The 57,671-nt window shown below is 40.6% G+C and carries 49 protein-coding genes and 3 tRNA genes (1 of these 52 running past the window's edge); 34 read left to right on the forward strand and 18 right to left on the reverse strand.

Annotated elements, in window-relative coordinates; translation table 11 throughout:
* Positions 1-370 precede the first annotated feature (370 nt).
* The 4 genes from FTU29_RS17670 to FTU29_RS10150 all read left to right on the forward strand — a co-directional run bounded on the left by FTU29_RS17670 (position 371) and on the right by FTU29_RS10150 (position 1,729).
* Positions 371-529, forward strand: a complete 159-nt coding sequence (locus tag FTU29_RS17670) for a BapA prefix-like domain-containing protein (RefSeq protein ID WP_180085153.1) — start codon at positions 371-373, stop codon at positions 527-529.
* Positions 504-950 carry an Ig-like domain-containing protein gene (locus tag FTU29_RS17675; RefSeq protein WP_180121675.1) on the forward strand — a complete coding sequence of 149 codons (447 nt, stop codon included), beginning with the start codon at positions 504-506 and terminating at the stop codon, positions 948-950. Before FTU29_RS17670 ends, FTU29_RS17675 begins: the two co-directional genes overlap by 26 nt.
* A 30-nt stretch (positions 951-980) precedes the next feature.
* Complete coding sequence (locus FTU29_RS10145; protein ID WP_180121676.1) at positions 981-1,340, forward strand: type I secretion C-terminal target domain-containing protein; 360 nt, start codon at positions 981-983, stop codon at positions 1,338-1,340.
* A 71-nt stretch (positions 1,341-1,411) separates the two neighbouring features.
* Complete coding sequence (locus FTU29_RS10150; RefSeq protein ID WP_078193003.1) at positions 1,412-1,729, forward strand: MGMT family protein; 318 nt, start codon at positions 1,412-1,414, stop codon at positions 1,727-1,729.
* 105 nt (positions 1,730-1,834) lie between these two features.
* On the opposite strand, the gene FTU29_RS10155 is transcribed toward FTU29_RS10150, so the two are convergent.
* A complete protein-coding gene (locus FTU29_RS10155; protein ID WP_078189919.1) occupies positions 1,835-2,275 on the reverse strand; it encodes a universal stress protein in 441 nt (146 codons plus the stop codon).
* 294 nt (positions 2,276-2,569) lie between these two features.
* Complete coding sequence (locus tag FTU29_RS10160) at positions 2,570-2,986, reverse strand: hypothetical protein (RefSeq protein WP_218954879.1); 417 nt, start codon at positions 2,984-2,986, stop codon at positions 2,570-2,572.
* 167 nt (positions 2,987-3,153) lie between these two features.
* On the opposite strand from FTU29_RS10160, the gene FTU29_RS10165 reads away from it, so the two are divergent.
* Positions 3,154-3,230: transfer RNA gene (locus FTU29_RS10165), tRNA-Met, on the forward strand.
* 265 nt (positions 3,231-3,495) lie between these two features.
* Here FTU29_RS10165 and FTU29_RS10170 read toward each other — a convergent pair.
* Both FTU29_RS10170 and FTU29_RS10175 read right to left on the reverse strand, forming a co-directional pair.
* Complete coding sequence (locus tag FTU29_RS10170) at positions 3,496-5,121, reverse strand: NAD+ synthase (protein WP_180121678.1); 1,626 nt, start codon at positions 5,119-5,121, stop codon at positions 3,496-3,498.
* A 374-nt stretch (positions 5,122-5,495) separates the two neighbouring features.
* Positions 5,496-6,008 carry a hypothetical protein gene (locus tag FTU29_RS10175; RefSeq protein WP_218954880.1) on the reverse strand — a complete coding sequence of 171 codons (513 nt, stop codon included), beginning with the start codon at positions 6,006-6,008 and terminating at the stop codon, positions 5,496-5,498.
* Between the two features lie 165 nt (positions 6,009-6,173).
* On the opposite strand from FTU29_RS10175, the gene FTU29_RS10180 reads away from it, so the two are divergent.
* The 5 genes from FTU29_RS10180 (at position 6,174) to FTU29_RS10200 (ending at position 12,813) form a co-directional block, all read left to right on the forward strand.
* A complete protein-coding gene (locus FTU29_RS10180; protein WP_180121680.1) occupies positions 6,174-7,676 on the forward strand; it encodes an AAA family ATPase in 1,503 nt (500 codons plus the stop codon).
* Positions 7,664-9,100, forward strand: coding sequence for a VWA domain-containing protein (locus tag FTU29_RS10185; protein WP_180121682.1), 1,437 nt, complete (start codon positions 7,664-7,666; stop codon positions 9,098-9,100). The genes FTU29_RS10180 and FTU29_RS10185 overlap by 13 nt, the downstream gene beginning before the upstream one ends.
* A 240-nt stretch (positions 9,101-9,340) precedes the next feature.
* A complete protein-coding gene (locus FTU29_RS10190; RefSeq protein WP_078192996.1) occupies positions 9,341-10,297 on the forward strand; it encodes a metal-dependent hydrolase in 957 nt (318 codons plus the stop codon).
* Between the two features lie 12 nt (positions 10,298-10,309).
* Complete coding sequence (locus FTU29_RS10195) at positions 10,310-11,176, forward strand: SDR family NAD(P)-dependent oxidoreductase (RefSeq protein WP_180121684.1); 867 nt, start codon at positions 10,310-10,312, stop codon at positions 11,174-11,176.
* On the forward strand, positions 11,173-12,813 hold the full coding sequence (locus FTU29_RS10200) for an NAD(P)/FAD-dependent oxidoreductase (protein ID WP_180121687.1): 1,641 nt from the start codon (positions 11,173-11,175) through the stop codon (positions 12,811-12,813). Before FTU29_RS10195 ends, FTU29_RS10200 begins: the two co-directional genes overlap by 4 nt.
* Positions 12,814-13,147: 334 nt before the next feature.
* Here the strand turns inward: FTU29_RS10200 and gltA are convergent, their stop codons facing one another.
* Positions 13,148-14,425 carry a citrate synthase gene (gene gltA, locus FTU29_RS10205; RefSeq protein WP_078189909.1) on the reverse strand — a complete coding sequence of 426 codons (1,278 nt, stop codon included), beginning with the start codon at positions 14,423-14,425 and terminating at the stop codon, positions 13,148-13,150.
* Positions 14,426-15,452: 1,027 nt separating this feature from the next.
* On the opposite strand from gltA, the gene sdhC reads away from it, so the two are divergent.
* From sdhC to pgaD, 13 genes are all read left to right on the forward strand, one after another.
* Positions 15,453-15,851 carry a succinate dehydrogenase, cytochrome b556 subunit gene (sdhC, locus tag FTU29_RS10210; RefSeq protein WP_078192993.1) on the forward strand — a complete coding sequence of 133 codons (399 nt, stop codon included), beginning with the start codon at positions 15,453-15,455 and terminating at the stop codon, positions 15,849-15,851.
* Positions 15,851-16,216, forward strand: a complete 366-nt coding sequence (gene sdhD / locus FTU29_RS10215) for a succinate dehydrogenase, hydrophobic membrane anchor protein (protein WP_078189907.1) — start codon at positions 15,851-15,853, stop codon at positions 16,214-16,216. Before sdhC ends, sdhD begins: the two co-directional genes overlap by 1 nt.
* Positions 16,217-16,228: 12 nt before the next feature.
* Complete coding sequence (gene sdhA / locus FTU29_RS10220; protein ID WP_078192991.1) at positions 16,229-18,127, forward strand: succinate dehydrogenase flavoprotein subunit; 1,899 nt, start codon at positions 16,229-16,231, stop codon at positions 18,125-18,127.
* Positions 18,128-18,141: 14 nt separating this feature from the next.
* On the forward strand, positions 18,142-18,849 hold the full coding sequence (locus FTU29_RS10225) for a succinate dehydrogenase iron-sulfur subunit (protein WP_078189905.1): 708 nt from the start codon (positions 18,142-18,144) through the stop codon (positions 18,847-18,849).
* A gap of 795 nt (positions 18,850-19,644) precedes the next feature.
* Positions 19,645-22,467 (forward strand): 2-oxoglutarate dehydrogenase E1 component, encoded by a 2,823-nt coding sequence (locus FTU29_RS10230; RefSeq protein ID WP_111884450.1) that lies wholly within the window; start codon positions 19,645-19,647, stop codon positions 22,465-22,467.
* Between the two features lie 16 nt (positions 22,468-22,483).
* On the forward strand, positions 22,484-23,701 hold the full coding sequence (odhB, locus tag FTU29_RS10235; protein WP_078192990.1) for a 2-oxoglutarate dehydrogenase complex dihydrolipoyllysine-residue succinyltransferase: 1,218 nt from the start codon (positions 22,484-22,486) through the stop codon (positions 23,699-23,701).
* A 60-nt stretch (positions 23,702-23,761) separates the two neighbouring features.
* Positions 23,762-25,192, forward strand: coding sequence for a dihydrolipoyl dehydrogenase (gene lpdA, locus FTU29_RS10240; protein WP_168379217.1), 1,431 nt, complete (start codon positions 23,762-23,764; stop codon positions 25,190-25,192).
* 180 nt (positions 25,193-25,372) lie between these two features.
* A complete protein-coding gene (gene sucC / locus FTU29_RS10245; RefSeq protein WP_078192988.1) occupies positions 25,373-26,539 on the forward strand; it encodes an ADP-forming succinate--CoA ligase subunit beta in 1,167 nt (388 codons plus the stop codon).
* Positions 26,540-26,552: 13 nt separating this feature from the next.
* Positions 26,553-27,443, forward strand: coding sequence for a succinate--CoA ligase subunit alpha (sucD, locus tag FTU29_RS10250; protein ID WP_180121689.1), 891 nt, complete (start codon positions 26,553-26,555; stop codon positions 27,441-27,443).
* A 232-nt stretch (positions 27,444-27,675) separates the two neighbouring features.
* Positions 27,676-30,132, forward strand: coding sequence for a poly-beta-1,6 N-acetyl-D-glucosamine export porin PgaA (gene pgaA / locus FTU29_RS10255; protein ID WP_180121691.1), 2,457 nt, complete (start codon positions 27,676-27,678; stop codon positions 30,130-30,132).
* Positions 30,132-31,997, forward strand: coding sequence for a poly-beta-1,6-N-acetyl-D-glucosamine N-deacetylase PgaB (pgaB, locus tag FTU29_RS10260; protein WP_257226918.1), 1,866 nt, complete (start codon positions 30,132-30,134; stop codon positions 31,995-31,997). Before pgaA ends, pgaB (FTU29_RS10260) begins: the two co-directional genes overlap by 1 nt.
* A complete protein-coding gene (gene pgaC / locus FTU29_RS10265) occupies positions 31,997-33,268 on the forward strand; it encodes a poly-beta-1,6-N-acetyl-D-glucosamine synthase (RefSeq protein ID WP_180121693.1) in 1,272 nt (423 codons plus the stop codon). The genes pgaB (FTU29_RS10260) and pgaC overlap by 1 nt, the downstream gene beginning before the upstream one ends.
* A complete protein-coding gene (gene pgaD, locus FTU29_RS10270) occupies positions 33,255-33,767 on the forward strand; it encodes a poly-beta-1,6-N-acetyl-D-glucosamine biosynthesis protein PgaD (protein WP_180085132.1) in 513 nt (170 codons plus the stop codon). The genes pgaC and pgaD overlap by 14 nt, the downstream gene beginning before the upstream one ends.
* A gap of 54 nt (positions 33,768-33,821) precedes the next feature.
* Here pgaD and pgaB (FTU29_RS10275) read toward each other — a convergent pair whose 3' ends face one another.
* The 4 genes from pgaB (FTU29_RS10275) to FTU29_RS10290 form a co-directional block, all read right to left on the reverse strand.
* Positions 33,822-35,078, reverse strand: a complete 1,257-nt coding sequence (gene pgaB, locus FTU29_RS10275) for a poly-beta-1,6-N-acetyl-D-glucosamine N-deacetylase PgaB (RefSeq protein WP_180121695.1) — start codon at positions 35,076-35,078, stop codon at positions 33,822-33,824.
* A 306-nt stretch (positions 35,079-35,384) separates the two neighbouring features.
* The gene (locus tag FTU29_RS10280) at positions 35,385-37,097 is read right to left on the reverse strand and encodes a flotillin family protein (RefSeq protein WP_078192981.1); all 1,713 of its coding nucleotides are present in this window, start codon (positions 37,095-37,097) and stop codon (positions 35,385-35,387) included.
* 176 nt (positions 37,098-37,273) lie between these two features.
* Entirely contained in the window at positions 37,274-37,912 is a 639-nt protein-coding gene (locus FTU29_RS10285) for a YqiJ family protein (protein WP_180007473.1), read from the reverse strand.
* A 465-nt stretch (positions 37,913-38,377) separates the two neighbouring features.
* Positions 38,378-38,920 carry a hypothetical protein gene (locus FTU29_RS10290; protein WP_111884395.1) on the reverse strand — a complete coding sequence of 181 codons (543 nt, stop codon included), beginning with the start codon at positions 38,918-38,920 and terminating at the stop codon, positions 38,378-38,380.
* Positions 38,921-39,241: 321 nt separating this feature from the next.
* Here FTU29_RS10290 and cysD point away from each other — a divergent pair, with 321 nt between their 5' ends.
* Positions 39,242-40,156, forward strand: coding sequence for a sulfate adenylyltransferase subunit CysD (cysD, locus tag FTU29_RS10295; RefSeq protein ID WP_078189893.1), 915 nt, complete (start codon positions 39,242-39,244; stop codon positions 40,154-40,156).
* Between the two features lie 167 nt (positions 40,157-40,323).
* On the forward strand, positions 40,324-41,937 hold the full coding sequence (gene cysN / locus FTU29_RS10300; RefSeq protein ID WP_180121697.1) for a sulfate adenylyltransferase subunit CysN: 1,614 nt from the start codon (positions 40,324-40,326) through the stop codon (positions 41,935-41,937).
* A 44-nt stretch (positions 41,938-41,981) separates the two neighbouring features.
* On the opposite strand, the gene FTU29_RS10305 is transcribed toward cysN, so the two are convergent.
* Together FTU29_RS10305 and FTU29_RS10310 are read right to left on the reverse strand one after the other, a co-directional pair.
* The gene (locus tag FTU29_RS10305) at positions 41,982-42,815 is read right to left on the reverse strand and encodes a hypothetical protein (protein ID WP_180121699.1); all 834 of its coding nucleotides are present in this window, start codon (positions 42,813-42,815) and stop codon (positions 41,982-41,984) included.
* A 21-nt stretch (positions 42,816-42,836) separates the two neighbouring features.
* Positions 42,837-43,439, reverse strand: coding sequence for a hypothetical protein (locus FTU29_RS10310; protein WP_180121701.1), 603 nt, complete (start codon positions 43,437-43,439; stop codon positions 42,837-42,839).
* A 166-nt stretch (positions 43,440-43,605) separates the two neighbouring features.
* Here FTU29_RS10310 and FTU29_RS10315 point away from each other — a divergent pair, with 166 nt between their 5' ends.
* From FTU29_RS10315 to FTU29_RS10325, 3 genes are read left to right on the forward strand one after another with little or no spacing between them, the layout of a single operon-like run.
* Positions 43,606-44,127, forward strand: coding sequence for a PadR family transcriptional regulator (locus FTU29_RS10315; RefSeq protein WP_180121704.1), 522 nt, complete (start codon positions 43,606-43,608; stop codon positions 44,125-44,127).
* Positions 44,124-44,441 carry a DUF3861 domain-containing protein gene (locus FTU29_RS10320; protein ID WP_180121706.1) on the forward strand — a complete coding sequence of 106 codons (318 nt, stop codon included), beginning with the start codon at positions 44,124-44,126 and terminating at the stop codon, positions 44,439-44,441. The genes FTU29_RS10315 and FTU29_RS10320 overlap by 4 nt, the downstream gene beginning before the upstream one ends.
* Positions 44,442-44,454: 13 nt before the next feature.
* Positions 44,455-44,715: a DUF2798 domain-containing protein gene (locus FTU29_RS10325; RefSeq protein ID WP_180026651.1), complete on the forward strand. Its 261-nt coding sequence runs from the start codon at positions 44,455-44,457 to the stop codon at positions 44,713-44,715.
* 13 nt (positions 44,716-44,728) lie between these two features.
* Here FTU29_RS10325 and FTU29_RS10330 read toward each other — a convergent pair whose 3' ends face one another.
* Positions 44,729-45,079 carry a co-chaperone YbbN gene (locus tag FTU29_RS10330; RefSeq protein ID WP_180121708.1) on the reverse strand — a complete coding sequence of 117 codons (351 nt, stop codon included), beginning with the start codon at positions 45,077-45,079 and terminating at the stop codon, positions 44,729-44,731.
* A gap of 131 nt (positions 45,080-45,210) precedes the next feature.
* On the opposite strand from FTU29_RS10330, the gene FTU29_RS10335 reads away from it, so the two are divergent.
* Positions 45,211-46,203, forward strand: coding sequence for an NAD(P)H-quinone oxidoreductase (locus FTU29_RS10335; protein WP_180121710.1), 993 nt, complete (start codon positions 45,211-45,213; stop codon positions 46,201-46,203).
* 155 nt (positions 46,204-46,358) lie between these two features.
* Here the strand turns inward: FTU29_RS10335 and FTU29_RS10340 are convergent.
* Together FTU29_RS10340 and FTU29_RS10345 are read right to left on the reverse strand one after the other, a co-directional pair.
* Positions 46,359-46,444: transfer RNA gene (locus FTU29_RS10340), tRNA-Leu, on the reverse strand.
* 10 nt (positions 46,445-46,454) lie between these two features.
* A tRNA-Cys gene (locus FTU29_RS10345) sits at positions 46,455-46,528 on the reverse strand.
* 152 nt (positions 46,529-46,680) lie between these two features.
* Here FTU29_RS10345 and folD point away from each other — a divergent pair.
* Positions 46,681-47,529, forward strand: a complete 849-nt coding sequence (folD, locus tag FTU29_RS10350; RefSeq protein WP_078192972.1) for a bifunctional methylenetetrahydrofolate dehydrogenase/methenyltetrahydrofolate cyclohydrolase FolD — start codon at positions 46,681-46,683, stop codon at positions 47,527-47,529.
* A 269-nt stretch (positions 47,530-47,798) separates the two neighbouring features.
* Positions 47,799-48,467 carry a methyltransferase gene (locus FTU29_RS10355; RefSeq protein WP_180121712.1) on the forward strand — a complete coding sequence of 223 codons (669 nt, stop codon included), beginning with the start codon at positions 47,799-47,801 and terminating at the stop codon, positions 48,465-48,467.
* Positions 48,468-48,536: 69 nt separating this feature from the next.
* On the opposite strand, the gene FTU29_RS10360 is transcribed toward FTU29_RS10355, so the two are convergent.
* The 3 genes from FTU29_RS10360 to FTU29_RS10370 form a co-directional block, all read right to left on the reverse strand.
* On the reverse strand, positions 48,537-48,965 hold the full coding sequence (locus tag FTU29_RS10360) for a hypothetical protein (protein ID WP_078193296.1): 429 nt from the start codon (positions 48,963-48,965) through the stop codon (positions 48,537-48,539).
* A gap of 197 nt (positions 48,966-49,162) precedes the next feature.
* A complete protein-coding gene (locus FTU29_RS10365) occupies positions 49,163-50,482 on the reverse strand; it encodes an MFS transporter (RefSeq protein ID WP_078190125.1) in 1,320 nt (439 codons plus the stop codon).
* Positions 50,483-50,769: 287 nt separating this feature from the next.
* A complete protein-coding gene (locus FTU29_RS10370) occupies positions 50,770-52,089 on the reverse strand; it encodes an MFS transporter (protein ID WP_078192971.1) in 1,320 nt (439 codons plus the stop codon).
* 342 nt (positions 52,090-52,431) lie between these two features.
* Here FTU29_RS10370 and glpD point away from each other — a divergent pair, with 342 nt between their 5' ends.
* Positions 52,432-53,949: a glycerol-3-phosphate dehydrogenase gene (gene glpD / locus FTU29_RS10375; RefSeq protein ID WP_180121714.1), complete on the forward strand. Its 1,518-nt coding sequence runs from the start codon at positions 52,432-52,434 to the stop codon at positions 53,947-53,949.
* Positions 53,950-54,029: 80 nt separating this feature from the next.
* Here the strand turns inward: glpD and FTU29_RS10380 are convergent, their stop codons facing one another.
* On the reverse strand, positions 54,030-55,862 hold the full coding sequence (locus tag FTU29_RS10380) for a phosphoenolpyruvate carboxykinase (GTP) (protein WP_180121716.1): 1,833 nt from the start codon (positions 55,860-55,862) through the stop codon (positions 54,030-54,032).
* A 413-nt stretch (positions 55,863-56,275) separates the two neighbouring features.
* Here FTU29_RS10380 and FTU29_RS10385 point away from each other — a divergent pair, with 413 nt between their 5' ends.
* Positions 56,276-57,214, forward strand: a complete 939-nt coding sequence (locus tag FTU29_RS10385) for a diacylglycerol kinase family protein (RefSeq protein WP_180121718.1) — start codon at positions 56,276-56,278, stop codon at positions 57,212-57,214.
* On the forward strand, positions 57,195-57,671 hold the 5' portion of the coding sequence (locus tag FTU29_RS10390; RefSeq protein ID WP_180121720.1) for a metallophosphoesterase. 309 nt of this gene lie beyond the right edge of the window; 477 of the gene's 786 nt are visible here — the first part of the coding sequence; the start codon lies at positions 57,195-57,197; its stop codon lies beyond the right edge, outside the window. The genes FTU29_RS10385 and FTU29_RS10390 overlap by 20 nt, the downstream gene beginning before the upstream one ends.

The raw sequence follows: 57,671 nt of genomic DNA on the forward strand, positions 1-57,671 counted from the left end.
ACTGTGTTTCAGAAAGCTTCTTTGAATCGATATATTTCATCCGCAGATTATGCATGAATATTTAAAATTCTTCGGTACAAATAATCAGCAAGAGACTGTTCGTTTTTTGATTTATGAAAGAGGCTTAATATTAAAATATTAAAATATTAAAATATTAAAATATTCAAACAATTATGCAAAAAAATACACAAAGCATGATATAACGCACACAATTAAAAAAATTGGTTTTAATGATTTGTAATTAAAGAAATTATTAATCACCAATAACTCATTACAAAACCAAAAAAACATAAAAACGGCCCTAATGTAAATAAATGAGGTTTTACCTATGTCGTAAATTTCTGTCATTTCTAAAGAAAGTCATAAAGTTTTGTATCAAGTTGAATCCAATCAAGTTGGGCTTATCAAAAATTCTGTCATCGTACTCAAAATCCGGAAAGAGGATGTTACTTCAATTACAAAGAATGGTGCTGACGTAATAATCACCTTAAAAAAATGGGGAAGTGATTACTGTACAAAACTATTTTAGTGAGGCGACACCAGACAATAGTTTGGTATTTGAGGGTGAAGACGGTACATGGTATTGGGCAAAATTTACAACAGCCAATGGTGATATTGCGGATGTTATTCAGTACCAACCTTTAGATGAAATTGAACCGCTACTCTATAACGATTCTTTGACAGGTGTAATTTTACCTTGGATTGCGGGAGCAGCCGGTGCTGGTTTATTGGGTGCGGCTATTGGTGGTGGATCTGATTCATCTGGTGGTTCTAAGGATACGACTAAACCTGACGCGTCTAAAGATGTGGTGATCACCGATGATGGTGAGCACGTCACAGGTGAAGGTGAGCCGGGTACAACGGTAGAAGTAAAAGATCAAGATGGCAAAGTCATTGGCGCAGGCACAGTGGATTTATCAGGGAATTTTGATGTTGAATTTAAAAATTAATTAACCAAGGGTGAAACCATTGAAGTCACTGTGATAGATAAAGTAGGCAATGATCAATTCAACACCAAAGCGGGCATTGATACGGTTATTTATAAAGTATTGGATCAAGCCGATGCAACGGGCGGTAATGGACATGATACTTGGAATGACTTTAATTCGTCTGTAGGCGATAAAGTGAATATCAAAGCCTTGTTACAAGGTCAAAATGTCAATCAGTCGAATATTGATCAGTTTGTTTCGGTTAAATCTGATGGCAAGGGCAACACTGTGATCAGCATTGATCGTGATGGAACAGGATCTAAATTTGGTGATAAAGTTGAATTACTCACTTTGAAAAATACCGATGTGACTTTGCAAGACTTAATCGATCACAACCAATTTCTGTACTAATCTGTCAAAATTAAGTATTAATCAAAGAGAACCTTCGGGTTCTCTTTTTTATGCGGCTCAAAGGAGATCAGATGAAGCAGAGTGATGAATTGGCAACGCAAATTTTGTCGGTCATTCAATTGATACCGCAGGCGAAGATTGCCACTTACGGACAAATTGCCAAATTAGCGGGTTTACCGAAGCATGCACGACTGGTTGGCTATGTACTCAAGCATCTAGATGCAACATCAACGATCCCATGGCATCGGGTGGTGAATGCTCAGGGAAAAATCAGCACGCAGCGTTGCAATGAAAAAGGTGAAAATATCCAGCAATTGAAATTGGCAGCTGAAAATGTCTTTGTGGTGAATGGACGCATCTCATTGAAACAATATCAATGGTTACCCTAAAAAATCCTTGCCTTAAACTTAGCGTTTTTTATATTGATGACGCAGTCAATAAAAAAGCCCTCTAGGATCAGAAGGCTTTTTATTTCACGCTATAAATCTAATGGCTTATTTGCGCACAACCAAAACAGGAATGTCTGAAGCACCCAGTACACTTTGAGCTACGCTGCCCAAGAAGAATTTTTTGATCCCTGTACGGCCATGTGAACCAATGATAATCAAGTCCGCATGTGTTTCTTCTGCAGCTTTAACCAGTTCTGTATGCACCACTTGACCTTCAAGTAAGCGAGTTTCAACAGTGACACCTTCAGTTGAAAATTTCGCTTTTGCTTCTTCGAGTGTATTTAAAATCGATGCACGAGCACGTTCAATTAAATCATTGGTTTGCGCTGCTGAAATATACTCTGCAGCAATATATGGATCGAGCGTCAGTACTTGAACCACAGTAATTTTACTGCCAAAAGTTTTTGCAAACTCGACAGCTTTAGCCACCGCAGCATAAGAAGTTTCTGAACCGTCCACTGGAACTAAAATATTATTTAAAGCCATCTTATTTCTCCTTATCTGATCAATTGAATTTGGATGGAAAAACCTGAAAAAAAGCGCTATTTACATTGATCATAGTTTCATCATACGCTTTTTTATTTTGGAATAAAACCAAGTAAATTCATAAGGATATTGCGAAATTCGCAATAAAAATATTGCAAAAATATGGACTTGTTTTCAACACGCTTAGCGATAGCAAAAATGCTCAATAATGTAAGCAGCTATGTCTAGATTGTAAGACAATTTGGTGCAGAAAAAATTGAGCTTTGATAATTTCATTTAACAGCGGACATGGTTTTAATCACACTGTTTCTCTTGCTCTGTAAGGGTAATATGCAACGCTTGTTGCTCAAGCAAGCTTAATTTATGCAAAGTATCTTCAGGAAAGATCTGTTTTTGTAGGCGTTGAATCTGTCGTGCTGATAAATGCTGATTGGCACAATACATCGCAGCTTCATTGGCGCGCGCAACACTAACTAACTTCTCCTGATCAGTGAAGTCGAGTCGAATGATGGGTTGCTGTGCTCGGCTAAGTTGAGCCATGCTGCGCTTTTGTTGCATGCTCAATAAAGGCTGTTTATTAATCCAAGTCGCCACATCACGTCGCACACCATTATAGTCAACAAAAATTGGGGAGACGATTTGGCAGCCCGTCAGTGTCATAACGGTTAGGCTAAGGGTCAGACAGATTTTTTTTATCGAATTGAATTGCATGATAAAACTCTAATTTTTAATCAAAAAATATAGTAATTAGGGCTAAAAATAGCATGATTTGCTTAAATAGTAACATCTTGAACTTTGCTTGTTTAAACTCTGAACAATTGCAAACAAAAATGCTTGACGATAATGTATGAAATCTAGATAATGCCACCACAGTTTACGGCTATGTAGCTCAGTTGGTTAGAGCACCGCACTCATAATGCGGGGGTCACAAGTTCAAGTCTCGTCATAGCCACCATTTTTATAGACCAAGCTCTCAGCTTGGTCTCTTTTTTTGTGCCTAGAAAAAGTCAAATAGATTGAAATAATTACAGCACTAATAAAATGATCTATTTACGATGTTTATGTAGAAAAAAAGAGAACTCAAATCTTTGATGTTATGAATTGATGTCCTAACTTTTGAAATACACATCTTAATTACTTTTAATTTTTACTGCTGTGTTTTTTGCGCCTATAAAAAGCCCAGTTATAGAACTGGGCTTTTTTTAATTTGAATCGAATAATTAGATACCCGGTTTCCAACCATTCACGATTGGGTAGCGTCGTTCACGGCTAAATGCACGTGAGCTGATACGTGGACCAATCGCGCCTTGGCGACGTTTGTATTCGTTTAGATCAACCAAACGGATGACTTTTTTCACCACTTCAGCATCAAAACCTTTGGCAATGATGTCATCTTGGCTCATGTCTTCTTCGATATACGCATACAAGATGGCATCCAATACTTCATATTCAGGTAATGAGTCTTGGTCTTTCTGATCTGGACGAAGTTCCGCAGAAGGTGGACGAGTAATTACACGTTCAGGGATCACTGGTGTTTCTGAAATGCTGTTACGGTATTTTGCTAGTTCAAATACAATCGTTTTATAAACGTCTTTAAGAACTGCAAAGCCACCGACCATGTCACCGTACAATGTACAGTAACCAACAGATAATTCAGACTTGTTCCCTGTAGAAAGGACTAAATTGCCAAACTTGTTCGATAAGGCCATTAGCAACGTACCACGAGAACGCGCTTGTAGGTTTTCTTCAGTCGCATCAGTCGGTGCAGCGCCAAAGAAAGGGAATAAGGTTTGCATAAAGCCATTCACAATTGGATTGATTTCGGCAATTCCAAAAGTCACACCCATATTTTTGGCTTGTTCAGCAGCATCTTCAACACTGATTTGTGCAGTATAAGTATATGGCATCATGACCGCTTGAACTTTATCTGCACCAATCGCATCGGCAGCAATCGCTAAAGTTAATGCTGAGTCAATACCACCAGATAGACCTAAAATCACACCTGGGAAGCCTGAACGTTGTACGTAGTCACGTGTTGCGATCACAAGGCTTTGGTAGATTTCAGCCATGGTATTTAATACAGGCGTGATTGCACCTGTTTTAAAGGCTTTTTGTTCAGCATCGTATTCTGCGATATATAGATCTTCAACAAAACTCGGTGCTTGCAATGCAACTTCACCTGAATTGTTCATCACAAAGCTTGTGCCATCAAAGACAAGGTCATCTTGACCGCCCACTTGGTTACAGTAAACCAAATTGATGTTCAATTGTTTGGTCAATGCAGCCATGGTTTCAATGCGATGCTGTGGTTTACCAACTTCATAAGGTGAAGCATTTAGAACCAAAGCAGTTTCAACATTTAACTGAGCAAGCTGTTGAACAGTTGGTAATGCCCAAACATCTTCGCAAATCAACACACCAAACTTATGACCTAAATATTCAAAGACAAGGTGTTGATGACCCTCACTGAAATAACGTTTTTCATCAAAAACGCTATAGTTTGGAAGATTTTGTTTATTGTAAATCCCGAGAACTTGACCATTTTTCATGACAGCAGCAGAGTTATAGCGCTGACCATCTTCAGTTTGATTTACAAAACCAAAGACTAAAACGATGTCCTTAACGCTCGCCAATTGTTCAAAAGCTTGCTGTGTACGTTTATTTAAACTTGGACGTAATAATAAATCTTCAGCAGGATAACCAACTGTAGAAAGTTCCGGAAAAACAATAATATCTGCATTCTGTTCTTTTGCAGCATTGGCTTGTTGAAGCATTTTTGCTGCGTTTGATTCTAGGTTACCAATATGCGGAGAGAACTGAGCAAGTGCAATTTTAAAACTATTCATTCCAACTAAATCCTATTCCTATAGGTGAATACACTTAACACACTGATTTGTATTATTGTGATTATTCAGCGAGTGTATTTAGATACGAAAAATACTGCCGAAAGGCGAAAACAAAACACCATCATCGTATGATAATTCACTTGTTTTGATGCAAAGCAAAAAAATAAGGTGAACCTATTTTATCTGAATTTAAGCGAGATACTAGAGGTATTCATAGCTTTTAAAAGCCTAGCTGAGCTTATGTGCCATAAAGTAAATATTAATGCTGTTTTTTTGTACTTAAAATAGCGTCAATGGTCGAGCAATAGCGTGAAATAGAATGATCTGGCGATATTCAATTTATCTATAAATATTCGTCAAAGAGCATGGACGCTTTACAGCTCAATGTGATGAACAAGTTCTGGATATAAAATAATATTTTTAATTCGCTTTAAATAGATGTCACGAGCAATGTCGCCTTGTTGCTCAATGTTGTAGTCAAAAAATGCTTTGTGTGGTTTGAGGGTATAGCGGTATGGATTATATTTTTTAAAACTGAAGAAATACGCCATCTGCAAAATAGCACCACGACCCAAAACATTGATCTGTTGCTGGTATTGATAAACATGGGCCATCTCATGAATAAACAGGGCGCGATATCCTAAAGACGCTTTGGCATAGTCCGCTTTAAACAGTAAATTTCGGGCATGGATATACCCCTGAGGCGCCATGACCACATGCGCCGATTGCCAAGGCAAAAAAGGGTGATTCATCACTTTCACTTGCTCATATTGAATCAAATCCCCAAACACACTGCGACACATGGATATTTCACCTGCCGTGAGGGATCGATATTTAAAACCTTCAAGTTTTAACAGTCGGATGAGTGTAGGAAAGAAGGGCAACATGATGAAAAGTTTCTAGAGTTCCAAAGGGATGTGTAGTTTTACTATAACCTGAAAATACAATATCACGCTGTTGCGCTGTATTTAAAAAGCGATATTTTTGCATCTGCTACAGCGAAACATCGGTTAGGGCGTTACAATTTAGTTTTCGGTCAAACAGATAATCAGATGCAAGCACGGATTAATACTTTAATTTCTGAAATCAGTAAAAATATGTATGAACGCGAGCAGATTATTGCTTTGAGTTTGTTGGCTGGTGTTGCGGGTATGAATACCTTTTTATATGGTTTGCCCGGCACAGCAAAAAGTTTGATTTCGCGTCGAATTGCTTCTGCTTTTGAAGTCCATGACTATTTTGAATATTTGATGAATCGTTTCAGTACGCCGGAAGAAATTTTTGGCCCAGTATCGATCAAAGCCTTAAAAGAAGATCAATACATTCGTAAAACAGAACATTATTTACCACGAGCAGATTTTGCTTTTTTAGATGAAATTTGGAAAGCCAGCCCTGCAATTTTAAATACTTTACTGACCTTGGTGAATGAGCGGAGTTTTAAAAATGGTGACATTGTCCAAAAAGTTCCATTAAATGTTTTGGTTAGTGCATCGAATGAAATTCCTGAACCCAATCAAGGCTTAGATGCCTTGTATGATCGTTTTATTTTGCGTTTAGAAGTGCCACCGATTGCTGTTGCAGAAAACTTTCATGCACTGTTACAGGCCAAGCCGAGTCAAGTCAGTGTTGAAGTCGATGCAACTTTAAAAATAAAAAAAGCGGAGCTACAAGATTGGCGGGAACAGATTTATCAGGTGGAATTACCCGAATCGATTTTAAATCTGTTTGATCAACTTAAAAATCGACTCAATCATAACTTTGAAGATCACGTGGTCTATGTCTCTGACCGTCGTTGGCAACGTGTGGCTTATTTAGTCAAAGCTTGTGCATTTTTAAATGATCGTCCATCAGTGATTTTGAGTGATTTATTAATTTTAAAACATTGCTTGTGGAATCAGCCCGAAGACATTGCCTTTGTTTCACAGCAGATAGATGAAGTATTGGCCGAAAATGGCTTAAATTACGGGTTGCAGTTTGAACAGCATGTGGCAGAGAAGGATGCACTTGAACAGCGGGTGCTCAATCATTTTTATTATACTGATGATGTGTATGAGAGTTATTTAATTCATGGCATTGACTACTTGCGTGCAGTGACCAATCTAGATCGACACTATAAAGATAAAGTGTTGTATCTTGAACTGGATAAAATGGATACGAAAAAGGACTTCTTTGCTTTAGATGATACTGGTGAAGAAGTGCGTGGCATCGTATGTAATTTTAATGGTTCAAGAGTGTGTACGTTAAAAGGTGGATATTACGGCTTAGAGGAAGTGGTGACGCCATATATAAAACATACCAAAGGTAGTCCACGTAGCGCACTTTCAGCACAAAGCCAATATGAGCTATTACACGAAGTTCAACAGATCAAAGCACATTTTCAAACAGAATTGGATCTGTTAACGGAACGCTTTAACGGCCAAAAGCATCAGTTCAATTCTGTCTTTGTCACTGAACAGGATATTCAACAATTAATTCAATCTATTGAGCAGCAATTGGCACGATATCAGTTGCAATTGCAAGATTGTGAGCGTCTGGAACAGTTATGTCGCAATTAAAACCGACACGACAACAAACCCAATCGGCACTCGATGAATTAAGTTCACAACTTTATGATGAATTAAAACAATCCAGTTTAAAACATTGGTTGGATGATCATAAAGTTGCAAAAAAGCTCGATCAAAAAATTCAGGAATGGGCCTTTCAGGCAAAGTCGAGTTTAGATCAGCAGCATCCCTATGCAATGGCGCAGCAGCAATTGGAACATTGGCTTGCGATAAAGCATTGGGAACAGGGCGATTTTGTTCAATTCCACACTGAATATGCTGCCTTCATGCAAACCTTGGGGATTCCAGAATTCACTGAAATGTGGCAACAGGGCCAACAACTGTTGTTGACAGAGCAGCAGCGTCAATTACAAGTTGAGCTATTCAAAGGCAAATGGCAGCGCAAATTGACCGAAGCTATTGCACATTGGGAGTTTGAGCAGCTCCGTTTACAACGAGATGCCTTTTTAGATGAAATCAAAGATTTTCTCGCGACATTGTCGAAAATGGTCAAGCACCATGACAGTGTCGGGTTTGAAACTGGGATTTTTCTAGACTATTCCAAAGGAAAATTAACAGAGCACGATGTACAGAACTTTGAGCAATGGGCGAATTATCTCGAGCAAGATCGGGCGCTTAAACGCCTATGTCAAATGATTGGAAGCGCACAGCCGAATATACCACGTAAGCGGATTTCTGCTCAGTTAGAACAAGAGCCACAGCAGCTTATTCACACCCCGATGGCGCAAGAGGAAATTACTGGAATTAAATTGGCACAAGAACTCAGTATGGCTTTACCTAGCGAGTTAGCGCTATTAGCCGATCCAGACTTGCAAGTTTTATTTGATTTGAAATATTTAGAATCTAACCTGATGAGTTTTAATCGACAAGGTCAGCAACAGGGACGGGTGATCGAAGACCCACGCCAAACACAGCGTCGAGTCGGACAAAAAGGCCCGATGATTGTCTGCTTAGATACCAGTGGCTCAATGAATGGGCAACCTGAACTGATTTCCAAAGCGATTTGTTTGTATTTATCTATTCGAGCGCTAAAAGAAAAGCGAGCGATGTATTTGGTGAATTTCTCGACCAATTTAACCGCGCTGAATTTACAGCGTAACAGCGCTTTGGATGATGTCATTCACTTTTTAGGGCAGTCATTTCATGGGGGAACCGATATTATCCCTGCGATGAATCATGCCGTGGACATGCTGAAACAACCGAATTTTGTACATGCCGATGTGGTGGTGATTTCCGACTTTATAATGGGTCAACTGACTGAAGAACTCATGCAAGAGATCACACATTTGAAGCAGCAGGGCAATGGATTCTATGCTGTGGCTATCGGTAATTTTAAACTAGATCATTTAGATGACAGCCTGTTTGATCATCAATGGGTCTATCAATCTGCGACTGGAGAAGTGCAAAAAATCTAATAATCGTCCCTCACAAAAAATACGCCATGACCTTTAATGACAAGCTTTTGAGCCATACAGCATGGATGTTTTAAAGATTGTCTGACAAAGAAAATATTTGAGCATTTTTGCAAATCTAGAGGTCGGTTTTGCTAATGGCCTTGTGATCTATCTCACTTAATTTGATCCTCAATCTATGTGTTTTTACTTTAATCGACATGAAGTCAATGAAGGGGAAACACCCAAATTGAGAGCAAAACCATGAGCGCTTTTCAACCGATAAAAAAAACTTTAGCACGCGTATTTGCAGGCCCTGTCTTTGACCCAACAAAACAGTCTGCCGTTGTTCCTATTCGTCATATGAAATTTGATTTTGAACCAGAAAAAATTGATCCAAAATTTTATATGAATGCAGAATTGGCCAGTGCCTATTTTGCATCTTTATCTATTTTCTTAACCCGTGGCGAAGATTTGGTGATTGATACTGCTCGATATCATCGCGACTTTATTCAAGATCCTGTATTAAGACAACGTGTCACGTCGTTGATTGGGCAAGAGGCTATTCATTCACGTATGCATGAAGAAATGAATGAAGCGTATCGCGCAAGAAATCTGCCTGTGCAATTTTTTAGAAAGTTAGAACACTACGTCTTTGCCTATGGTTTTGAACGTATGCCACAGCCAATGAAGTTATCCTTAATGGCAGCAATTGAGCATTTCACCGCAGTGCTTGCGGAATACATGATGAATCATGAAGAAATCTTTTTTAATTCAATAGATGAAAAGCAGCGCGCTATTTGGATGTGGCATATGTTGGAAGAGTCTGAACACAAAGACATTGCCTATGATGTTTATCAAGAATTATCAGGTAATTATGCTTTACGTATTGCTGGCTTTTTCCCTGCATTAATTACCATTTTGGGTTTGATTTCGATAGGCGCTTCGATTGTACCGTTTTACAGAAAACCGTCGAACTTGATTAGCCTAAGCTACTGGAAAGATGTTCCGCGCAGTTTCCAACTGATTTTTGGGTTAAAAGATGGTGTTTATGGCAGCAGCCTCGGGCATATTTTTGATTATTTACGCCCAAGTTTTCACCCCAATGACCATGACACTTCTGCATTTCTTGAATATTACAAAAAGCGTTTGTTGAACCCTGTTGATGGTGTGTTGACACCTTATTTTGTCAAAGAATTTACCCCAGCATTAAAACGATAAAAGGACACAACCATGGGTCTATTTGGAAAAAAGAATAAGCCAAGTGAAAACGCCTACGCGGTGGTTACTGGTGCAGGCAGTGGTATAGGAAGAAGCTTTGCTTTGGAGTTGGCACGTCGTGGTGGGACAGTGGTCTGTGCCGATATTCATCTAGAAGCAGCGCAAGAAACGGTTGATCAAATTCATTCTATGACCTCATCAAATGCTTATGCAGTGCAGTGTGATGTAGGTAAGGCTGAAGAAGTTAAAGCACTGTCACAGCAAGCTGAGCAGTTGATGGGGCATGCTGTGACCTTGGTGATCAACAATGCAGGCGTCGGGCTGGGTGGTAAATTTGATGAACTGAGTTTAGATGACTGGCAGTGGTGCATGCATGTCAATTTGTGGGGTGTGGTGCATGGCTGCCATTATTTTGTACCCAAGTTGAAACAAAATAAGCAGGGGGGCGCGATTATCAATGTTGCTTCTGCTGCGGCATATACCGCTGCACCAGAAATGACAGCATATAACGTGACGAAGTCGAGTGTGTTGGCATTGTCTGAAACTTTATCGGCAGAGCTCAGATCGGCAAATATCCGTGTGAATGTACTGTGCCCAACCTTGGTACCGACCAATATCATGAAGAATGGACGCTTGCCCAATCGATATTCAGGCTTAGCTGATCAACTGCTGACGAATCATGCATTTACGACGAGCCACGATGTCGTCGATTTGACATTGAATAATTTAGATGCAGGGAAGTTGTATACCATTCCGCAACCTGATGCCAAATTATTTTGGTGGTTAAAGCGTCTATCCCCGCAAACCTATACCCGCTTATTGGGGGTGGGTTATCCCTTATTTAACAACTATATTAAAAAGTCGGGAGCAAAAGCATGAATATGCCGACACAATTACATGACGAAGATGTAAAAGCATTAGATCAAGAGAAAACTCAAACTAAAAAGGCAACAACGCAAACTAATGCACGTCGTCCTGTAACGTCTTCTGCCAAAGCAAAAAAAGCAGTACAAGACCAATCAGAGTCAGAGCCTAGCCTAGAAAAACCAAGCGTAGAAAATCAAGTGCGTGTCTACGATACCATTGTGATTGGTGCGGGGATATCCGGTTTAGCTGCCGCTCATCAAATGAATGAACGGGGTTATACCGATTATGTGGTTTTAGAAAAAGCCAATCGCGTGGGAGGAACATGGCGCGACAACACCTATCCAGGTTGTGGATGTGATGTTCCTTCGGCGTTGTATTCTTTTTCATTTGCGCCGAGTCATAAATGGAGTCATTTATTTGCCAAGCAACCTGAGATTCTGAACTACTTAGAGGATGTGGCAGAGCAGCATGGGCTTTATCGTAACATTCAGTTCAATTGTGAATTGATTGCAGCGGAATGGAATGAGGAATTAAAGCAATGGCAATTGGAGACGAGTAAAGGTAAGTATGCGGCGAGAACGGTAATTTTTTCCACTGGGCCGATTACTGAACCTCAAATTCCAAAAATTAAAGGTATTGAAAGCTTTGAAGGTGAAATGTTCCATTCTGCGCGATGGAACCATGCCTATGATTTAAAAGATAAACGTATTGCGGTGATTGGTACGGGGGCATCTGCGATTCAGTTTATTCCTCAGATTCAACCTATTGCCAAAAATGTGGTGGTGTTTCAACGTACCGCACCATGGGTATTGCCAAAAGCAGATTTGCCACTGAATGACCGTGCGAAAGGCATCATTACCCGCTTTCCAACAGTACAAGAAACTTGGCGCAAAAGTGTGGCCGGTATATTAAATGGTATTAATTTAGGACTACGTAATCCTTCGCTTTTAGAGCCTGTGAATTATTTGGGTCGTCAGTTGTTAAAAACACAAATTCAAGATGCTGAATTACGTGAAAAAGTTACACCAAACTTTTCTATTGGTTGTAAGCGTCTTTTATTTGCCAATAACTATTATCCTGCTTTGCAGCAAGCCAATGTCGAACTTGTACCACATGGTTTAGTTGAAATAGAAGGTAATACTGTTATTGCTGCGAATGGTGAACGTCATGAAGTCGATGTCATTATTTGGGGTACAGGTTTTGAAGTTTCTCATCCGCCGATTGGGCAGCGTGTAAAAAATGCCAAAGGGGAGTTATTGTCAGAACTTTGGAAAAACAGTTCTCCTGAAGCGTTTTTGGGTACCAGTATCGCGCAAGTACCTAATGCCTTCTTGGTGCTTGGGCCAAATATTTTGGTTTATGACTCATTTATTGGGATTGCAGAAGCACAGGTTGGGTATATCGTTGATGCTTTGGTAAAAATGAAACAAGAGAAGATACAACGGCTTGAAATTAAGCCAAATGTATTGGCCTATCACAATGCAAAAGTACAGACGCATTTACAGACTACGGTCTTTAATAGTGGCGGTTGTAAGAGTTATTACTTAGATGCCAATGGGCGCAATTTTGCAGCTTGGCCGTGGTCACTGAAACAGTTAAAGCAGCGTCTTAAACAGGTAGACTTGGCAGACTATGAGACGGTTGCTTAGAGAAGGTTGCTTAATAAAAGTTATTTAACTCAATAAGCCAAAATAAAGCATCATCAATATTTAAACCTTTTGTTTACAGCCTAATTTCTACGTGGAATTAGGCTTTTTTTATGACGCTATCTGATGAAACAGTGTGAGATTTTCTAGAAAATGGCGATTTAAAATACATTCAGCAATATACACCATACTTTATAGCTTGTGATGCATCGTTTTATCTAATGATTGAGTTGGAAAATTCAGTCAGATGGGGCTGTTCAATAGCGCAAAATAATTCTAGCTGCATAAAAAAACCGCCCCAAAGGGACGGTTTTTAGATTCGCACAATTCTTTCGAATTAACGACCTTGGATATCGCGTTGAGTTTCGCCAGTGTAAAGCTGACGAGGACGACCGATTTTGTAAGGTGCGCTGTGCATTTCTAACCAGTGGCTGATCCAACCAACAGTACGTGCAAGAGCGAAGATTACAGTAAACATTTCTGTTGGGATACCAATCGCTTTAAGGATGATACCTGAGTAGAAGTCTACGTTAGGGTATAGGTTACGTTTGATGAAGTATTCGTCAGAAAGCGCAATACGTTCAAGTTCCATAGCCAAAGCAAGTTGTGGATCGTTGATACCAAGTGCAGTTAACACTTCGTCACAAGTCTCTTTCATTACTTTCGCACGTGGATCGAAGTTTTTGTAAACTCGGTGACCGAAGCCCATAAGTTTAACTTCTTTAGTTTTCACTTTTTCCATGAACGGAGCAACGTTTTCTACAGTGCCGATTTCATCAAGCATCTTAAGAACAGCTTCGTTCGCGCCGCCGTGAGCAGGTCCCCATAGAGCCGCGATACCCGCAGCGATACATGCGTATGGGTTAGCGCCAGTAGAACCAGCAAGACGTACTGTAGAAGTAGACGCGTTTTGTTCGTGGTCAGCATGAAGCGTGAAGATACGGTCCATTGCTTTAGCAAGAATAGGGTCAACTTTGTAATCACGGTCTGCAGGAGTAGCAAACATCATGTACAAGAAGTTTTCTGCGTAGCTTAAGTCGTTACGTGGGTAAACGAATGGTTGGCCTACTGTGTATTTGTAAGTCCAAGCAGCTAAAGTAGGAACTTTAGCGATTAAGCGAATAGCAGTGATTTCGCGGTGGTCAATGTTTTCAACATCGAAACCGTTGTGATAGAACGCAGAAAGCGCACCAACAACACCACACATGATCGCCATAGGGTGAGCGTCACGACGGAAACCATTGAAGAAACGGCCAACTTGATCGTGAACCATAGTGTGGTTACGAACTTTAGCATCGAATTCTTGTTTTTGTTCAGCAGTAGGAAGCTCGCCGTTCAAAAGAAGGTAGCAAGTTTCTAAGTAGTCTGCTTTAGTAGCAAGCTGGTCGATTGGGTAGCCACGGTGTAGAAGAACACCTTTACCGCCGTCAATGAAAGTGATTTTAGATTCACAAGCAGCCGTTGAGACAAAACCAGGATCAAAAGTAAAGTGACCTGCGGCCAACACATCTTTAACGTCAATTACATCTGGGCCTAGAGTGCCACTGTAAATTGGTAAGTCAATTTCTTTGCCATCAAGCTGTAAAACGGCTTTTTTGCCAGTTGCTTCAGACATTCAATAGATCTCCTGTCCTGGTGAATGTTTTATCTGACTCAGTACTAATCTTTTAATGCGAGAATCAGACAGATCAAAAATTTGCTCTAAGATTAGAGGGAACTGAAATTTTGTCAATTATACTTATGGATATAAATTGAGGATCATTCCTTGAAATGAAGCACAATTCATACGCTTAAAAAATGAGTAAAATCACAGTGCCGACGCAGTATAATAAGTCAATTTGCAGGGGAGGTGCAGATTAAAAAAAGCCTATTGCCTTAATTGTAAGCAATTTTTAATTCTTAAAAACTCTGAAACAAATATGAATTACAAGACCGCTATTTCATTAAATTATTATAATTTTCGTAACTTACACACATCTGTGGCTCTAAATTGCTTTTTTCTTATTCATAATTAAAACGACTTAATCGTACTTAAAAAAAAGTTCGTTTGGTTAAAAAATAGTTAATTAAACGCCTTTAAAAGATCAATAAATGAACATTTTTGTCATTGGAAAGGTAAAAAATGGAGTTTTATTAAACAGATTTGCTGTTGCTGAGATTTTTATGCACAGACTAAGTACTTATTTCGTTTCATGATCTTTCAGTTTTATCATTTGAGAAAATGATGCACATTTATTTTTATGATTATGGCTTGGCGAATGTGTTGGAAGATTTTAAAATGTAGTGGGAAAAGAAAGATTTAGATTTGTTCATCTTTAGTCTAAAAGTTTAAATCGCCATATACACACAAAAACAATAAGTGAAACTTACATTTAACTGATTAAAACCAATAACATAGTATGATTTTCTTAGATGAATAAGGTATTTGTTTTTAGAGAAGTTATTGTTAATGATTCTTATTTAAGGATATTTTGCAAAATTCCTAATTGTCTTCGTTTGTGTTTTGAAAGTTCACGTTTTATAATTCCCTGTCGTTTATAAGATCAGACAGCTGCAGAGTTTATTATATTGTAATGTCTGACTATGCTAGCTTTCCTACGAATTAATTCCAACAAACTCCGGATGGAGTTTTTACTTACAGGATGCCCGCTGTGAAAAGCAACAGACCTGTCAATTTGTCCATGGGTCAAGTTTTAGACGTAAACTTAAAATCCCCTGTGGCTATTGCATCAATTTTACACCGTCTATCAGGTGTTATCGTATTTTTACTCGTACCGGTCCTTCTTTGGATTTTAGACAAATCTTTATCTTCACCTGAAGGTTTTGCGCAAGTTCAAGCTGTGTTTGATAGCTTTATTGTGCGTTTTGTCGTATGGGTATTTGTAGCCGGCTTAATTTATCACCTTATCGGTGGTATCAAGCATCTATTTGCAGATCTTGGCGTTGCTGAAGAACTTCAAAGTGGTCGTATCGCAGCTACTATTTCATTGATCTTGTCTGCAATCGGTATTGTTGCAGCATTTGTATGGATTGTTCTCTAATGAAAAGTGCTACAGGTTTAACAGGATCAGGTTCGCGCGATTGGTTTATCCAACGTGTAAGTGCCGTTGTATTGGCTGTTTATACTATTGTTGTGCTGGGCTGGATCCTTTGCAATAGCGGATTCACTTTTGAGCAATGGTATGGCTTTATGATGACAACACCAATGAAGATTTTATCTTTATTGTCTGTCTTATCTCTTGTTGCGCATGCTTGGATTGGTATGTGGCAAGTATTCACTGACTATGTGACTACTCGTCAAATGGGTCCTTCAGCAAACGGTCTGCGTTTAGTGCTGACTTCTGCAGTGATTGTTGCAGTATTTGCATACGCGATCTGGGCGATCCAGATTTTTTGGGCAAATTGATAGGAAAATATCATGGGCGCTATAACCCCTAAAGAAGATTACACAAATATTCCACACCTAACTTTCGATGCAGTCATCGTTGGTGGTGGTGGTTCAGGTATGCGTGCTTCTTACCAACTTGCTCAAGCTGGTTTGAAAGTTGCTGTACTGACTAAAGTATTCCCAACTCGTTCACACACTGTTGCAGCGCAGGGTGGTATTGGTGCATCTCTTGGTAACATGCAAGAAGATAACTGGCACTACCACTTCTACGATACAGTTAAAGGTTCTGACTGGTTAGGTGACCAAGACGCAATTGAGTTTATGACTCGTGAAGCGCCTCAAGTTGTATATGAGCTTGAACACCTAGGTATGCCATTTGACCGTAACGCTGACGGTACAATTTACCAACGTCCGTTTGGTGGTCATGCTGCGAACTATGGTGAAAAACCAGTTCCACGTGCATGTGCTGCTGCCGACCGTACAGGTCACGCTCTTCTTCATACGCTTTATCAAAGCAACGTGAAAATGGGTACTCAATTCTTCGTTGAATGGATCGCACTTGATTTGATCCGTAATGAAGAGGGTGATGTGCTTGGTGTGACAGCAATTGACCAAGAAACAGGTAAAATTGCAGTATTCCAAGGTAAAGCAACATTGTTCGCTACTGGTGGTGCTGGTCGTGTTTACCGTGCATCTACTAACGCTTATATTAATACTGGTGACGGTCTTGGTATGGCAGCTCGTGCAGGTATTCCATTACAAGATATGGAATTCTGGCAATTCCACCCAACAGGTGTTGCGGGCGCAGGCGTATTGTTGACAGAAGGTTGTCGTGGTGAAGGTGCGATCCTTCGTAACGATGCTGGTGAGCCGTTCATGGAACGTTATGCTCCGACACTGAAAGACTTGGCACCTCGTGACTTCGTATCACGTTCAATGGACCAAGAAATTAAAGAAGGTCGTGGCTGTGGTCCTAAGAAAGACTACATCTTGCTTGATATGACGCATCTTGGTGCTGAAACAATCATGAAACGTCTTCCATCTGTATTTGAGATTGGTAAGAAATTCGCGAACGTTGACATCACTAAAGAGCCAATTCCTGTAGTACCTACAATCCATTACCAAATGGGTGGTATTCCTACAAATATTCATGGTCAAGTGGTTGTACCTGTATCTCGTGAAACTGAAGCTTTGGTTGCGAACTACAATAAAGAAACTGGTGTGTACTCACACAATGCGGGTGACCGTGATTTCACTAAACCAGTGAAAGGTTTCTATGCAATTGGTGAATGTTCATGTGTATCTGTACATGGTGCTAACCGTCTAGGTACAAACTCATTGCTTGACTTGGTTGTATTTGGTAAAGCTGCTGGTGAACATATTGTTGACTATGTAACTAAACACCACGGTGATGAATATGCGCCGCTTCCTACAACTGTTCTTGAAAAAACTTTGAATCGTGTTCGTCATCTTGATGAATCAACTTCTGGTGAAAATGCTCAAGAAGTTGCAGATGCAATCCGTGACATCGTTCAAGATCACGCTGGTGTATTCCGTACATCTGCACTTCTTGAAGAGGGTGTGAAACAGATTCTTGCGCTCGAACCACGTGTACGTAACATTCACTTGAAAGACAAATCTAAAGTATTTAACACAGCGCGTGTTGAAGCTCTAGAAGTTGAAAACCTGTATGAAGTTGCGAAAGCGACACTGATTTCTGCGGCTGCACGTAAAGAATGTCGTGGTGCGCATACAGTGGTAGATTTTGAATTACCACCTGATCATGCTGACTACCCATACGGTCGTCGTGATGATGAGTGGATGAAACACACTTTATGGTTCTCTGTAGATAACCGTCTTGAGTACAAACCAGTACGTTACAAGCCTTTATCTGTAGATGCTATTCCGCCTAAACCACGTACATTCTAATTGGGAGAAGTAAGATGAGTAGAGGTACTCGTACATTTAATATCTACCGCTACGATCCTGATAAGGATGCAGCTCCGTACATGCAAACTTTTAAACTAGAGTTGACTGATAAGCATCGTATGTTGCTTGATGCACTTCTAGCATTAAAAGTTCAAGACGAATCATTAACATTCCGTCGTTCATGTCGTGAAGGTATTTGTGGTTCTGATGGTGTAAACATTAATGGTAAAAATGGTTTGGCGTGTCTTTGGAACCTAAATGACTTACCAGAAGTGATCACAATTCGTCCACTTCCAGGTCTTCCAGTAATTAAAGATTTGGTTGTAGATATGAATCAGTTCTACGATCAGTACAATAAAATCCATCCGTTCCTAATCAACAATCAGCCTGCGCCTCCTAAAGAGCGTTTGCAGTCTCCTGAAGAGCGTGAACATTTAGATGGTTTGTACGAATGTATTCTTTGTGCATGTTGTTCAACTTCATGTCCATCATTCTGGTGGAACCCAGACAAGTTCTTGGGTCCTTCAGCATTGTTGAACGCATATCGCTTCATCATTGACTCTCGTGATACAGCAACTCAAGAGCGTTTGGCTCGTCTTGACGACCCATTCTCATTGTTCCGTTGTAAAGGTATCATGAACTGTGTATCTGTATGTCCTAAGGGTCTTAACCCAACTAAAGCAATCGGTCACATCCGTAATATGCTTTTAGATCTAGGTTAATAGATTTAGCAGTAAAAAGAAGCGCACCATTGGGTGCGCTTTTTTTGTCATATATAAAAGTGATGATAGTGAAAGTTATTCGCTGTCATTGCAGAGTGTTATAAATGGATTTCATAGAAACGTAGTGAATTAAAAGTATAAAGTGATAGATAAATGGTTATTTATTGATGAAACGCTCGTTCAAGTCTGTCAAAAGGATTAGAAGATGTTATTATGTAACGTAGTAAAAAGAGAGAGGATAGGAATGTCAGCTCTCTTTTGTTTTTGTATATGAGATGAGGTAATAATCGAACGTAGACTTTTGTCTTAATTGAAAGATCATTTTATATGTAGCACCATATCATAGATGAAAATACAAACAGTGTATTTCGCTAATTTATGAGAGGTATGTGTCAAAAAAATCAATTGAAAATGCTCGAACGTGTTAGCATTTAAAGTATCACTATATGTAAAAAATGACTTTGAATTGGGTACATTTTTTCTACAATTTAAGCGCTGTAGAAGGTATATAAATGTTAATAAAGTCGCTTTAGAAAAGATAATTGCGAAAAATTTATTTTTTCTAAGATGATTTGCAAAAATTGCCCGATTTAGGTCGGGTATTTCTCAATGAGTAATGATGCCGCTGAGGGCGTTATTGTTCATTAATCACATTGGGTAATCCTAATGTAGTGATAACGCCTCAAGGCTTAAGCCTAATGGGGACTAATGTCATATTACCAATTTGACATTACTAATCATGGGTTCGCTTAAAAAGCATCCTGAAATGTTTTGCAATAGGAAATGGGTCCACAAATGCAAGAAGTTGCTGACGCACTGCGTCTTGACACTGAACTTAGCGCTGACAGTGCAGCGTATATTGAAGAACTTTATGAGCAGTATCTAACGGCTCCAGACTCAGTAGAGGCTGATTGGCGTGAATACTTCGATAAATTCCCGAAAGGTGATCAACCACACAGCAATGTACGTGAGCAATTCCTATTATTAGGCCGTAATTCAAGCCGTGTTCAGCCAGTAGTGCAAAGTGCAGTAAGTTCTGAGCATGAACGCCGTCAAATTGGTGTATTACAGTTGATCGCTGCATACCGTAACCGTGGTCATCAAAACGCAAAATTAGATCCACTTGGTCTTGCAAAACGTGAAATCGTGCCTGATCTAGATCTTGCTGCGCACGGTCTAACTCAGTCTGACTTAGATACTGTATTTAATACAGGTAACCTTGCAATCGGTAAGTCTGAAGCAACACTTGGTGAAATGGTTCAAGCAATGGAAGCAACTTATACTGCTTCAATTGGTGTTGAATACATGCACATTGTTGATACAAAAGAAAAACGTTGGATTCAACAACGCCTTGAAGGTACTCGTGGTCAATTTGGCTACACTGCAGACCAGAAAAAACACATCCTTGAACGTCTAACTGCAGCTGAAGGCCTAGAAAAATATCTTGGTAACAAATTCGTTGGTGCGAAACGTTTCGGTGTTGAGGGTGGTGAATCTTTCATTCCTATGGTGAATGAACTTATTCAACGCGCAGGTTCAGTAGGCTGTAAAGAAGTGGTTATCGGTATGCCTCACCGTGGCCGTTTAAACCTTCTTGTAAACATCATGGGTAAAAACCCAGCTGATCTATTTGGTGAGTTTGAAGGTAAATCTCTGCATAAAAAAGGCTCTGGTGACGTTAAATACCACCAAGGTTTCTCTTCAAACGTAATGACTCCGGGTGGCGAAGTTCATTTGGCATTAGCGTTTAACCCATCACACTTAGAAATCGTTGGACCTGTAGTAGAAGGTTCTGTACGCGCACGTCAAGTACGTCGTAAAGATATCGGTGGTGATGATGTATTACCAATCATCGTTCACGGTGATGCTGCATTTGCAGGTCAAGGTGTAAACCAAGAAACCTTCCAAATGTCACAAACTCGCGGTTATACCGTGGGTGGTACAGTTCATATCGTTGTAAACAACCAAGTTGGTTTCACAACGTCTGACCCACGTGATGCGCGTTCTACAGAATACTGTACTGACATCGCGAAAATGATCCAAGCACCGATCTTCCATGTGAACGGTGATGATCCTGAATCTGTATTATTTGTTTCTCAATTGGCACACGATTTCCGTCATACATTCCGTAAAGATGTTGTAATCGATATGTTCTGCTACCGTCGTCGTGGTCATAACGAAGCCGACGAGCCAGCTGCAACTCAGCCAATGATGTATCAAATCATCAATAAAAAAGCGACAACACGTACGCTTTATGCTGACAAGCTTGTACAAGAAGGTGTTCTTGATCGCGCTTCTGCTGATGCAATGGTTGAACAGTATCGTTCTGACCTTGAAGCAGGTAAACACGTTGCAAATGCGTTGGTACTTGAGCCAAATACAAAAATGTTTGTGGACTGGAAACCTTACTTAGGCCACGAATACACAGATAAATGGGATACCACTTTCCCAATCGAACGTCTAAAAGAGCTTGGTGCGAAAATGCGCGAGCTTCCAGAAGGCTTCGTGATGCAACGTCAGGTTGCTAAAGTGATTGATGACCGTCTGAAAATGCAGACTGGTGAAATGCCATTGAACTGGGGTGCTGCTGAAACATTAGCTTACGCGTCTCTTCTAGATGAAGGTTTCCTTGTTCGTTTAACAGGTGAAGACGTTGGTCGTGGTACATTCTCACACCGTCATGCAAAACTTCATAACCAAGTAGATGGTTCAACTTACATTCCATTATGTAACTTGAAAGAAAACCAACCACGTACAGCTATTTATGACTCATTATTGTCAGAAATGGCGGTTCTTGCATTCGAATACGGTTATGCAACGACTCTTCCGAAGAGCCTTGTCATTTGGGAAGCGCAATTTGGTGACTTCGCAAACTGTGCACAGGTTGTAATCGATCAGTTCATCGCGTCTGGCGAAACTAAGTGGGAACGTGTATGCGGTCTGACTATGCTTCTTCCACATGGCTTTGAGGGTCAAGGTCCTGAGCATTCATCAGCTCGTTTAGAGCGTTTCTTACAGCTATGTGCTGAAGAAAACATGCAAGTGATCACACCGACTACACCAGCGCAGATTTACCATGCGATGCGTCGTCAAGCACTTCGTCCAATCCGTAAACCAATGATCGTGACTTCACCGAAGTCTCTTCTTCGTCACAAACTTGCAACGTCTACTTTAGAAGAACTTGCAAATGGTTCATTCCAAACTGTGATCGATGAAATTGACAATATCAACAAGTCAGACGTAACTCGTCTAGTGCTTTGTGGTGGTAAGGTTTACTACGACTTACTTGAAAAACGTCGTGAAAAAGAATTGAACAACACAGCAATCGTTCGTATTGAACAATTGTATCCGTATCCAGAAGCACGTCTTGCTGAAGTTCTGGCACAATATCCAAACGTTAAAGAATTGGTTTGGGCTCAAGAAGAACCGAAGAACCAAGGTGCATGGTTATTCATCGCTCCGCGTCTTTATGACGACGTGATGAAAGCGGGCAAACAAGTTCGTATTAGTTATGCAGGTCGTGAAGCTTCTGCTGCACCGGCTTGTGGTTCACCATATTTGCACGCAAAACAACAAGCTCAGCTCGTAAATGATGCTTTAGCTATCGTAGCTGAATAACAGGAGATTCTTAATAATGGCAACCGAAATTAAAGCACCGGTATTCCCAGAGTCAGTTGCTGACGGTACAGTTGCAACTTGGCACAAACAACCAGGTGAAGCAGTATCACGTGACGAAGTGATTTGTGATATTGAAACAGATAAAGTTGTTTTAGAAGTTGTAGCTCCTGCTGACGGTACGATTTCTGCAATCGTTAAAAACGAAGGCGATACAGTTTTATCGAACGAAGTGATTGCGACTTTTGAAGAAGGTGCTGCTTCTGGCGCTGCTCAAACTCAAGCTGTTCAATCAGAAGAGAAAGTAGAACAAGCTGCTGCGCAAACTCAAGCGGGCGCTGCTCCTGTTGTTGAACGTGCTCAACCTGTTGCTGATCAAGCTCCTGCAGTGCGTAAAGCATTGACTGAGTCTGGCATTGCTGCTGCTGACGTTGCTGGCACTGGCCGTGGCGGTCGCATCACTAAAGAAGATGTTGCAAACCATCAAGCTAAACCAGCTGCTCCTGCTGCTGCGCCATTAAGCGTTGCTGTTGGTGAACGTATCGAAAAACGTGTTCCTATGACTCGTCTTCGTAAGCGTGTTGCTGAACGTCTACTTGCTGCAACTCAAGAAACTGCAATGTTGACTACGTTCAACGAAGTAAACATGAAACCAATCATGGAAATGCGTGCGCAATACAAAGATGCTTTTGAAAAGCGTCATGGTGCACGTCTTGGCTTCATGTCATTCTTTGTTAAAGCGGCAACTGAAGCACTTAAACGCTACCCAGCTGTAAACGCTTCGATTGATGGCAATGACATCGTTTACCACGGTTTCTACGACATCGGTGTTGCTGTATCAAGTGACCGTGGTCTAGTAGTTCCAGTTCTTCGTGATACTGACCGCATGAACTATGCTGAAGTTGAAAACGGTATCCGTGCATACGCTGGTAAAGCGCGTGATGGTAAATTGGGTATCGAAGATATGACTGGCGGTACATTCACTATTACTAATGGTGGTACTTTCGGTTCTTTGCTTTCTACACCTATCTTAAATACGCCACAAACTGCGATTTTGGGTATGCATAAAATCCAAGAACGTCCTATGGCTGTAAATGGTCAAGTTGAAATCTTGCCAATGATGTACTTAGCGCTTTCTTATGACCACCGTCTAATCGATGGTAAAGAAGCAGTAGGCTTCCTTGTAACAATCAAAGAATTGTTAGAAGAACCAGCTAAGCTAATCCTTGATCTTTAATACTTCAGAATAATGCAATGGGCTTAGAGCGATCCTCTAAGCCCATTTTTGGAGATACACATGTCTCAATTTGATTTAGTTGTTATTGGTGGCGGTCCTGGTGGTTATGAAGCTGCTATCCGCGCTGCTCAATTAGGCTTTAAAGTAGCTTGTATTGAAAAACGTATTCATAAAGGTAAACCATCTTTAGGTGGTACTTGCTTAAACGTGGGTTGTATCCCATCTAAAGCATTACTTGATTCATCTCACCGCTATGAAGATACCGTTCATCACTTAGATGACCACGGTATTACGACTGGTGAAGTGAAATTTGATCTTGCAAAACTGCTTGATCGTAAAGACAAAATTGTTAACCAATTAACAATGGGTATTGATGGCCTACTTAAAGGCAATGGTATCGAATGGTTAAAAGGTACAGGTAAATTACTTGCAGGTAAGAAAGTTGAGTTTGTATCTCACGAAGGTGAAACTCAAATTTTAGAACCTAAATATGTAATCCTTGCATCGGGTTCTGTGCCGGTAAATATTCCTGTTGCTCCTGTAGACCAAGACATTATTGTTGACTCTACTGGTGCGCTTGAGTTCCCAGAAGTGCCTAAACGTCTTGGCGTAATCGGCGCGGGTGTAATTGGTCTTGAACTTGGTTCAGTATGGCGTCGTCTTGGTTCTGAAGTTGTTGTATTTGAAGCAATGGATGCATTCTTGCCAATGGCTGATAAGGCTTTGGCAAAAGACTACCAAAAAGTATTGACTAAACAAGGCCTTGATATCCGTGTTGGCGCTAAAGTTGCTGGTACAGAAGTCAATGGCCGTGAAGTTACTGTTAAGTACACTCAAGGCGGCGAAGACAAAACTCAAACTTTCGATAAATTGATCGTTTGTGTGGGCCGTAAAGCATATGCAGAAGGTTTATTGGCCGAAGATTCAGGCATTAAACTCACTGAACGCGGTTTAGTTGAAGTAAACGATTGGTGTGCAACTTCAGTTGAAGGTGTATACGCAATTGGTGACTTGGTACGTGGTCCAATGCTTGCACATAAAGCAATGGAAGAAGGCGTAATGGCTGTTGAGCGTATCCACGGTCACGCAGCTCAAGTGAACTATGACACTATCATCTCTGTAATTTACACACACCCAGAAGCGGCGTGGGTTGGTTTAACAGAAGAGCAAGCGAAAGAAAAAGGCCACGAAGTTAAAACAGGTCAATTTGGTTTCGCTGCAAATGGTCGTGCAATGGCTGCTGGTGAAAACGCAGGCTTTGTTAAGTTTGTTGCTGATGCGAAGACAGATCGTCTACTCGGTATGCACGTGATTGGACCTGCAGCGTCTGATATCGTACACCAAGGTATGATCGCACTTGAGTTCGTATCAAGTGTTGAAGACCTACAGTTAATGACTTTCGGTCACCCGACATTCTCTGAAGTCGTTCACGAAGCTGCACTTGCAGTCGATGGACGTGCAATTCACGCGATTCAGCGTAAACGTAAATAAGATGTAAAAAGAGCGGCTTAGGCCGCTCTTTTTTGTTTCAGATGGTTGTTTTAATTTGAATAATCATCTAAAAATAAAGATAAGAAATATTTTAAGATTTAAAAAGGTTAAAGCTGCTTTGACGGATGTCTGGGCTTTAATGGGTCATAACAAAGCGAAGAAAGAGTAAAAGGTTGTTCAATGAATCTACACGAATATCAAGCTAAAGCGTTATTAAAAAAATATGGTATGCCAGTCCAAGAAGGCGTATTTGTAACTACCGCAGAAGAAGCAGTCAAAGCTTTTGAGCAACTGGGTGGTAAGTTTGCGGTACTCAAAGCCCAAGTGCATGCAGGTGGTCGTGGTAAAGCAGGCGGCGTTAAAGTCGTAAAATCTGCACAAGAAGCCACTGATTATGTGAACCAAATGGTCGGCTCACGCTTAGTCACTTATCAAACAGATGCATTAGGTCAACCCGTCAGCGGTATTTTGGTATCTGAAGATGTTTATCCAGTAGAGCGTGAATTGTACCTAGGTGCTGTAGTTGACCGTTCTAGCCGTCGTGTGACCTTTATGGCATCGACTGAAGGCGGTGTTGAAATTGAGAAAGTTGCAGAAGAAACGCCTGAAAAAATTATTAAAGTTGAAGTAGATCCTCTAGTGGGATTGTTACCATTCCAAGCACGTGAAGTGGCGTTTGCTTTAAACCTAAAAGATGGTCAAGTGAATCAATTTGTCAAAATCATGTCTGCGGCTTATCAAGCATTTATTGAAAATGATTTTGCTTTATTTGAAATTAACCCGTTATCCGTACGTGAAAATGGCGAGATTTTATGTGTGGATGCAAAAATTGGTATCGACTCAAATGCTTTATATCGCTTACCAGAAATCGCAGCACTACGCGATAAAACGCAAGAAAATGAGCGTGAGCTGAAAGCCTCTGAGTTTGATCTGAACTATGTTGCCTTAGAAGGCAATATTGGCTGTATGGTGAATGGTGCTGGTCTAGCGATGGCAACCATGGACATCATCAAGCTATATGGTGGTCAACCTGCAAACTTCCTAGATGTCGGAGGCGGCGCGACCAAAGAACGCGTAATTGAAGCCTTTAAAATCATTTTGGCGGATAGTTCTGTGCAGGGTGTATTAATTAATATTTTTGGCGGAATTGTACGTTGTGACATGATTGCTGAAGCAATTATTGCAGCGGTTCAAGAAGTAAATGTGACTGTACCTGTGGTTGTTCGTCTAGAAGGGAACAATGCAGAGTTGGGTGCAAAATTACTTGATGAATCAGGTTTGAAATTGATTTCTGCAAATGGCTTGGCTGATGCTGCAGAAAAAATTGTTGCTGCGGTAAAAGGCTAAGGGAGTAGAGATCATGAGCGTATTAGTTAATAAAGACACCAAAGTATTGGTACAAGGTTTTACCGGTAAAAACGGCACATTCCATTCTGAACAGTCAATTGCTTACGGCACAAAAGTGGTCGGTGGGGTGACTCCGGGTAAGGGCGGCACACAACATTTGAATCTACCCGTATTCAATACCATGAAAGAAGCGGTACGTGAAACGGGTGCAACGGCAACTTCGATTTATGTACCGGCACCATTTGTCCTAGATTCAATTATTGAATCGATTGATTCAGGTGTTGAGCTGATCGTTGTGATTACGGAAGGTGTACCGACACTCGATATGCTAAAAGCTAAACGTTACCTAGAAACCTATGGTAATAATGCACGTCTAATTGGTCCGAACTGTCCAGGGATTATTACTCCGGGTGAATGTAAGATCGGTATTATGCCGGGGCATATTCATCAACCGGGTAAAATCGGCATTATCTCGCGTTCAGGGACTCTGACCTATGAAGCTGTAGCGCAAACCACGAAGCTGGGTCTAGGTCAGTCGACGTGTATCGGTATTGGGGGAGATCCAATTCCGGGCATGAACCAAATTGATTGCTTAAAGCTGTTCCAAGACGACCCACAAACTGAAGCGATCATCATGATTGGTGAGATTGGTGGTACAGCAGAAGAAGAAGCGGCTGAATATATCCAGTCGAATGTAACTAAGCCTGTTGTAGGTTATATCGCGGGTGTGACTGCACCAAAAGGTAAACGTATGGGACATGCAGGCGCGATCATTTCGGGCGGTAAAGGCACAGCAGAAGAGAAATTCGCTGCCTTTGAAAAAGCCGGTATGGCCTATACCCGTAGTCCTGCTGAATTAGGCTCGACTATGTACGAAGTTTTAAAGTCTAAAGGTCTTGCTTAAGTACGGTAAGTTTCTGTTAATAAAAACCCCTCAAATGAGGGGTTTTTTTATTTTTATTTTATAATAGTGGTTGAATAGTAAAGAAAATTTATAAAATCAGCATATTCTCATTCATTATTAACACTTTAGTATGAATAATTAACCAAATTTAATCGGTTAAAACATGATATAATGTGAAACACATCACATTAATTTAATTTGATGAATAATTACTCTTCTAACGTGAATAATCATGATTTATAAATCTTATTTATCTCGTCTATGTTTCTTGTCGATTTTTTCGAGCCTTCCTACGATTGTATTTGCAGTTGATAATATTGATCAGCAAAGAGAACAAAGTGTTGCGGATATCCGTGTCGGTAAATTGGATCAGGGATTTAACCAATTACAAGTTTTATTAGCGCAACATCCTGAAAATCAGAAGCTCATTGCAGATTACACGCTCCTGCGTTATGCAAATGCAACCTTTAGCTCTAGAGATGTGGCCTACTTGGCGAAGATTAGTCCAGCGACGTTTCCAGATTATGGCAAAGTCAGTGTCATCAAAGCTTTACGTGATCTTAAACAATATGATCAAGCCTTACAGTGGGCACAAAAATTTTATCAGCAGGATCAATCGGAACACTGGTTGATTTGGCAGGGTGTGTTGCTGGCAGAATCAGGTCAAAAAGATCAAGCAAAACAAAAAATGGCAAATCTCAACTTACAGTCGCTTGGTGCAGATTATCTTTCGCAACTATCTTATGCCTATCGATTATTGGATATGCCTGCTGAATCGCTCAATGCAGCGAAATATGCGCTAGAAAAACAGCCAAATGCAGATACCCAAGAACAGTATGTCTTGGCTCTGTTGCAAAATAGCGATTTTGCCACTGCGCAAAGCTATATTCAGGCCAATGGACTCAATGGTTCTACGCCAGTGTTGCAACATTTGCTCAAGATGAATGAGTTCTCACAGCGTATCCAACAAGGCATTCAAGCCTCAAAAAATGCGTTTGATATGAAGCGTGGGGCAACGGCATTTGAACCACTAGATCGTGTTCTGGCTGAAATGAGTGCTTATGAAGACTCACTTCCTGCAGATGAAGCCAGTAAACGTAAATTTTATTATGAATATATCTATGCCTTAAATGCACGTAATGCTTCAAAGCAGGCACTAGCACAAGTAGAAAAAACCGGTCAAACAGCTAAAGAAATGCCTGCTTATGTACGACATGCTTTGGCAGACAGTTATTTAAAATTACGTCAACCTGAAAAAGCTGAGCCTTTATATCAGAGTTTATTTGCTGAAAAAAATTATGCTGACTATAACGTCTATGCTGGTTTGTACTATAGCTTGATCGAACAAGAAAAATTTAAACAAGCCAATCAGTTAATTGAGACCATGGACAAACAGTTGCCGACCTTTGTTTATAGTAATGCGAAAGGGGTTGATAAGGCGCCACACGATGATCGTACTGAATTTATTGCGTTGAAGGGATTGAACTTTGCTTATCGCAATGAACATGAAAAAGCTGAACGTTATTTCAATAACTTAACAGCAAAGGCTCCCGGCAATATCGGGTATCAAAATAATTTGGCATTAATTCAACGTTGGCGTGAAAAACCAGAGCAGTCCCAGCACACTTTGGCGCAGCAGAACAGCTTAGAGCCAATTTCACAGGGAACGCAAATTAACCGCATGCAGAATTTTCAAGCTTTAAGTCAAATTCAAGCTTGGCGTGAACTCAATCAATATATGGTCAGCCATGTCGGTGATGATACGGGCGTAAAACAAAGTAAAAAAGAATTGGATGATCGGAATCGTGCGTCAATTCAACATCAAAGTACCTTTGCGAAAAGTGAGTCTGATGATCCTCGTGTACAAAATCGCCTGAAAGGTTCACGTGAACAGGAAAACTGGACGCGTATCAATAGCCCATGGTTTTACGATAATTATCGACTCTTTGCAGACCATAGCAATCGTTGGTCGAAGTATGAGTCTGGCAAATTAAAAGACCAGCGGATTGGCATGGGTTTAGAGTGGGCTTCGGATCGTAAAGCTGCATCTGCATTATTCTCTCAAAGCACCGATGGCGACCGTTTTGGTGTGCAATTGGATTGGTCACATTGGTTAAATGATCATTGGAACTATGCACTGGGTTATGACAGCCAAGCGGATATTCCATTGCAATCTTTGGCACAGGATCATGAAGGGCAGGCTTATCGTTTTGCATTGAACTGGCAACAAAATGAATCACGCAAGGCAGGCGCAAGTTTTCAATTGACCGATATTGATGATGGAAATCTACGCCAAGAACTCTCTGGATATTTTAAACAACAATTCCAGCAATCTCCGCATCATATTTCTGCGGCAACACTGCGTGGTTATTACGGAAAAAATGATCCGGTTGATGTGCCTTATTTTAACCCTGAACATAACTATAGCGCTGAAGTGACATTGGAACATGATTGGATGACATGGCGTGATTATGAACGTCATTTTAACCAACACTTTGCAGCAACTATCGGTACATTCAGACAAAAAGGATACTCAAGTCGTCCGATTTATAATTTGTATTATCAACATGATTGGCAACTCTCACGCACGTGGAAATTGAACTACGGCATAGGTTGGGGTTCACATCCGTATGACGGAAAAGATGAAGATCGTAGTTATGCAGTTGTTGGTTTTGAGGGGCGCTTCTAATGAAAAATACATTAATACACCGCATGTTGAAGCAAAGCTTAGTTCTAGCTGTGACTTTGCCCATCAGTACGACATATCTTTTTGCTGACAATAATGTGCCAAAAACTGCAAATTTGGCGATGCCTGAACTTGATGAAAGTACCGCACATAACCAATTTGTAACGCTGACCTTTCATGATGTTCGAGATGATGTAGCCAAACGTGGTGACCGAGATGTCTATGCGATTAGTACGCAAAATCTTGGGCAATATTTTGCGTGGATTAAACGAGAAGGTTGGCAACCCATTCGTTTAGAAGATGTCATGCAGGCTCGCTTACAAAAGAAAAAGCTACCTGAAAAGGCGCTGTTATTAACCTTTGATGATGGTGCGCTAAGTAGTTATAGCAAAGTTTTTCCATTGTTAAAGCAATATCAATTTCCTGCAGTTTTTGCTATTCCAACCAGTTGGATTAATGGTAATACCAAAGATGCTTATGAAGCTTATGGTGTGGGTAATTTGATGAATTGGGATCAAATGCGGGAAATGCAAAAGTCGGGATATGCCGAATTTGTGTCGCATTCGGATGATCTGCATCATGGTATTTTGGCAAACCCACAAAAAAATATGGAACCTGCTGCGATTACACGTCAGTATTTTCCAGCTCAAAATCGTTATGAAACCGATGCTGAGTTTGAGCAGCGTATTGTGCAAGATTTGAAGAAATCTAAACAAGAACTCGATCGTCAACTGGGTATTCATAGTATGGCAATCTTCTGGCCATACGGTGCAGTTACACCGGAAATTGAGGGATATGCACGTAAAGCAGGACTGCCCATGTCGTTTAGCTTAGGTAATGTGGTCAGTCAGGCAGATTCAGTGCATACCTATCAGCGTGCCTTGATTATGGATAACCCAACACCAGAGTTTATCCACCAAAATATGGAAGACTTTATCGTTGAAGCTCGTGCGCCTTATAAACAACGTAAAACATTCCTGAATTTTAATTTGGCTGAATTACAAGCGCCAACAGCTGAGCAATCAGATCAGAAATTGGGTGGATTATTAGATCAGGTCAATGCGTTAAAAACCAATACATTGCTTTTAAATGCCGCTGTTGATCATGATGGTGACGGCAAAATTGATGCCTTATTTTTCCCAAATTCAAAACTACCGATGCAACAAGATTTACTGAATCGCACTGTGTGGCAAGCCCGTACACGAATTGGTAATCGAGTGTATGCTCAGCTCCCAATCAGTTTGGAGTTACAGCAGGGGATTAATTTGGCAGACCTAACGGCAGATCTATTGAAAAACAATAGTTCGCTTGAAGGTTTAATTATTAACACCGGTAACAGCTTGGACTGTGCAATTCATTCAACACAGTGGTCAACCGCATGTACCGAGCAAGTGCAAAAAATTATTGCGATTAAAGAGCGTAGTAAGGCGCAAGCGCATTTTTATTCCAATATTAGTAATGACAACCAAACCGCGCTCAAAGTGAATTTAACTGGACATCAATTTTCTGGATTAAAACCTTTAGTGACTCGTGCCTTAACAGCATCGGACTTTCTGTATTTAAGTATTAATCCAGGTCAGCATCCGCAAAGTTTTAAAGCTTTTATGTCCGCATTGAAGACTTTGAATACAGAGCAAAAGCAACGTTTGATTGTCAGTTTAGATATCAATCCAAATATGAGCGAGAAAGATTGGACACAGTATCAGCAAAACTATCAGGCTTTACGGGCAGCGTCGGTTCAAAAAATCGGACTGAATAATTATCAGCTTCAGGATGGCGAACGCGTTCAACATCACCTATATCAAAGCATCAGCTTGAATGGCAGTCCACTGACTTATCGTGATCCGTATATACGAGGAGGTCAGTAATGCAAGAATGGGAACTGAGTTTTAACGATCTGTTTTTTGCCTTTGCTTTCCTATACCCCTTGTTTATGGCGTGGATTTGGATTGCTGGAGGCGTGTGGTTCTACTTAAAGCGAGAATGGAAACAACCTGAACTTCCCGTGCCAACCGTACACGGTTGTAGCATTATTGTTCCTTGCTTTAATGAAGAAGCACAGGTACGTGACACGATTCGATATGCGATGCAGAGCCAATATCCAAATTTTGAAGTGATTGCGGTGAATGATGGCAGCAAAGATCGAACCGCTGAAATTTTAGACCAATTGGCACTCGAATATCCGAGATTGCGTGTGGTGCATTTGGCTGAGAATCAGGGTAAAGCGTATGCGTTACGTGCAGGCGCGATGGTCAGCCAATTTGAATACCTGATTTGTATTGATGGTGACGCATTGCTGCATCCGCATTCGGCACTTTGGATGATGCATCATCTGACCAGTTTTCCACGCGTGGGCGCTGTAACCGGTAATCCACGTATTGTGAACCGTTCAAGCATCTTGGGTAAAATTCAGGTTGGAGAGTTTTCTTCGATTATTGGCTTAATCAAGCGATCTCAAAGAACCTATGGTCGTATTTTTACAGTGTCGGGTGCAATTGCAGGTTTCAGAAAAACGGCACTAGACCGCATCGGTTATTGGCGTGATGACATGATCACAGAAGATATTGACGTGTCATGGCGTTTGCAGTTTGATCATTGGGATTTGCACTATGTACCGCAAGCCCTTTGCTATATCTATATGCCAGAAACATTTAATGGACTTTGGAAACAACGTTTACGTTGGGCTCAAGGCGGCATCGAAGTACTATTTGCCTATTTACCTAAAATATTTAAATGGCGTTTACGTCGGATGTGGCCGATTGCATTCGAATCTATCATTAGCGTGATCTGGGCATATGTCATGTTCAGTATTTTTGTCTTGTATTTTTATGGTCTATTTTTCTCATTACCGGGTGAGTGGGCGATCCAATCACTATTACCTCAATGGTATGGAGTGATTTTAGGCGTGACCTGTTTATTCCAGTTCCTCGTGAGTTTATGGATCGATCGCGCTTACGACAAAAAACGCTTACTGCGAAATTATTTTTGGGTGATTTGGTATCCCTTATTTTTCTGGATCTTAGCCATGCTGACCACGGTCGTTGCTTTGCCAAAGACTATTTTCAAAACCCAACAGCGTGCGCGTTGGGTCAGTCCAGACCGTGGATTTAGAGGGGAGGAAAACAATGAACCAAGTTAATTTACAAAATCAGAAGCCGGTTGCAGATTCAGATTTTAAAATTATTCAAGATGAATCATTGCTTGAATTACCTGAATATATTGATAAACCTGAATACGTCAAACGCAAGTCAGCAGGCTATGGTCTGATGGCAGTCGGGTGGATGCTTTGGATGTGGTTGTTTTTACCGCTATTAACCCTTGTGTTTTGGTGGTTTGAAGGCACGGTGGTGTATTCACAGGTTATGGATCAGTCCCAACCGATGACCAGTCTAACGATCATGAAATTGATTTTCTCAATCGGAATCTTTATTTGCTGTCTATTTGTTTGGGCAAGTTATAACTGGCTGCGTTTTCACGGTGAAGACCGACGAAAGGCGCCTGAGAATGCTCAAGATGAAGATTTGGCGAAAAGCTTTCATGTAAAAGCCAGTGATATAGCCACGATGCGAGAATCAAAAAATATCACCTTGCACTATACGGATGAAGGTCAATTAGAACACTATAAAATCAACAGCTGATCAGCGTTCTTCATCAGATCTAAAATCCTAGATCTGATGATGTAGGCATTGGTATCAGTCCGTAGCTAGGGCAGGTGCAAATGCCTTTTTTATTTGCTGTGCATCTGGATGATTTTGCACGAAATCATCTGGATAATACCCAATATGTTGCACACCATGTTGTTCTAGTAAACGGATGGTGTCAGTGAGCTCCTGATTGGAAATGGGTTTTTGATGATTCCAATCGGTCACTTGGAGTTCAAAAATGGTACGGTTCAAATTGGGGTCATATTTTTTGGCACGTTCAATCAAGTTTAAATAAAACTGACGATGGTCATCTGACTTTTCCATATAGGGCATGGCCATGATGGCGTTGTAATCATAATGTTGATAGGTGCTGGCATTGGACTGGCTAAACCATTTTTCACTGTTCGGGTTCAGCACGGCTTCTGCATACATATTACGAGCAAAATGTAAGTCGGGTTGCTGCTGTTTTAAAATCTGACTGATGCCTTCAGCAAATTGATCTAAATAAGCGGTTTTGTAGCGTGAAAATTCAAGCTGCTGCGCATGCTTTGGCTGTCCAATCAATTGTTGATCGAAGCCCCAAGTTTTGTAGGTCTGAAGTGCTGCGGCACTATTATCCTCAAAATCATTGAGGGTAATATCGTCATGAAAGAGAATGCCATCCACTTTATTTTGCTGAATAAAGTCTAGAAAAATTTCTGCTGTGTATTGTTGGTTTTTCGGGTCAAAGGGCGATATCCGAATATAACCTTTCTTTTCACTTTGGCTTTTTACATATTGCAGCGGGTATTGTTTTGGGAACTCCCACGCAATTAAAGGCAGCCATGCATATACAGTTTTTACTTGAGTCTGCTGTCGTATCTCATGCAAAACACGTTGAAATAAATCTGAGCGCATTGGGATATAGCGATTTTTAAAATACACAGCATCAGCCGAACCATTGGCATCAGGGTCTGCAAAAGCTTGTAGAAAAATCGTATTGGCTTCAATGTGACGGATACGTTCGATCAAAGCGCGGATATTTTTTTCTTGTTGAGCCTGATTGGCATCATATACATAATCTAAGTCGATATGCATAATGCGCATACGTTTTGTAATGCTTGGCTTTTGTATATCGCTGGTCAAGGTTTGATGTACAGGATTGGCTGATGCATATTGCTTGACCAAATCTTGTATTGGGTGGTGGGTAATACGTACAGTTTCGGCACTGCTACAGCCTGAAAAGACCAAACCGAGGCAGGTCATTAGGCCTATTAATTTTTTAAAGGGGCGTTTGGAAGTAACGGCATTTAAGGAAGAAGTCATATTTATATTTGCACTGAGCGTATTATCATTCGTGAATGTGTTCATCGCATATTTTGCTGCACGTTTTGGCAGGTATAGCTAAGCAGAATATGATGAATTTGAAGATTGTAGCAAGATTGCAGGGGAAGGGTTATTCTTAAAAGTGTGATTTGGTTTGCACTTTGTTGTGATCCAGTATTTCGTCATTTTACAGTCATGATTTGGTACTGAACGAATTATTTAAGCTCTCGTAAGTCTTCCTTGTCGATGATCTCAATAAAAAAAACCGCAGGATTAAGCTGCGGTTTTTTTAGCGTGTAAAACGAATTAACCAGCTTTTTTGTTTAAGCTCTGAGTTAAACCGTTAATATCGCCACCTTGGATACCAAGCTCACTCATCAAGCTATCAATCAGTGGGGCCTGGCTGCGGTAGCGTAAGGCACTATTCACCACTTGGTCTGATAAGGCAACATTGCCACTGCCTTCGTGGTGAGCATCACCTTGGCAAGAACCTGCATGACCACCATTTAGACCATTTACTTGCAAAATCTTAATGTCATCAATGTTTTCCATTGGTTTAACACTTTCGCGAATGATTTCTGGTAAGTATTTCAGCATCGCTAAACGAATTTGCATTTCAACCTGTTCAGATGACAATACGTTGTTTGCTTCGTTCACTGCACGTGTACCTTCAGCATCAACTTGGTATTGTTTTTCCATCGCTTGAGCCAACAGAACTTTTGCGTCAGCTTCACCTTTGGCTTTTAAGCGAACTTTTTCAGCTTCGGCTTCAGCTGCAATACGGATAGCTTCAGCCTCATCTGCGGCTGCTTGTTTACCCGCTTCAGCCGCGACAGTAATGGCAATCGCATCTTTCTCCGCTTTTTCTTTCGCAGAGACCAATTCAACAGCTTTTTGACGTTCAGCTTGTTGGATTTGACGAACGGTAATCACTTCTTCTTCGGCTTTTACCGCTTGAGCACGTGCTTGATCGGCATGTGCTTTAGCTTCAGATTCGGCACGAGATTTTTCAGCAATGGCAATGGCACGGTCTTGCTCAGCGAGTTCAATGGTTTTCTTTTGTTCCACTTGGGCTTGCTGAATAATTTGTGACTTTTGAATATTTTGATTTTCAACGTCACGTGCAGCAGTAATACGCTTTAAGTCAACTTCACGTTCAGCAGCAATACGCGCTTCTTCGGCTTCACGTTTTTTCGCAGCTTCTTGTGATGCAATTTCTGCAAGCTGTTCTGCACGACGGATTGAAATTTCACGTTCTTGTTGCAGTTTTGCATATTCTTCTTCACGCAAAATTTGTAGACGTGCTTGTTCTGCTTCTAAGTTCTTGGTCTTAATTGCAAGATCTGCATCTTGTTCAATCGCATTACGTTTACGACGACGGTCTTCAATGGTTTCTGTCAGTTTAGTTAAACCTTCAGCATCGAACGCATTTTGTGGGTTAAAGTATTTAAAGCCTGTTTGGTCTAAGCCAGTTAATGAAACAGTTTCAAGTTCCAAACCGTTTTTATGTAAATCTTCAGACACCACTTGCTGAACTTTTTGTACGAAGTCGACGCGTTTTTCATGCAACTCTTCCATCGCCATTTCTGCGGCAACTGCACGTAATGAGTCAACAAATTTGCCTTCAACCAAATTCTTAAGTTCATTCGGTGACATGGTCTTTTGACCTAACGTTTGTGCTGCGGTAGCAATCGAATCTGCGGTTGGTTTCACACGGACATAGAACTCCGCCATCACATCGACACGCATACGGTCACGTGTAATCAGCGCTTGGTCATCTGCACGGCGTACTTCAAGACGTAGGGTGTTCATATTGACTGGAATAATTTCATGCAGCACCGGAAGCACAATGGCACCGCCACCTAAAATCACTTTTTCACCGCCGAAGCCTGTACGCACAAATGAAATTTCTTTACTTGAGCGACGATAAAGTCGAGCAATAATAAAACCAATAAAAATAAGTGCGGCAAAAATTATCCCGACTGAAACAAGGATACCGCTTGGAATAATGTCTAACATGGACGTTTATCTCTTTTGTTGTAGTTCAAGTTAACCCTCTAAAGTGCTAACAAGTTTGGTTTAAAAATCAGTATTTTGTTGACTCATCATGACTTCGATATATGCAGAAGGTATGACGTGTTAAATGTATTTATATGGTGTTAAAAGAACTGATCGAGCATCAATTCATTAAAAATTTAGAGCATGGTGGCTTGAAAGCCTACATTTGTTTTTTGGGTTAAAACCACTGATTGACCTTGGCTGAAAATTTCATCTTGTTCAGGTTCAACCAAAATATAATGGGTCAATCCGTGTTGATCTTTGACTTTGGCTTGAGCAGGAGACTGGGGTCGTGCATCACCCAAAATGATCGTGGCCGTTCTACCGATCAATTCATCACTATAAATGGCAGTGGTTTCATCTTGGGGTAAAATACGGGCAATGAGCATTGCGCTAAAACGTACGAAGGGCATGCACAGAAAAATACAGGCTGGTGCAATAATCCATGCACTGAACATCATACTGGTCATTTGGTTAACGATGGCTTGAATAGCAAAGCCCAATAAACTATAGACACATAAGAAAATGATGAGCCATACAAACAGTGGAATACGACCCAAATACAACCAATCGAGCACACGTGTCACGATACCTGCATCGGCATCTACACCTAGCTCTGCATTATGACCAACATCCTCAGGTAGGAATTGATCTAAGAAGCCTTGAGAACCACCCCCTAAAATTGTTAACACAATCTCAAAAAGTCCAAACAAGAACATTAAGCAGAGACTGATGCTAAACACGATATTAGACGGGTGAGTAAACAATTCCCACATTATATTTATCTCTATATTTATGCTTATAAAAAATCAAAAAAAAATAATTCTGGCCGAATTTTTTTCAGTAAATAAAATAACATTATCTGTCGAAATTGTGTAAAAAAATTACAGATCAGATTAACAAAAAGTCGGCTTTTATGTGAGCTATTACTAAGTTTTTCTTTAAAAATAGGTGATCAATTAAGTCAGGATTATCTAAATCTAAAGTTAATAGTATTTCTGCTTTACCCATTTAAGATTTAAGTCATTGTGATCAATCAAATTTTCAGCCTAATTGCAGATATATAAGTGGTCGTGCTCAAGGGAGAGAAATGGCCTGTTAAACGGCACAGAAAACAATGTTAGGAAATGTAAATTTATAAGCGTCACGGCAGTGCTGAGGGCTTTGCCGTGACTTTCGATGTCATATGAAGATTTGAACTGGCGTTCAATAGAGCGCTTTTTAGTAAGCTTTAACCCTTTTTATAACAATGAAGTTTGAATCCGTACTTTCATATCTAATGCCGCTTGAACAATAAAGGTTTTCATCCACTTCACTTGCTCGCCCATCGGATTGGTTTTAATCGCGGTGTCTAAAAAGCCCATGCTTTCAAGTTGAAACAGTTGCTTTTCGATCTCTTCCTCTAACTGGGTGCTATTGGCTGCGAGCGGGAAGTGGATTAAGTGAAATGCTTTGGGGAAATTATAAAAAGCATAGAGCAGATTAAATGCACGTTGATCGGCTTTTAAATTGCCAGCGCCAATTTCGTAGCCCCGATCTTGGTTACTGTGAGTCACCCCAATCAAAAACTCGAGTTTATTGTCCAAAAGTCGTAGGCCGAACTGAAGGCCAATTTGGTCTGCACTCAGCTCATGTTGGATAAAGTTATTCAGTGGGCTGCCGTCATCATTCAAGGCTTCTTGGAGCACGAGCATGTGTGAAGAATGCTGATAAATATAGCCAGCAAGACCTGCGGCTTCAATCAGCGACTTTAAGGTTTCAAGCGTATAGTGACTATATGGCATATCAATAACTATTGGAGAGCGATATAGCTACTTTAGGCAGTTTGAGCGAGTTTGAATACCGATTGTTTAGAGGATTTAGCGATTAGTTAATTGATAAAAAATTGCGTAAACTTAGGGATCTCGGACTAGAATAATAATGAAATTGATAAGTCTATCGTATTAAATTAATTAAAATTGATAAGCAGTATCAGACAATTTGTATATGACGAATAAGAATATCAATATCACAAAACAAGCAATCGTTATGAAAGCTTAATCACTATAATGTATATATATCTTTAAAAGTGTAATAAGTACACATATTCTAAGCTGGTGTTGTCCATGTCATTAAATGAGGAAAGACTTACTCATCTTAAACAGCTTGAAGCTGAGAGTATTCATATCATCCGTGAAGTTGCTGCTGAGTTCGAAAACCCTGTCATGCTGTATTCAATCGGTAAAGATTCAGCGGTCATGCTGCATCTTGCTTTAAAAGCATTCTATCCTGCCAAACTTCCATTCCCACTACTGCATGTAGACACGGGTTGGAAATTTAAAGACATGATTACTTTCCGTGACAACATGGCAAAAGAGCATGGCTTTGATTTGATCGTGCATCAAAACAAAGAAGGTAAAGACGCAGGCGTGAATCCGTTCGATTACGGTAGCTCAAAATATACTGATATCATGAAAACTCAAGGCTTAAAACAAGCACTTGATAAATATCAGTTTGATGCGGCTTTTGGCGGTGCGCGCCGTGACGAAGAGAAATCTCGTGCTAAAGAACGTGTTTACTCGTTCCGGGATACCAAACACCGTTGGGACCCTAAAAACCAACGTCCTGAACTTTGGAATCTTTACAATGGTAAAGTAAACAAAGGCGAAAGTATTCGTGTGTTCCCATTGTCTAACTGGACTGAGTTGGATATTTGGCAATACATCTACCTCGAAAATATTAAATTGGTTCCTTTGTACTTGGCTGCTGAACGTCCAGTGGTTGAGCGTAACGGTACACTGATCATGGTTGATGATGAGCGTATGCGTTTGAACGAAGGTGAAGTGCCACAAATGAAATCGGTGCGTTTCCGTACTTTAGGTTGTTACCCACTTACAGGTGCGGTTGAATCAACTGCAACAACTTTACCGGAAATTATCCAAGAGATGCTTTTAGCCACCACATCTGAACGTCAAGGCCGTATGATCGACCATGACGAAGCAGGTTCGATGGAAAAGAAAAAGCAGGAAGGTTACTTCTAAGAATCTTAAGAAATCTCCCTTGCGCAGCAGTGCTGCTCACCCTCTTTACTAAAGAGGGAGAACTCCCGAGAAAGAACGGAGCAAAGTCTCCCTTTCTTAAAGGGAGATTTAGAGGGATTAAAAAGATTCAGAAACCGATTTCAAAAGAATATGTGGAGCTTTGAGCAATGTCTCATCAATCAGATTTAATTAGCCAAGACATCTTGGCGTATTTAAAACAACACGAAAATAAAGACCTTCTACGTTTCCTCACTTGCGGTAACGTGGATGATGGTAAATCGACTTTAATTGGCCGTTTGCTTTACGATTCAAAATTGATTTATGAAGATCAATTGCAAGCCGTGACTCGTGACTCTAAAAAAGTCGGTACTACGGGTGATGCACCTGACTTGGCTTTACTTGTCGATGGTCTACAAGCGGAACGTGAACAAGGTATTACCATTGACGTGGCTTACCGTTATTTCTCTACTGAAAAACGTAAGTTCATTATTGCTGACACCCCGGGGCATGAGCAGTACACACGTAACATGGCAACGGGTGCGTCTACTGCGGATTTAGCGATCATCTTGATTGATGCGCGTTATGGCGTTCAAACTCAGACTCGTCGTCACTCATTTATTGCGAGTCTTTTGGGTATTCGTAATATTGTGGTTGCAGTGAACAAAATGGACTTGGTTGAATTCTCTGAAGCGCGCTTCAATGAAATTCAAGCAGAGTACAATGAGTTCGTAAACCAATTGGGCGACCGTAAACCTGCGAACATTATCTTCACGCCTATTTCTGCGTTGAATGGTGATAACGTTGTAAACAAATCGCCAAATACGCCGTGGTACCAAGGTCAGACTTTAATGGAGACTTTGGAAACTGTTGAAATTTCGCATGATACGAGCAAGCACGAATTCCGTTTCCCAGTTCAATATGTCAACCGTCCGAACCTCGATTTCCGTGGCTTCTGCGGTACGATTGCACTTGGTGAAGTGAAAGTTGGCGATACCATTACTGCATTACCATCTGGTAAGTCGTCTACGGTTAAAGAAATTGTAACTTTTGATGGTAACTTAGACCATGCTGTTGCAGGTCAAGCGGTGACTTTAACACTGAACGATGAAATTGATATTTCACGCGGTAACGTGTTGGTAAAAGCGGGCGAACAGCCGTTAATTTCACGTTCTGCACGTGCCTCTGTGGTATGGATGACAGATGCGCCTTTAGTAGTTGGCAAGCTGTATAACGTGAAGTTTGGTACACAAACTATTCCTGCGAAAGTTGCGAAAATTAACTATCGTACCAATGTGAACACACTGGAAAAAACGGAAGTTGAACAGCTTGAATTGAATGCGATTGCAGATGTAACGATTGAGTTTGATGCGCCAGTGGTATTTGACCGTTACCAAGACAGCCGTTACACAGGTTCATTTATATTTATTGACCGTTTAAGCAACGTGACTGTTGGTGCGGGTATGGTTGAGTCTGCAGTGGAATGGACTGCACACAACGAGCCTGTTACTGCTGAAGCGCGTGCTGCACGTTTAGGTCAAAAACCTGCTGCTGTAACTGTGACTGCTAAAGCCCTTGAAAATGCGCAAGCGATTGAAAGCTTATTGATTCAGCAAGGTGTGGTTGCAATTGCGAAAGCTGGTTTAACTGTGGAGCAAGTTGCACTAGTTCGTGAAACTGGTGTGGTTGTGATTACTGATAGTGCTGAAGGTACTGATGTGACTTATACAGTGGAGACTGCTGAAGAAGTTGCTGAGAAAATTGTTGAGTTGGTTCGTCTGTAATAGTTTGAATTGATTTAAAAAGACCCGCCGAAAGGCGGGTCTTTTTATAGTGCTTGATATGATTGAGTTCTTCGTGGTTCTTTAGTAATAGGAGTTTCATGAAATCTCTGATCAAGAGCATCGGCTAAATCACGTACATCCTCATTTTTACTAATTAAAAATTTCCCATTTTGGAAAGGTATGTGATTTAAATATTTTTGAGTATTAGCAATAAATTCTATTCTTTGTTCGGGTGTAAAGCTCTCAAATCTATCTTGTACATTAGTAATTTTTCTTCTAACAGGTACGGTAACTTTTTTTATTTCAAATCCCAAATTGGTTGAAAAAATGTTTGAGTTAACAAAATTACTTACATCGATCTCTGTGGCTTCTTTAAATAATTGATCTATACCTAGAAAAATTTTTGTCAATTTGGCAAGATCTTTGAAATAGAGGTGTTGATTATTTTCATCAAAAATTGCATCAGGAATTGTATTTAATAGAATAACTGGGTTATAAGTAATTTTCGGTTGGTCATTTAATCCAAATAAATTAAGTTTAGGCTTTTTAATTAATAAAGACTCAGGAACTCTTTGGTAAAAAGAACGTCCTTTAACTTTATCTATCAATGCTAGATACCGTATTTTTTCATATTCTTCTGGTACAATTTGTACCCAATCATTGCTATTTGAATTTGTGCAGTCATCTATTGGATTTTTAATTCCTATGTTTGATGTCAAATTAATATAAAACCATTGGTCCTCATCGATACTAGAGTTTGGAGAGTATTCAATAATGCTAGGAAAGTTAAAATCTCTGAAAGCTTGAAAAATCTCTATATCATTTTGACAAAGAACTTTTTTTAGTGATCTACTGACTTTTGCTAGCAAAATATCCATTGGTATATTGTCACCCCTTTTTTAAAATTGAATGTAAGTATATTCATTGATCTTTTTTACATTGATCGAATGAGTGTTGTCTTGATTTCTTAAGTCATCTTTATTTTTAATATCATATTTTATAATTAGCAGTGTTTTCAATCCTTTACTATTGGTAATATGATAAAAGCGATAGCCTAAGATTAAAAGTACAGGATTAAAGAAAGCTGTTTTTGAGAAGAAAAGCAGGATAGCGATCATTAAAAAAATAATAAAAAATGCTTTTGGTGTACTTATGCTAATTGCTACAAGAATATAGCTTAGATATATAGGTAAAAAATATTCATTAGCAGGTTCTATAATATCAATTGAGTTCACTGATAGACTATCTGTGGCTCCAGTTTTTCCTGCTAGGATGGAAATTTTACCAATTATAATACAGATTCCAGCTACTAAAAGATAAATCAAAATTGAGAATAATAATTGACTTTCATAAATTAAAGACTGGCATAACTTAGTAAGTTGGGAAATTTCAAAAGCAAAAAATAAGTGGGTTGAAGTAAGCCATAGTTCTTCATGGCTGATTAAATAAGTCAATATAGATAATAGGAGTGAACTGATTATCAGTAGAATTTTGGCAATCATTTTGAATTACCACAATAGTTTTGGATAGTATAGCTAATTTTTCCTATAGGATTAAAGGGTTAAAGTTTTTTTGCGTCATGAATTGTCGTGAATAGAAATACTACTTTTCAAATAGTAAGAAAAATATTAAGATATATCTTAATTAATCTTAAGGTGTATCTTTGCGATGTCAAATTCAGACCTTCTCGATGGTCGCGATAGTCCAGTCAAAACCCGCAAACGCCTGTTTGAAGCAGGGCACATGAAACTATTGGTGCTGCATCTCATCTCCCAAGCGCCTAAGTTCAGCTATGACATTATCAAAGATGTTGGCGCAATCGTAGGCGGCGGTTACAGTCCAAGCACAGGGACGATTTACCCAACGCTGAATTACCTAGAAGAACAGCAATACATACATGCAGAACTAAATGCGGAAGACCGTAAGCAATACAGCGTTACGCAGTCAGGTTTAGCGCATCTGGATGCCGAAAAAGCCACAGTAGAGAAAATCCTCTGCCGTTTTGATACCCGCAAGCAGATTCATAACAACGAACAATATGTCGACATCAAACGCGCGATGGAAAACCTAAAAGCATCACTGCGAATCAAAATTCAGCACTGTGAACTGACACCTGAACAGGTGTATGCCATTGCAGAAAAAATCGATCAGGCGGCCGTCGAAATCAGCCGTATGGAGGTGACACAATGAAACAGCATCAATATGAAATTACGCTCAAACACATTGCCGATGCGCAGGGCAATCCTTCGACTTATACCGAAGCTTTGCAGTTTAATGCTTACAACCATGATGACATGTTTAAGGTGCTAGAGCATTTGACTAAAGCGCAGTTATTAGATGATGAAAAAACCAAAGCCTTTGCCGTGGGTCTGAAACTGTTTGGTGAAACTTTGCTGGAAAATAAAGACCATCCTTTATTTAGAGATTTCATGCCGCATTTTGGCCAATTTATGAAAACACTAAAACAAACCGTAAAAGCCCAGAACGCAGCCCAAGACGAATAATAGGTATTTACAGATGAATCAACTCCCAAAATTTCATCCCAAACACATGACTTGGCTGATGCCCCTAATTCTGTCCGGCATTATGAGCGGTTCAATTTCCTGCTTTAATATGCTGATGAATAAAGGCTTAGTTGAAGGCTTTCTTGGTATTTGGCTGCGCGCATGGAGCATGTCGTGGATGATGGCCTTTCCGCTCATTTTGATCGTGTTGCCATTGGTGCGTAATACGTTAATGAAGTTTGTACGCCTACCAAATGAGCCTGCATCCAAATAAAAGGTACATTCGTTTAGTCATGATTTGAGTGTGACTGCATAGCATCTTGAATGATGGCTGTTAATTCAGTCAGCGATTTAACTCCTGCAATACGTTGAATGACTTGCCCGCGATAAAATACTAAGGTTGAAGGTAGTCCATAAACGTTATAGCGCAAGGTTAGTATCGGTGAGGAATCAATATTTACCTTGCCAAATTTGAGCTGTGCATGCTGTGCGGACATTTGACTTGCGCACTGCTCAAATACAGGGAAGTTCTGCACACAGGGCGCGCACCAGTCTGCATAGAAACGAATCACGGCAAAACCATCGAACCATTCATAGTCGCTGGCGTTATCTTCGTTATATTCAACAACCTGAACCATGTGCTGCCTATTATTAATTTGCTAAATAGTCAGCCAATTATACATAAGTCCATGTTTATTCATTCTGCGGCATTTCTATGTTCAAATAGTGCATAGATTGATGAATAGTCAATAATTGAAAAGGAAAAACAATGTCACAGCAAAACATGCAGCAGGTCATTATTACTGAACCGGGCGGCGTAGAAAAATTGGCCTATGAAAGCGTTGCCATCCCAGATGCGAAAGCGGATGAAGTGTTGGTTAAAGTGCATGCCTTTGGTATTAACCGTCCAGACATTTTACAGCGCCAAGGTTTGTACCCAATGCCGAAAGGGGTAACACCAGTACCAGGTTTGGAAGTGGCAGGTGAAGTGGTTGCAGTCGGTGCCGATGTCACCTTGTTTAAAGTGGGTGATAAAGTCTGTGGTCTAACCAATGGTGGCGGTTATGCTGAGTATTGTGTTGTACCTGAAAGCCAAATTTTGAGTATTCCTGAAGGCGTCAGCTTTACTCAAGCAGCGGCCATTCCTGAAACGTTCTTTACAGTTTGGGCAAATGTATTCCAAATGGGTAAAGCCAAAGCAGGTGAAACGGTACTTATTCATGGCGGTACTAGCGGTATTGGTACTACAGCGATTATGTTGTGTAATGCTTTAGGTATGAAAACCTTTGCGACGGTAGGTTCAGATGAAAAAGTCGCTGCGATTTCAAATATCACTCATGCCATTAACTATAAAACTCAAGACTTTGAGCAAGTGATTAATGAGGCGACCGCTGAGCAAGGCGTCGATGTGATTTTAGATATCGTGGGTGCACCGTATTTAGCACAGAACTTAAATCTATTACGTCGTGATGGTCGTTTGGTCTATATCGCCTTCTTAGGTGGTGCAAAAGCCAAAGAAGTGAAGTTGGGTCAAATCATGATGAAGCGTTTGACCATTACAGGCTCAACCATGCGTGCGCGTAATACTGCAGAAAAAGCAGAGATTGCCAAAGGCATTCAGGAAAATGTTGTTCCGTTATGGTCTAAAGGTGAATGCCTGCCAATGATCTATAAGACATTTAAGTTTGATCAAATTCAAGAAGCACATGCAGCCATGGATACAGGCGACCATGTGGGTAAGATTGTGGTTGAAGTGATCTAAAGGATTATTTTTAAAACGCGATGTATTTGCAGTGTGTTTTAAAATAATAAAAGAGGGTAATGTCCCTCTTTTTTATTGTCTTACTAAATTTTAGGCATAAAAAAACCAGCTTATCACTGGGTTCTTCTATTACACCATCTTCAGTAGTAGAAGAATGGTGCCCGAGGCCAGACTCGAACTGGCACGCTTTGTGGGCGGGGGATTTTAAATCCCCTGTGTCTACCGATTTCACCACTCGGGCTTAACAAGATTGGAGGCGGAGGTCGGAATCGAACCGGCGTACACGGAGTTGCAGTCCGCTGCATGACCACTCTGCCACCCCGCCATGTCTTGTTGATGCGTATATTAGCAAGCTCTGAAAAAAAAACAATAGCAGATTCATCTGTATGAGCATAAAAGCAGCATACAAGGTAAAAAATTTAAAATAATCATGTATTATGTGCAAAATTGATTCATATCATCACTTGGAGAAGTGCCGTGGCATTAGTTTTAGATGGTCGTGCATTGGCGAAGAAAATTGAAGCTGACTTGTTGACTCGCGTAGAAGCGCTAAAAGAGAAAACTGGTCGTACCCCAATTCTTGCGACTATTTTGGTAGGTGACGATGGTGCATCTGCAACTTATGTACGTATGAAAGGGAATGCTTGCCGCCGTGTTGGTATGGATTCATTAAAAGTTGAGCTCCCTAAAGAAACTACAACTGAGCAATTGCTTGCTGAAATTGAAAAATTAAATGCAAACCCAGATGTTCACGGTATTTTGTTACAACACCCCGTACCTGCTCAAATTGATGAGCGTGCATGTTTCGATGCGATCTCTCTTGAAAAAGACGTAGATGGCGTGACTTGCTTAGGTTTTGGTCGTATGGCAATGGGTGAAGCTGCGTATGGTTCTGCGACTCCTGCAGGTATCATGACCATTCTAAAAGAAAACAACATTGAAATCGCAGGTAAGCATGCGGTTGTTGTGGGTCGTTCTGCAATTTTGGGCAAACCAATGTCTGCAATGCTGCTAGAAGCGAATGCAACAGTGACCACTTGCCACTCACGTACTCAAAACTTAGCTGACTTTGTTAAGCAAGCTGACATTATTGTGGGTGCGGTAGGTAAAGCTGAATTGATTCAAAAAGATTGGATCAAACCAGGTGCAGTGGTTGTTGATGCTGGCTTTCATCCACGTGATGGCGGCGGTGTAGGTGATATCCAATTGGTGGGTATTGAAGAAGTTGCTTCTGCTTATACACCTGTTCCGGGTGGTGTAGGTCCTATGACCATTACAACGTTGATTCGTCAAACTGTTGAAGCTGCTGAAAAAGCGTTGGGTTAATCTTTAGACCTCTCCCTTGCGAAGCAGTGCTTCTCATCTCCTAAAAGTATAGGGAACTGATCGTCTCAAATTGATTCTATGCTGCTCCCTCTCCCTGTGGGAGAGGGTTGGGGTGAGGGTGCTTTTTTATAAATAATCCTCTCCCTAACCCTCTCTTGCGCTTCAATTTAAAAGCAGTGCTTTAAATTTTGCTCAGGAGAGGGAACTTCCGATCTTAATTTAGGCTTTTATGACACTAAAACTCTGCATATTCGAAAAATAAAATTCCAATGAGCTGTACTTTCCAATTCCCCAAAGCCCCTGAACATTTACTGAAAGCACTGCATGAAGTCATTCCGCATTGTGAATTACATGCACAACAGTTGCCTGAAACCCCCATTTCTTTATGGTTGATACCGCCTGTATTTCCAACCGATAAATTGGATGATGAAGTCATTCGCCGTATATGGAGTGACACACCGTATTGGATTTTCTGCTGGGCTTCTGGTCTTGCGATGGCGCAGTGGTTATTGGCAGAGCCGCATCATGTCAAAGATAAAGTGGTGTTGGACTTTGGTGCAGGTTCAGGCGTGGTGGCGATTGCCGCGAAAATGGCAGGGGCGAAACGCGTGATCTGCTGTGACATCGACCAAGTAAGCCTAGATGCCTGCCGTGCCAATGCAGAGCTGAATAATCTCGAACTCGAATATTTGGACGATCTGTATAAAGCCGAGCAGGTGGATATTTTGCTAGCAGCGGATGTTTTATATGATCAATGTAATCGCTTCTTTCTAGACGAATTTCTTAAGTTTGCTCCAGAAGTGTGGGTGGCAGACAGTCGTGTGAAAAACTTTAGTCATCCGAAATATGAAAAACTCGATGAACGAAGCGCAACGACATGGCCTGATTTGGATGAATCACCTGAGTTTCGAAATGTGAGTTTTTATAAAACCCTATAAATATTGAACCGATAAAAAAATAAGACGCTTTAAGCGTCTTATTTTTTGTCTTTTAGACTGCAAATTTGATTAAGAACAGGTATAGCGAACCACACGTAAGGTTGCAGGGCGAGCATCGAGTGCATCACGCGCGCCTAAGTTTTCAGAGTTACGTAGATCAGGAGTATTTGATAGACCGAAGTTCGCACGTGTATTACCAATTTGACGGCCGTACTGGGTATTTTCTAGAGCAGGATTTGCAATTTCGTTCACGCTTAAGATTTGTAATTTATAGGTCTTTTGCGTATTTAATACTTTTTGGCAAGCACGTTGTAATTTATTGGCATCCAGTTGTTGGTTTTGGCGACCCGCTAAAGTATATGCAAGTGTTGCGCTATCTGCAGATTTGGACTCTATTTGAAAGCCTGTTTGACCATTAAAAGCACGTGGAGTGCTTTGGCAAGCAGCCATCGACATTGCAACAATACCCAAACTTAAAACTTTGTAAATATTTTTCATCATTCATTCGCCGTGTGTATTTGTATGCTCAGTATGCCATAGTCCGTCTGTCGACTCGATGGGAAAACCAAGAAAGCAAAAGAAGTTTGATTAAATCTTTGATGCAGCCGAAACGATGAGTAGATGGAAATTGATATAAAAAAAGCTCATCAAAATAGGCTTTGATGAGCTTAAGTGGAATAGCAGGGCTGAGCGACTTAATCGTCAGTGATCATGCTATGTTTTTTCGTATCTTTCATGAAGACATACGTGATCAAAGATAAACCAATCATGAACGTAATGTAGTAGAAGAAGTAGTTTTCATGGCCTGCATTTTTGAAGCTCAAAGCCACAAGTTCTGCTGTACCACCAAAGAGTGTATTTGCAATGGCATAAGGTAATGCAACACCTAAGGCACGGATGTGTGCAGGGAACAACTCTGCTTTCACTACAGCATTAATCGCAGTATAACCAGTGACAATCACCATACCACTCATGCAAAGCATAAATGCTGTGGTTGGGCTAGTCGTAGAACCGATACCGTTGAAAATTGGAATGGTGAAGAGTACACCAAGCACACCAAAGGCGATCATAATTGGCTTACGACCAATTTTGTCTGAAAGCGCACCGACAGCAGGTTGTAAAAGCATAAAGATGAAAATTGCAGCAGTGGTAATTTCAGTTGCTGTGGTTTTTTCAAAGCCAGACGTGTTGACCAAATACTTTTGCAAATAAGTGGTAAAGGTGTTGAACGCTAAAGTACCACCGGCAGTTAACATGATCACAGTGAAGGCTTGTTTAGGATATTTGGTAAATAACGCTAAAGCACCTGATTTTGGACCACCATTTTTAGCCTGTTCTTGGGCTTCTTTAGAGGATTGAGTTTCAACTAAACCGCGACGAATCCAGAACACCACAATAGCGAGCAACGCACCGATGAAGAATGGAACACGCCAGCCCCATTCAGTTAAAGCTTGTTCGGAGAAATTGCGTTGTAGGATAATTAAAACGCAAAGAGCCAATAGCTGACCTGAAATCAGTGTGACATATTGGAAACTTGAGAAGAAACCGCGATGGTTTTTACCTGCCATTTCAGTCAAATAGGTCGCACTAGAGCCATATTCACCGCCGACACTTAAGCCTTGGAGTAAACGCGCTAAAAGTAGAATAGCGGGTGCGAGCATCCCTACAGAATCGTAGGTTGGTGCACATGCGATCATCAGTGAGCCGACACACATCAACGATACAGACAGCGTTAAACCTGCTTTACGACCTTTACGGTCAGCATAAATACCCATGACCCATGCGCCGATTGGACGCATTAAGAAACCGAGTGCAAAGACTGCAGCTGCTTGTAAGAGTTTTACAGTATTGTCACCGTCAGGGAAAAATTGCGGTGCAAAGTAAAGGGTAAAAGCAGCGTAGACATACCAGTCGTACCATTCAACGAGGTTGCCGGCAGATCCGCCGAGGATAGATTTGACACGAGTTTTTCTATCCAATTGTTCAGGAACAACTGGCTCAGATGAGTTTGACACATCATTCTCCAAGGAATGAATGCAAAACATATCCATTTAAACTCTTTGGGAAAAGTTTAAATCAATATATTTTGTCGAAATGGGAGATGGAACTATATTTATTTAATTTATACTCCTGTTGTCGCAGAAAATCATGCGACTTTAGTCTATAAAATGCGATATTTTTGACCAGATACATTTTTCACGACTAAATGAAAAAAACAAAGCCTCATAGACTGAGGCTTAGATTGAAAAAACATGCTGTTTTTGATCAGATTGATCAATAACTCATCTTCAAATAACCCTGATCAATGCTCCTGAATTTTGGAATGGTGTTTGGTGTCTTTCATAAAGACGTAGACCAATAACGAAATAAAAATCATGATGGTCACATAGATAAAGAACCATGACTCGTGACCAGCTTCTTTAAAACTCAGCGCGAAGAATTCTGCCGTACCACCAAAGATGGTATTTGCAAGAGCATAAGGCAGTGCAACACCCAATGCGCGAATATGCGCAGGGAACATTTCTGCTTTTACAACCGCATTGATCGAGGTGTATCCCGTAACAATCACTAGACCTGCGAGACAGAGCCAAAATGCAGTCCAATAATCTTGAGTTTGTCCTAATGCACTAAATAGAACATAGGTGAACAGCACCCCTAAGATCCCAAAAGCGATCATTAAAGGCTTACGACCAATTTTATCGGATAGACCACCTGCTAGCGGTTGTAAGCACATAAAAATAAACAGCGCTAAGGTGGTGATTTGTGTGGCCTCAGGTTTACTAAAGCCAGAGGTATTGACCAGATATTTTTGCAAATAAGTGGTGTAAGTATAAAAAGCCAATGTACCCCCAGCTGTTAAAAATAACACCGTGAATGCTTCTTTCGGATAATGCTTAAATAGAGAAAATAAGCCTGATTCAGGCTGGTCCTTTTGCTCTTGTGCATTTTTGAAGGACTGGGTTTCTAGCAGGCCACGTCGAATACGGAAAACCACTACCGCTAAACACGCACCGATAAAGAATGGAATACGCCAGCCCCAATCATGCAATTGTTCTTCGGTCAGCAACCATTGCAAAATAAGTAGTACGCACAGTGCAGTCAACTGACCTGCAATCAGTGTCACATATTGAAAGCTTGAAAAAAAACCACGACGGTCGCGGTCAGCCATTTCACTGAGGTAGGTCGCACTAGCGCCATATTCACCGCCGACACTTAAACCTTGAATTAGTCGTGCAACCACAAGAATAATCGGCGCCAAAATACCAATTTGGTCATGCGTTGGAGAAATGGCAATCATCAATGAGCCGATACACATGAGTGTGACGGAGAGGGTTAAACCTGACTTTCGACCTTTTTTGTCTGAATAGATCCCCATAATCCATGCACCAATGGGTCGCATGAGGAAACCGACTGCAAAGATGGCCGCAGCTTGGAGAAGCTGTGCAGTCTGGCTACCTTGAGGGAAAAAAGCATGGGCGAAATAGAGGGTGAATGCTGCATAGACATACCAATCGTACCATTCAACAAGATTACCGGCTGAACCACCGAGAATGGATTTCACTCGGGTCTTTGTATCTAAATTTGATTGAGTAACAATTTCTTCCGTCATTTTAAAATCCATCTTTTTTTATTGTGTGAAAATATCTTATGCGTATCGAAAAGCATGAAATGTAAACTAAAAAAGAGGTTTTGTTTAAAAAGTGTACAAGTCAACAGCTTGTCATGAATTTTGCTTTGAATAATGGTTTGGGCCTTAAAATGATTGATTTCATACTTGAGCCAGCAGGTTTTTAAACGTACATTTAAAATATAACTTCTCATTTAATAAAGGATACAAAAACTCAGCGTACGGATATCTTGATCAAAATAGGTATCTTGATCAAAAAATCATGATCAATGAGAAAAATAATAAAGCAATGAAAACGAAGCATTGTTGAATAAAAAGATATAGCGGGAGGGAGCGATGAATACACAACAACAATTAATATATGACATGGTGGTCATTGGTGGTGGAATCAATGGTGTTGGTATTGCTTGTGATGCAGCGGGGCGGGGGTTAAGTGTTTTGCTCTGCGAAAAAGACGATCTCGCGAGCCATACTTCATCTGCGAGTAGCAAATTAATTCATGGTGGTCTTCGCTATTTAGAACATAAAGAATTTCGTTTGGTACGTGAAGCACTGGCAGAACGCGAAGTTCTGCTTAAAAAAGCCCCCCATATTATTCGACCGATGCGTTTTATCATGCCACATGAACCGCACTTACGTCCGGCTTGGCTAATTCGGACTGGATTATTCTTTTATGATTATTTGGGTAAGCGAGAACAGCTTGCAGGCTCCAATGGAATTGAATTTGATGTGGAAGTTAGTCCTTTAGCACCTAGATTTACCCGAGGGTTTGAATATTCCGACTGCGCTGTGGATGATGCACGCTTGGTTGTACTCAATGCGATACAAGCACGGGAATATGGTGCACAGGTTCTGACTCGAACAGAATGTTTAAATGCATACAGTAAAGCTGGCATTTGGCAAGTGTGTTTAAAAAATACCAAGGGTTTGCAAAATGTGCAGGCTAAAGTATTGGTGAATGCGGCAGGTCCTTGGGTCGCTGACTTTATAAAACAGGGTTTAAAGCAAGAGTCACCTTATGGTATACGCTTAATACAAGGTAGCCATATCATCGTTGCAAAGCTCTTTGAAGGTGATAAAGCTTTTATTATGCAAAATGATGATCATCGCATTGTCTTTGCAATCCCTTATTTAGAACAATTTACTCTGATCGGCACGACAGATCGTGAATATCACGCAGACTCAAATCGAGTAAAGATAAGCCAAGAAGAAATCGATTACTTGCTTGATGTGTCAAATGATCACTTTAAAACTCAATTGACGCAAACGGACATCATTTCAACTTATTCAGGTGTGCGTCCGCTGTGTGATGATGAATCAGATAATCCAGCAGCAGTCACGCGAGATTACACATTAGCACTGACCGATGTAGAAGGTGCTGCATTACTTTCAATCTTTGGTGGCAAGCTCACCACCTATCGAAAACTCGCAGAAGCGGCGCTAGATCAACTTAAAACTGTTTTTCATCATCGATCCAAGCCTTGGACTGCTGATGCAACATTACCTGGTGCGGAAAATTTAGAATCAATCGAGCAGTTGATAGCTGAAATCCAACAAAATGTTAAAGGTGTTTCAAGCAGTCTAGCAAGTCGTTGGGCGCATGCTTATGGAACACGTGTCTGGATTTTGCTGAATCATTTAACTTCGATTGATGAGCTTGGGCAAAACTTCGGGCATGGCTTGTATGCTCAAGAAGTAGATTATTTGGTTGAACAGGAGTGGGTGAGAAGTTCTGAAGATATTTTGCAAAGACGCACAAAGTTATATTTGCAATTCAGTGCATCTGAAGTTGATGTTTTGGATGAGTACTTAATGGAAATACGAATAAAACAAAAAGCTCAAGATGTGGCTTAGTTGATATAAAAAAGACCGCGCAAGGCGGTCTTTTAAATCTTTCTTAATCCCTCTTTTAAAGGAGGGAAATTAAAGGTCGATTAAGCAGATTTTTTTACAGCTTCTAAAAGTTCGTCTTGACGTACTTTAAGTGCTTTTGGTAAGCGATCACCAAGTTTGTTGAACAATTCAGTGTGGCTTTCAAGTTCTTTGATCCATTGATCTTTATCTTGAGAAGTTACAAGCTCGAATTGCTCTTTAGTGAAGTCTGAACCAGTCCAGTTCAATTGTTCGTATGTTGGAACAAGGCCGATAGGTGTTTCAACAGCGTCTGCACGACCTTCACAACGGTCAATGATCCATTCAAGAACACGCATGTTTTGACCGAAACCAGGCCATACAAAGTTACCTTCAGCATCACGACGGAACCAGTTCACGTTGTAGATACCAGGAAGTTTGTTGCCAGCAGCTTCTGCTTTAGCAGCAACTTGTTCACCAAGTTCTAACCAGTGAGAGAAGTAGTCAGCCATGTTGTAACCCGCAAATGGAAGCATTGCAAATGGGTCACGACGAACGATACCTTGTTGACCAACAGCAGCAGCAGTTGTTTCAGAGCCCATAGTTGCAGCTTTGTAAACACCGTCAACCCAGTCAAATGCTTCTGAAATTAGAGGCACTGTGTCTGCACGACGACCACCGAAGATGAACGCAGAAATTGGAACACCTGCTGGATTTTCCCAGTCAGCATCAATAGAAGGACATTGACCAGCTGAAACAGTGAAACGAGCATTTGGATGAGCTGCTTTTTCTTCGCCGGTGTGTGGTTGACCTTTCCAGTTAGTCAAGTTAGCAGGCGCTTCTTTAGTCAGACCTTCCCACCATACTTCACCTTCGTCAGTTACAGCAACGTTGGTATAGATTACGTCTTTATGAAGAGTCGCCATACAGTTCGGGTTAGTCTTGGTATTTGTACCAGGTGCTACACCGAAGAAACCAGCTTCAGGGTTGATTGCATATAAACGACCATCTTCACCTGGTTTGATCCAAGCAATATCGTCACCTACAGTTTCAATTTTCCAACCTTCGTAACCCGCTGGTGGAATCAACATCGCGAAGTTTGTTTTACCACAAGCAGAAGGGAATGCAGCTGCGATGTAGTGTTTTTCGCCTTGTGGGTTAGTCACGCCAAGGATGAGCATGTGTTCAGCTAACCAACCTTGTTGACGACCCATAGAAGATGCAATACGTAAAGCTAGGCATTTTTTACCCAACAATGCGTTACCGCCGTAACCAGAACCGTAAGACCAGATTTCACGAGTTTCTGGGTAATGAACGATGTATTTTTCAGGGTTGCAAGGCCAAGCAACGTCTTTTTGACCTTCTTCAAGCGGAGCACCAACAGTGTGTACGCAAGGAATGAAGTCACCGTCAGTACCAAGTACGTCATAAACAGCTTTGCCCATACGAGCCATTTTAGACATGCTTACAGCAACGTAAGGAGAATCAGTAAGTTCGATACCGATGTGAGCAATATGAGAACCTAAAGGACCCATAGAGAAAGGAACTACGTACAAAGTACGGCCTTTCATTGAACCGTCAAATAAACCATTCAGACGAGCACGCATTTCAGCTGGAGCTTCCCAGTTGTTTGTTGCGCCTGCATCTTCTTGTTTTTCAGAACAGATGTAAGTACGACCTTCAACACGAGCAACGTCAGAAGGATCAGAATTAGCAAGGTAAGAACCAGGATGTTTTTCTTGGTTAAGTTCTTGCATAGTGCCGTTAGCGATCATCAAGTCGATATAACGTTGATATTCTTCTGCGCTACCGTCACACCATTCGATTTTTGCTGGTTTGGTTAATTTGGCAATTTCTTCCACCCAAGCAATGAGCTTAGGGTGACGAACGAATTCTGGTGCGTTCACTTGGGTCATGGTGAGGCCTATCTCAAAAATGTACTAACCGTACAAAGTATAATCTGCATCATGGGATACATCATGCAGATAAAAGATGAAAAAAAAGTGGCTGTATTAAAGCATAAAATCATAAAAAAAATAAGACTAAAGAAGTGGTAGATTTTTTTTGGTAGTTAATGCTATTTATATTAAATATAGATAAAATACAATAACTTAACATATTAAGTGGTGAATTTTCACTTTATTTATTAACGTGATGGACAATATTTTATATAGTTATTTTTAATAAAAACAAAAAGTTGCATGTAATTGATATTTGAGAATTATTATTGATTAAATAAATGGTGGTAATTCGATTTTTACATAAAGGCGCTATTATTTGCTGTTAAATTCGACAAAATACAATACTAAGCGGCCAAGATGTATAAAAAGTGATTAAACAAGCCAAGCCTTTATCTATTATCTATAATAAAAAATCAGGATTTCATGCTGCAAATAAAGATGAAGTCTACGAGGAACTTGTGCGGATATTATCCGATCATAATTTCGAAATACAGTCATTTGAGCTTGGGCAGGAAGCGAGTTTTGATACTTTAATGAGCAAGGTGTTTGCGCGCCATCAAGACCCTGATAATTTGGGTGTTGTCGTTGCAGCAGGTGGTGATGGAACCTTAAATGCTGTTGCACATCAGTTAATGCATACCGATATTCCTATGGGGATCTTACCTTTAGGCACATTTAACTATGTGGCGCGCGTCCTTAATATTCCTCTTGATTTAATTCAAGCGGCACAGGTGATTGCGACAGGCAATAATCGACAGGTGCACGTGGCGCAAATCAATGAACATATCTATTTAAACAATGCCAGTTTGGGCTTGTATCCTTTATTTATACAAAAAAGAGAATTTTATAATCAAAAGTTTGGGCGTTTCCCATTGCATGCTTATACCTCAGGTTTGGATGTGCTGATTCGAGATCGTAAAGAGCTGAAATTGGAAGTAGAAGTGGATCATCATATTTATCCAGTCAAAACGCCCTTGATCTTTTTTGGCAATAATCAATTGCAATTGGCCGATTTAAACTTGCAAATCGCTAAAGATGCAGAGGCAGGTAAAGTTGCAGGTGTGGTTGTCGCAAAAAGTGATAAGAAAACGTTATTTAAAATTTTATGGCAATTGATCCGTGGCAATATCGACAATGCACCAGATGTGTATAGTTTTGCCGCTGATGAAGTCACAATACATACCCAACGAAAAAAAATGACCGTTGCTGTGGATGGTGAGATTGTAGAAATGAAACCGCCGCTTAAAATTCGAGTGCAAAAACAAGCCTTAAAGATACGGGTGCCACATGATACTGCATCTGTCTGATCTGCATTTCGGCACTGAAAAGCCAGAGTGTATGCGCGCTATTCAGCAATTTTGTCGTGAACAGCGTATCGAGGCCGTGGTTGCCAGTGGAGACTTGACCCAACGTGCGCGTTATCGTCAGTTTTATGCATGTAAGCAATTTTTAGAAAGCTTAAATTTGCCATATATCGTTGTGCCGGGGAATCATGATATTCCGCTATATCATTTATGGAACCGTGTTTTTAGCCCTTTTGCACGTTATCAACTTTTTTTTGGTGCCATGGAAAATGTACTGGAAACCGAGCATTTTTATTTAATTGGGATCAATAGTATTCGTCGTCGTTACCATACGCGAGGGCATGTATCGCTCGAGCAAATACATTATGTTGATGATTTACTTAAACATGCGCCGCCCAATAAAGTGAAATTAATCATAGCGCATCAACCTTTTTATACGCCGCCCAATGACCCGCATGGT

This window comes from Acinetobacter sp. YH12086 (assembly GCF_013419345.1).
Classification (GTDB): domain Bacteria; phylum Pseudomonadota; class Gammaproteobacteria; order Pseudomonadales; family Moraxellaceae; genus Acinetobacter; species Acinetobacter amyesii.

What these genes read in the sequence shown, in the direction of transcription:
- FTU29_RS10150 (WP_078193003.1), top strand. Translation starts at nt 1,412, where the DNA reads ATGAAGCAGAGTGATGAATTGGCAACGCAAATTTTGTCGGTCATTCAA.
- FTU29_RS10155 (WP_078189919.1), bottom strand. Translation starts at nt 2,275, where the DNA reads ATGGCTTTAAATAATATTTTAGTTCCAGTGGACGGTTCAGAAACTTCT.
- FTU29_RS10160 (WP_218954879.1), bottom strand. Translation starts at nt 2,986, where the DNA reads ATGCAATTCAATTCGATAAAAAAAATCTGTCTGACCCTTAGCCTAACC.
- FTU29_RS10170 (WP_180121678.1), bottom strand. Translation starts at nt 5,121, where the DNA reads ATGAATAGTTTTAAAATTGCACTTGCTCAGTTCTCTCCGCATATTGGT.
- FTU29_RS10175 (WP_218954880.1), bottom strand. Translation starts at nt 6,008, where the DNA reads ATGTTGCCCTTCTTTCCTACACTCATCCGACTGTTAAAACTTGAAGGT.
- FTU29_RS10180 (WP_180121680.1), top strand. Translation starts at nt 6,174, where the DNA reads ATGCAAGCACGGATTAATACTTTAATTTCTGAAATCAGTAAAAATATG.
- FTU29_RS10185 (WP_180121682.1), top strand. Translation starts at nt 7,664, where the DNA reads ATGTCGCAATTAAAACCGACACGACAACAAACCCAATCGGCACTCGAT.
- FTU29_RS10190 (WP_078192996.1), top strand. Translation starts at nt 9,341, where the DNA reads ATGAGCGCTTTTCAACCGATAAAAAAAACTTTAGCACGCGTATTTGCA.
- FTU29_RS10195 (WP_180121684.1), top strand. Translation starts at nt 10,310, where the DNA reads ATGGGTCTATTTGGAAAAAAGAATAAGCCAAGTGAAAACGCCTACGCG.
- FTU29_RS10200 (WP_180121687.1), top strand. Translation starts at nt 11,173, where the DNA reads ATGAATATGCCGACACAATTACATGACGAAGATGTAAAAGCATTAGAT.
- gltA (WP_078189909.1), bottom strand. Translation starts at nt 14,425, where the DNA reads ATGTCTGAAGCAACTGGCAAAAAAGCCGTTTTACAGCTTGATGGCAAA.
- sdhC (WP_078192993.1), top strand. Translation starts at nt 15,453, where the DNA reads ATGCCCGCTGTGAAAAGCAACAGACCTGTCAATTTGTCCATGGGTCAA.
- sdhD (WP_078189907.1), top strand. Translation starts at nt 15,851, where the DNA reads ATGAAAAGTGCTACAGGTTTAACAGGATCAGGTTCGCGCGATTGGTTT.
- sdhA (WP_078192991.1), top strand. Translation starts at nt 16,229, where the DNA reads ATGGGCGCTATAACCCCTAAAGAAGATTACACAAATATTCCACACCTA.
- FTU29_RS10225 (WP_078189905.1), top strand. Translation starts at nt 18,142, where the DNA reads ATGAGTAGAGGTACTCGTACATTTAATATCTACCGCTACGATCCTGAT.
- FTU29_RS10230 (WP_111884450.1), top strand. Translation starts at nt 19,645, where the DNA reads ATGCAAGAAGTTGCTGACGCACTGCGTCTTGACACTGAACTTAGCGCT.
- odhB (WP_078192990.1), top strand. Translation starts at nt 22,484, where the DNA reads ATGGCAACCGAAATTAAAGCACCGGTATTCCCAGAGTCAGTTGCTGAC.
- lpdA (WP_168379217.1), top strand. Translation starts at nt 23,762, where the DNA reads ATGTCTCAATTTGATTTAGTTGTTATTGGTGGCGGTCCTGGTGGTTAT.
- sucC (WP_078192988.1), top strand. Translation starts at nt 25,373, where the DNA reads ATGAATCTACACGAATATCAAGCTAAAGCGTTATTAAAAAAATATGGT.
- sucD (WP_180121689.1), top strand. Translation starts at nt 26,553, where the DNA reads ATGAGCGTATTAGTTAATAAAGACACCAAAGTATTGGTACAAGGTTTT.
- pgaA (WP_180121691.1), top strand. Translation starts at nt 27,676, where the DNA reads ATGATTTATAAATCTTATTTATCTCGTCTATGTTTCTTGTCGATTTTT.
- pgaB (WP_257226918.1), top strand. Translation starts at nt 30,132, where the DNA reads ATGAAAAATACATTAATACACCGCATGTTGAAGCAAAGCTTAGTTCTA.
- pgaC (WP_180121693.1), top strand. Translation starts at nt 31,997, where the DNA reads ATGCAAGAATGGGAACTGAGTTTTAACGATCTGTTTTTTGCCTTTGCT.
- pgaD (WP_180085132.1), top strand. Translation starts at nt 33,255, where the DNA reads ATGAACCAAGTTAATTTACAAAATCAGAAGCCGGTTGCAGATTCAGAT.
- pgaB (WP_180121695.1), bottom strand. Translation starts at nt 35,078, where the DNA reads ATGACTTCTTCCTTAAATGCCGTTACTTCCAAACGCCCCTTTAAAAAA.
- FTU29_RS10280 (WP_078192981.1), bottom strand. Translation starts at nt 37,097, where the DNA reads ATGTTAGACATTATTCCAAGCGGTATCCTTGTTTCAGTCGGGATAATT.
- FTU29_RS10285 (WP_180007473.1), bottom strand. Translation starts at nt 37,912, where the DNA reads ATGTGGGAATTGTTTACTCACCCGTCTAATATCGTGTTTAGCATCAGT.
- FTU29_RS10290 (WP_111884395.1), bottom strand. Translation starts at nt 38,920, where the DNA reads ATGCCATATAGTCACTATACGCTTGAAACCTTAAAGTCGCTGATTGAA.
- cysD (WP_078189893.1), top strand. Translation starts at nt 39,242, where the DNA reads ATGTCATTAAATGAGGAAAGACTTACTCATCTTAAACAGCTTGAAGCT.
- cysN (WP_180121697.1), top strand. Translation starts at nt 40,324, where the DNA reads ATGTCTCATCAATCAGATTTAATTAGCCAAGACATCTTGGCGTATTTA.
- FTU29_RS10305 (WP_180121699.1), bottom strand. Translation starts at nt 42,815, where the DNA reads ATGGATATTTTGCTAGCAAAAGTCAGTAGATCACTAAAAAAAGTTCTT.
- FTU29_RS10310 (WP_180121701.1), bottom strand. Translation starts at nt 43,439, where the DNA reads ATGATTGCCAAAATTCTACTGATAATCAGTTCACTCCTATTATCTATA.
- FTU29_RS10315 (WP_180121704.1), top strand. Translation starts at nt 43,606, where the DNA reads ATGTCAAATTCAGACCTTCTCGATGGTCGCGATAGTCCAGTCAAAACC.
- FTU29_RS10320 (WP_180121706.1), top strand. Translation starts at nt 44,124, where the DNA reads ATGAAACAGCATCAATATGAAATTACGCTCAAACACATTGCCGATGCG.
- FTU29_RS10325 (WP_180026651.1), top strand. Translation starts at nt 44,455, where the DNA reads ATGAATCAACTCCCAAAATTTCATCCCAAACACATGACTTGGCTGATG.
- FTU29_RS10330 (WP_180121708.1), bottom strand. Translation starts at nt 45,079, where the DNA reads ATGGTTCAGGTTGTTGAATATAACGAAGATAACGCCAGCGACTATGAA.
- FTU29_RS10335 (WP_180121710.1), top strand. Translation starts at nt 45,211, where the DNA reads ATGTCACAGCAAAACATGCAGCAGGTCATTATTACTGAACCGGGCGGC.
- FTU29_RS10355 (WP_180121712.1), top strand. Translation starts at nt 47,799, where the DNA reads ATGAGCTGTACTTTCCAATTCCCCAAAGCCCCTGAACATTTACTGAAA.
- FTU29_RS10360 (WP_078193296.1), bottom strand. Translation starts at nt 48,965, where the DNA reads ATGAAAAATATTTACAAAGTTTTAAGTTTGGGTATTGTTGCAATGTCG.
- FTU29_RS10370 (WP_078192971.1), bottom strand. Translation starts at nt 52,089, where the DNA reads ATGGATTTTAAAATGACGGAAGAAATTGTTACTCAATCAAATTTAGAT.
- glpD (WP_180121714.1), top strand. Translation starts at nt 52,432, where the DNA reads ATGAATACACAACAACAATTAATATATGACATGGTGGTCATTGGTGGT.
- FTU29_RS10380 (WP_180121716.1), bottom strand. Translation starts at nt 55,862, where the DNA reads ATGACCCAAGTGAACGCACCAGAATTCGTTCGTCACCCTAAGCTCATT.